General features: G+C 63.4%; 51 protein-coding genes and 1 tRNA gene (1 of these 52 running past the window's edge). 39 read left to right on the top strand and 13 right to left on the bottom strand.

Translation table 11 applies throughout. The features are described 5' to 3' along the window. Positions 1 to 45 precede the first annotated feature (45 nt). Positions 46 to 1,245: a tyrosine--tRNA ligase gene (gene tyrS, locus EA795_RS02170; RefSeq protein WP_058073967.1), complete on the bottom strand. Its 1,200-nt coding sequence runs from the start codon at positions 1,243 to 1,245 to the stop codon at positions 46 to 48. Positions 1,246 to 1,417: 172 nt separating this feature from the next. On the opposite strand from tyrS, the gene EA795_RS02175 reads away from it, so the two are divergent. Next, complete coding sequence (locus EA795_RS02175) at positions 1,418 to 2,806, top strand: peptidoglycan DD-metalloendopeptidase family protein (RefSeq protein WP_170910481.1); 1,389 nt, start codon at positions 1,418 to 1,420, stop codon at positions 2,804 to 2,806. After that, the gene (locus EA795_RS02180; RefSeq protein WP_122075304.1) at positions 2,807 to 3,898 is read left to right on the top strand and encodes an anhydro-N-acetylmuramic acid kinase; all 1,092 of its coding nucleotides are present in this window, start codon (positions 2,807 to 2,809) and stop codon (positions 3,896 to 3,898) included. Positions 3,899 to 3,970: 72 nt separating this feature from the next. Here EA795_RS02180 and erpA read toward each other — a convergent pair whose 3' ends face one another. Both erpA and argC read right to left on the bottom strand, forming a co-directional pair. Further along, a complete protein-coding gene (gene erpA / locus EA795_RS02185; protein WP_014851496.1) occupies positions 3,971 to 4,321 on the bottom strand; it encodes an iron-sulfur cluster insertion protein ErpA in 351 nt (116 codons plus the stop codon). A 132-nt stretch (positions 4,322 to 4,453) separates the two neighbouring features. Then, a complete protein-coding gene (gene argC, locus EA795_RS02190; protein WP_122075306.1) occupies positions 4,454 to 5,488 on the bottom strand; it encodes an N-acetyl-gamma-glutamyl-phosphate reductase in 1,035 nt (344 codons plus the stop codon). A gap of 131 nt (positions 5,489 to 5,619) precedes the next feature. On the opposite strand from argC, the gene hemJ reads away from it, so the two are divergent. The 3 genes from hemJ to EA795_RS02205 all read left to right on the top strand — a co-directional run bounded on the left by hemJ (position 5,620) and on the right by EA795_RS02205 (position 8,073). After that, entirely contained in the window at positions 5,620 to 6,048 is a 429-nt protein-coding gene (hemJ, locus tag EA795_RS02195) for a protoporphyrinogen oxidase HemJ (RefSeq protein WP_058078793.1), read from the top strand. Between the two features lie 21 nt (positions 6,049 to 6,069). After that, positions 6,070 to 7,029: an NAD(P)H-dependent flavin oxidoreductase gene (locus EA795_RS02200; protein WP_122075308.1), complete on the top strand. Its 960-nt coding sequence runs from the start codon at positions 6,070 to 6,072 to the stop codon at positions 7,027 to 7,029. A gap of 93 nt (positions 7,030 to 7,122) precedes the next feature. Beyond that, positions 7,123 to 8,073, top strand: a complete 951-nt coding sequence (locus EA795_RS02205; protein WP_058078795.1) for a DUF805 domain-containing protein — start codon at positions 7,123 to 7,125, stop codon at positions 8,071 to 8,073. 268 nt (positions 8,074 to 8,341) lie between these two features. On the opposite strand, the gene EA795_RS02210 is transcribed toward EA795_RS02205, so the two are convergent. After that, on the bottom strand, positions 8,342 to 9,817 hold the full coding sequence (locus tag EA795_RS02210; RefSeq protein ID WP_058078796.1) for an AAA family ATPase: 1,476 nt from the start codon (positions 9,815 to 9,817) through the stop codon (positions 8,342 to 8,344). Between the two features lie 79 nt (positions 9,818 to 9,896). Here EA795_RS02210 and EA795_RS02215 point away from each other — a divergent pair, with 79 nt between their 5' ends. Together EA795_RS02215 and coq7 are read left to right on the top strand one after the other, a co-directional pair. Further along, positions 9,897 to 10,238 carry a histidine triad nucleotide-binding protein gene (locus EA795_RS02215; RefSeq protein WP_014851490.1) on the top strand — a complete coding sequence of 114 codons (342 nt, stop codon included), beginning with the start codon at positions 9,897 to 9,899 and terminating at the stop codon, positions 10,236 to 10,238. Positions 10,239 to 10,287: 49 nt separating this feature from the next. Continuing rightward, complete coding sequence (gene coq7 / locus EA795_RS02220; protein ID WP_014851489.1) at positions 10,288 to 10,935, top strand: 2-polyprenyl-3-methyl-6-methoxy-1,4-benzoquinone monooxygenase; 648 nt, start codon at positions 10,288 to 10,290, stop codon at positions 10,933 to 10,935. Between the two features lie 76 nt (positions 10,936 to 11,011). On the opposite strand, the gene pgeF is transcribed toward coq7, so the two are convergent. Then, the gene (gene pgeF / locus EA795_RS02225) at positions 11,012 to 11,764 is read right to left on the bottom strand and encodes a peptidoglycan editing factor PgeF (RefSeq protein WP_122075310.1); all 753 of its coding nucleotides are present in this window, start codon (positions 11,762 to 11,764) and stop codon (positions 11,012 to 11,014) included. Next, positions 11,761 to 12,735, bottom strand: a complete 975-nt coding sequence (rluD, locus tag EA795_RS02230) for a 23S rRNA pseudouridine(1911/1915/1917) synthase RluD (RefSeq protein WP_014851487.1) — start codon at positions 12,733 to 12,735, stop codon at positions 11,761 to 11,763. The genes pgeF and rluD overlap by 4 nt, the downstream gene beginning before the upstream one ends. Before the next feature lie 420 nt (positions 12,736 to 13,155). Between rluD and EA795_RS02235 the strand changes: the two genes are divergently transcribed. The 4 genes from EA795_RS02235 to EA795_RS02250 all read left to right on the top strand — a co-directional run bounded on the left by EA795_RS02235 (position 13,156) and on the right by EA795_RS02250 (position 17,511). Then, the gene (locus tag EA795_RS02235) at positions 13,156 to 14,148 is read left to right on the top strand and encodes an outer membrane protein assembly factor BamD (protein ID WP_122075312.1); all 993 of its coding nucleotides are present in this window, start codon (positions 13,156 to 13,158) and stop codon (positions 14,146 to 14,148) included. Between the two features lie 89 nt (positions 14,149 to 14,237). After that, the gene (locus EA795_RS02240; RefSeq protein ID WP_122075314.1) at positions 14,238 to 14,471 is read left to right on the top strand and encodes a PP0621 family protein; all 234 of its coding nucleotides are present in this window, start codon (positions 14,238 to 14,240) and stop codon (positions 14,469 to 14,471) included. Beyond that, entirely contained in the window at positions 14,461 to 16,059 is a 1,599-nt protein-coding gene (locus EA795_RS02245; RefSeq protein ID WP_122075316.1) for a two-component system sensor histidine kinase NtrB, read from the top strand. The genes EA795_RS02240 and EA795_RS02245 overlap by 11 nt, the downstream gene beginning before the upstream one ends. A gap of 111 nt (positions 16,060 to 16,170) precedes the next feature. Then, on the top strand, positions 16,171 to 17,511 hold the full coding sequence (locus tag EA795_RS02250; RefSeq protein WP_122075318.1) for a sigma-54-dependent transcriptional regulator: 1,341 nt from the start codon (positions 16,171 to 16,173) through the stop codon (positions 17,509 to 17,511). Between the two features lie 35 nt (positions 17,512 to 17,546). On the opposite strand, the gene EA795_RS02255 is transcribed toward EA795_RS02250, so the two are convergent. Then, positions 17,547 to 18,602: a DUF2333 family protein gene (locus tag EA795_RS02255; RefSeq protein ID WP_122075320.1), complete on the bottom strand. Its 1,056-nt coding sequence runs from the start codon at positions 18,600 to 18,602 to the stop codon at positions 17,547 to 17,549. A gap of 209 nt (positions 18,603 to 18,811) precedes the next feature. On the opposite strand from EA795_RS02255, the gene EA795_RS02260 reads away from it, so the two are divergent. Continuing rightward, complete coding sequence (locus tag EA795_RS02260; protein WP_014851481.1) at positions 18,812 to 20,422, top strand: response regulator; 1,611 nt, start codon at positions 18,812 to 18,814, stop codon at positions 20,420 to 20,422. A 52-nt stretch (positions 20,423 to 20,474) separates the two neighbouring features. After that, a complete protein-coding gene (locus tag EA795_RS02265; RefSeq protein WP_122075322.1) occupies positions 20,475 to 22,439 on the top strand; it encodes a methyl-accepting chemotaxis protein in 1,965 nt (654 codons plus the stop codon). Between the two features lie 116 nt (positions 22,440 to 22,555). Here EA795_RS02265 and EA795_RS02270 read toward each other — a convergent pair whose 3' ends face one another. Together EA795_RS02270 and alr are read right to left on the bottom strand one after the other, a co-directional pair. Then, positions 22,556 to 24,835 carry a YgiQ family radical SAM protein gene (locus EA795_RS02270; protein WP_014851479.1) on the bottom strand — a complete coding sequence of 760 codons (2,280 nt, stop codon included), beginning with the start codon at positions 24,833 to 24,835 and terminating at the stop codon, positions 22,556 to 22,558. A 267-nt stretch (positions 24,836 to 25,102) separates the two neighbouring features. Beyond that, entirely contained in the window at positions 25,103 to 26,179 is a 1,077-nt protein-coding gene (gene alr, locus EA795_RS02275) for an alanine racemase (RefSeq protein ID WP_122075324.1), read from the bottom strand. Between the two features lie 146 nt (positions 26,180 to 26,325). Between alr and EA795_RS02280 the strand changes: the two genes are divergently transcribed. Beyond that, positions 26,326 to 27,516: a multifunctional CCA addition/repair protein gene (locus EA795_RS02280; RefSeq protein ID WP_115027427.1), complete on the top strand. Its 1,191-nt coding sequence runs from the start codon at positions 26,326 to 26,328 to the stop codon at positions 27,514 to 27,516. Here the strand turns inward: EA795_RS02280 and folK are convergent. Beyond that, positions 27,513 to 28,046 carry a 2-amino-4-hydroxy-6-hydroxymethyldihydropteridine diphosphokinase gene (gene folK, locus EA795_RS02285; RefSeq protein ID WP_058078805.1) on the bottom strand — a complete coding sequence of 178 codons (534 nt, stop codon included), beginning with the start codon at positions 28,044 to 28,046 and terminating at the stop codon, positions 27,513 to 27,515. The two genes, EA795_RS02280 and folK, sit on opposite strands and share 4 nt — an antisense overlap. Then, complete coding sequence (gene folB / locus EA795_RS02290; protein ID WP_122075326.1) at positions 28,037 to 28,390, bottom strand: dihydroneopterin aldolase; 354 nt, start codon at positions 28,388 to 28,390, stop codon at positions 28,037 to 28,039. Before folB ends, folK begins: the two co-directional genes overlap by 10 nt. Positions 28,391 to 28,543: 153 nt before the next feature. Between folB and plsY the strand changes: the two genes are divergently transcribed. Continuing rightward, positions 28,544 to 29,113 carry a glycerol-3-phosphate 1-O-acyltransferase PlsY gene (plsY, locus tag EA795_RS02295; protein ID WP_058078880.1) on the top strand — a complete coding sequence of 190 codons (570 nt, stop codon included), beginning with the start codon at positions 28,544 to 28,546 and terminating at the stop codon, positions 29,111 to 29,113. A gap of 50 nt (positions 29,114 to 29,163) precedes the next feature. Here the strand turns inward: plsY and tsaD are convergent, their stop codons facing one another. Beyond that, the gene (gene tsaD / locus EA795_RS02300; protein ID WP_115027426.1) at positions 29,164 to 30,189 is read right to left on the bottom strand and encodes a tRNA (adenosine(37)-N6)-threonylcarbamoyltransferase complex transferase subunit TsaD; all 1,026 of its coding nucleotides are present in this window, start codon (positions 30,187 to 30,189) and stop codon (positions 29,164 to 29,166) included. Positions 30,190 to 30,387: 198 nt separating this feature from the next. Between tsaD and rpsU the strand changes: the two genes are divergently transcribed. The 3 genes from rpsU (at position 30,388) to rpoD (ending at position 34,809) form a co-directional block, all read left to right on the top strand. Then, entirely contained in the window at positions 30,388 to 30,603 is a 216-nt protein-coding gene (rpsU, locus tag EA795_RS02305) for a 30S ribosomal protein S21 (protein WP_003283508.1), read from the top strand. Positions 30,604 to 30,887: 284 nt separating this feature from the next. Next, a complete protein-coding gene (gene dnaG, locus EA795_RS02310; protein WP_014851472.1) occupies positions 30,888 to 32,888 on the top strand; it encodes a DNA primase in 2,001 nt (666 codons plus the stop codon). A 67-nt stretch (positions 32,889 to 32,955) separates the two neighbouring features. Continuing rightward, positions 32,956 to 34,809: an RNA polymerase sigma factor RpoD gene (gene rpoD, locus EA795_RS02315; protein ID WP_058073987.1), complete on the top strand. Its 1,854-nt coding sequence runs from the start codon at positions 32,956 to 32,958 to the stop codon at positions 34,807 to 34,809. 110 nt (positions 34,810 to 34,919) lie between these two features. Here the strand turns inward: rpoD and blaPST are convergent, their stop codons facing one another. Beyond that, positions 34,920 to 35,651: a PST family subclass B1 metallo-beta-lactamase gene (gene blaPST / locus EA795_RS02320; RefSeq protein ID WP_376750394.1), complete on the bottom strand. Its 732-nt coding sequence runs from the start codon at positions 35,649 to 35,651 to the stop codon at positions 34,920 to 34,922. A 170-nt stretch (positions 35,652 to 35,821) separates the two neighbouring features. On the opposite strand from blaPST, the gene EA795_RS02325 reads away from it, so the two are divergent. The 21 genes from EA795_RS02325 to EA795_RS02425 form a co-directional block, all read left to right on the top strand. Further along, a tRNA-Ile gene (locus tag EA795_RS02325) sits at positions 35,822 to 35,898 on the top strand. Between the two features lie 365 nt (positions 35,899 to 36,263). Next, positions 36,264 to 37,403 (top strand): Fic family protein, encoded by a 1,140-nt coding sequence (locus tag EA795_RS02330; RefSeq protein ID WP_122075329.1) that lies wholly within the window; start codon positions 36,264 to 36,266, stop codon positions 37,401 to 37,403. A gap of 103 nt (positions 37,404 to 37,506) precedes the next feature. Next, positions 37,507 to 38,277, top strand: coding sequence for a nuclease-related domain-containing protein (locus EA795_RS02335; protein ID WP_122075331.1), 771 nt, complete (start codon positions 37,507 to 37,509; stop codon positions 38,275 to 38,277). A 38-nt stretch (positions 38,278 to 38,315) separates the two neighbouring features. Further along, complete coding sequence (locus tag EA795_RS02340; protein ID WP_122075333.1) at positions 38,316 to 39,236, top strand: restriction endonuclease; 921 nt, start codon at positions 38,316 to 38,318, stop codon at positions 39,234 to 39,236. Positions 39,237 to 39,325: 89 nt separating this feature from the next. Continuing rightward, positions 39,326 to 40,192 (top strand): hypothetical protein, encoded by an 867-nt coding sequence (locus EA795_RS20890; RefSeq protein ID WP_147456291.1) that lies wholly within the window; start codon positions 39,326 to 39,328, stop codon positions 40,190 to 40,192. A gap of 733 nt (positions 40,193 to 40,925) precedes the next feature. After that, positions 40,926 to 42,716 (top strand): SLC13 family permease, encoded by a 1,791-nt coding sequence (locus EA795_RS02350; RefSeq protein WP_122075337.1) that lies wholly within the window; start codon positions 40,926 to 40,928, stop codon positions 42,714 to 42,716. Between the two features lie 83 nt (positions 42,717 to 42,799). Continuing rightward, complete coding sequence (locus EA795_RS02355) at positions 42,800 to 44,077, top strand: bifunctional O-acetylhomoserine aminocarboxypropyltransferase/cysteine synthase (RefSeq protein WP_122075340.1); 1,278 nt, start codon at positions 42,800 to 42,802, stop codon at positions 44,075 to 44,077. Between the two features lie 128 nt (positions 44,078 to 44,205). After that, positions 44,206 to 44,640 (top strand): thioredoxin TrxC, encoded by a 435-nt coding sequence (gene trxC, locus EA795_RS02360; protein WP_122075342.1) that lies wholly within the window; start codon positions 44,206 to 44,208, stop codon positions 44,638 to 44,640. 201 nt (positions 44,641 to 44,841) lie between these two features. Further along, a complete protein-coding gene (locus EA795_RS02365) occupies positions 44,842 to 45,558 on the top strand; it encodes a beta-ketoacyl synthase chain length factor (protein ID WP_122075344.1) in 717 nt (238 codons plus the stop codon). Next, the gene (locus EA795_RS02370; protein WP_014851462.1) at positions 45,534 to 46,343 is read left to right on the top strand and encodes a lysophospholipid acyltransferase family protein; all 810 of its coding nucleotides are present in this window, start codon (positions 45,534 to 45,536) and stop codon (positions 46,341 to 46,343) included. The genes EA795_RS02365 and EA795_RS02370 overlap by 25 nt, the downstream gene beginning before the upstream one ends. Continuing rightward, positions 46,324 to 46,587, top strand: coding sequence for a phosphopantetheine-binding protein (locus tag EA795_RS02375; protein WP_014851461.1), 264 nt, complete (start codon positions 46,324 to 46,326; stop codon positions 46,585 to 46,587). Before EA795_RS02370 ends, EA795_RS02375 begins: the two co-directional genes overlap by 20 nt. A gap of 13 nt (positions 46,588 to 46,600) precedes the next feature. After that, positions 46,601 to 46,858, top strand: coding sequence for an acyl carrier protein (locus EA795_RS02380; RefSeq protein ID WP_014851460.1), 258 nt, complete (start codon positions 46,601 to 46,603; stop codon positions 46,856 to 46,858). 40 nt (positions 46,859 to 46,898) lie between these two features. Beyond that, positions 46,899 to 47,465, top strand: coding sequence for a COG4648 family protein (locus tag EA795_RS02385; RefSeq protein WP_122075346.1), 567 nt, complete (start codon positions 46,899 to 46,901; stop codon positions 47,463 to 47,465). Then, entirely contained in the window at positions 47,462 to 49,141 is a 1,680-nt protein-coding gene (locus EA795_RS02390; RefSeq protein WP_122075348.1) for an acyl-CoA synthetase family protein, read from the top strand. Before EA795_RS02385 ends, EA795_RS02390 begins: the two co-directional genes overlap by 4 nt. Next, positions 49,138 to 49,941 carry a glycosyltransferase family 2 protein gene (locus EA795_RS02395; RefSeq protein WP_240644979.1) on the top strand — a complete coding sequence of 268 codons (804 nt, stop codon included), beginning with the start codon at positions 49,138 to 49,140 and terminating at the stop codon, positions 49,939 to 49,941. The genes EA795_RS02390 and EA795_RS02395 overlap by 4 nt, the downstream gene beginning before the upstream one ends. Further along, positions 49,938 to 50,888, top strand: coding sequence for a lysophospholipid acyltransferase family protein (locus EA795_RS02400; RefSeq protein WP_122075350.1), 951 nt, complete (start codon positions 49,938 to 49,940; stop codon positions 50,886 to 50,888). Before EA795_RS02395 ends, EA795_RS02400 begins: the two co-directional genes overlap by 4 nt. Continuing rightward, on the top strand, positions 50,869 to 52,413 hold the full coding sequence (locus EA795_RS02405) for an HAL/PAL/TAL family ammonia-lyase (RefSeq protein ID WP_122075352.1): 1,545 nt from the start codon (positions 50,869 to 50,871) through the stop codon (positions 52,411 to 52,413). Before EA795_RS02400 ends, EA795_RS02405 begins: the two co-directional genes overlap by 20 nt. Beyond that, positions 52,406 to 52,831, top strand: coding sequence for an acyl-CoA thioesterase (locus tag EA795_RS02410; RefSeq protein WP_122075354.1), 426 nt, complete (start codon positions 52,406 to 52,408; stop codon positions 52,829 to 52,831). The genes EA795_RS02405 and EA795_RS02410 overlap by 8 nt, the downstream gene beginning before the upstream one ends. Beyond that, positions 52,828 to 53,439 (top strand): outer membrane lipoprotein carrier protein LolA, encoded by a 612-nt coding sequence (locus EA795_RS02415; protein ID WP_122075356.1) that lies wholly within the window; start codon positions 52,828 to 52,830, stop codon positions 53,437 to 53,439. Before EA795_RS02410 ends, EA795_RS02415 begins: the two co-directional genes overlap by 4 nt. Next, positions 53,423 to 55,783: an MMPL family transporter gene (locus EA795_RS02420; protein WP_122075358.1), complete on the top strand. Its 2,361-nt coding sequence runs from the start codon at positions 53,423 to 53,425 to the stop codon at positions 55,781 to 55,783. The genes EA795_RS02415 and EA795_RS02420 overlap by 17 nt, the downstream gene beginning before the upstream one ends. Then, positions 55,770 to 56,879, top strand: the 5' portion of a protein-coding gene (locus EA795_RS02425) for an NAD(P)/FAD-dependent oxidoreductase (protein ID WP_122075360.1). 147 nt of this gene lie beyond the right edge of the window; the window shows 1,110 of its 1,257 coding nt (coding positions 1–1,110); the start codon lies at positions 55,770 to 55,772; its stop codon lies beyond the right edge, outside the window. Before EA795_RS02420 ends, EA795_RS02425 begins: the two co-directional genes overlap by 14 nt.

A 56,879-nucleotide genomic window follows, 5' to 3' on the forward strand; every position in this document is an offset into this window, starting at 1 on the left:
GCATTATAGGCCCTCGAAACGACACGTCAATGGGACGCGGGAAATTTATTCCGCGACCAATGATATACGACCGAAAGCCTTCTTGCCCGCTTGGCAGACATGAGTCGAGCCGAGCTTGAACATAAAGGCACGATCCACAACCTCACCATCCACCCGCACGCCACCAGAGCCGAGCAAGTCTCGAGCAACAGCCGCATTCTTGACCAGCCCAGCCCGATTCAGCACCGATGCCACTGGCATGTCTTCAGGGGAACGCAATTCGATATCAGGGATATCCTCAGGCAATTCACCCTCCTTCATTCTATTACCCGCCGAGCGGTGCGCTGCGGCCGCCGCTTCTTCCCCATGGAAGCGCGCGACGATTTCCTCGGCCAGCTTGATCTTGATGTCCCGAGGATTGGCGCCCTTCCGGACGTCCGCCTTGAATCCATCGATCTCGTCCATGCTGCGGAAGCTGAGCAGTTCGAAGTAGCGCCACATCAGCGCATCGGGGATGGATACCAACTTGCTGTACATCACCCCAGGCGCTTCCTGGATACCGACATAGTTTCCGAGCGACTTGGACATCTTCTTGACGCCATCGAGCCCCTCCAGAAGCGGCATGGTCACGACGCATTGCGAGGCCTGCCCATAGGCACGCTGCAATTCCCGCCCCATCAGCAGATTGAACTTCTGGTCCGTACCACCCAGCTCTACATCAGCCTGCAGGGCGACCGAGTCGTAGCCCTGCACCAAGGGATAGAGAAACTCGTGAATCGCGATCGGCTGATTGGTTGAATAGCGCTTGCTGAAATCATCGCGCTCGAGCATACGGGCGACGGTGTATTGCGAGGCCAACCGAATGAAGTCGGAGGGCTTCAACAGATCCATCCAGGCCGAGTTGAAGGCGACCTCGGTTTTCGCCGGATCGAGAATCTTGAATACCTGCGCCTTATAGGTCTCGGCGTTCTCGAGGACCTGCTCACGCGTCAGCGGCGGACGTGTCGCACTCTTGCCGCTCGGATCGCCGATCATCCCGGTAAAGTCACCGATCAGGAAAATGACCTGGTGACCCAGATCCTGAAACTGGCGAAGCTTGTTAATAAGCACAGTGTGCCCGAGATGAAGGTCAGGGGCAGTTGGGTCGAAGCCCGCCTTGACCCGCAAAGGCGTGCCTTTCTCCAGCTTGGAAATCAGCTCGGATTCGACGAGCACTTCCTCAGCGCCCCTCTTGATCACTGCCAACTGCTCTTCAACAGACTTCATTCAGTGGCCCCACACCAAAAGTAAAAGGCGGCAACCTTACAAGATCGCCTGAAAAATACAATGCTCCCAGACGTGCGCCACTAGGCGGACGGCACATTCCAAGGGTTGCCTCCGGTCAGCTTTGATTATATTTTAGGCAGATATTTTTCGTACAAAAAAACGCCAGCCCATAATGACCTCTTCAAAATCGAAAGCACCCAACTACCCGAAAAGCCATCTTCTGGCCGCCAGCGGTGTAGCAGCGCTTCTGAGCCTGGCTCTTCTTGTGTTTCCATCTCGTGAAGTCGAGGCGAAGAAAACCTTCCTCGATCTTCGACTCGACAACCCTGCCGAATTTCATGAGCCCAGCCAGCCCCATGAACCTCAAAGCGCCACCGATTCTCCATTCGCCCAGATTCAACCCAGCTCTCCAGACGACGAGGTCGTCGATGAACCTGAAGCGATCGTCGAGGCCGATCCTCTCTCGAAAGAATTGACAGTGGCCAATGGCGATACGCTATCGACCGTATTCGCCAAAGTGGGTTTGCCCTCCAAGACAGTTCACGAAGTACTCTCCAGCAGCAAGGACGCCCAACAGTTATCGCGCCTGAAGGTCGGCCAGCGCCTGGTGTTTCAGCTAACCGAGCAGGGTGAACTTGCAAGCCTGCACAGCCCGATCAGCAAACTCGAGAGCATCCGGATCGACCGATCCGACGACAGCTATGTCTTCAAGAAAGAGCAGATCAAGCCAGAGGTAAACACTGCCTATGCGCACGGCGAGATCGAAAGCAGCCTTTTCCTCGCCGCAAAACGCGCCGGACTGAGCCACAACCTGACCATGGATCTGGCCAATGTATTCGGCTACGACATCGACTTCGCCATGGACATCCGCAAGGGCGATACCTTCGAGGTGATCTACGAAGAGAAGACCATCGAAGGGGAAAGGGTGGGAACAGGCAACATTCTCGCCGCTCGCTTCACCAACCGTGGCAAAGCCTTCACCGCCATCCGCTACACCAACAGGCAGGGCAACAGCAGTTACTACACCGCAGAGGGTGAAAGCATGCGCAAGGCGTTCATCCGCACGCCAGTCGACTTCGCACGCATCAGCTCACGCTTCTCGAATGGCCGCAAGCATCCGATTCTGAACAAGATCCGTGCGCACAAAGGCGTCGACTATGCGGCCCCGCGCGGCACGCCGATCAAAAGTGCTGGCGATGGCAAGGTTCTCCTGGCCGGGCGCAAAGGCGGTTACGGCAATACCGTGATCATTCAACACGGCAATCGCTATCGCACCCTCTATGCCCATATGCAGGGTTTCGCCAAAGGCGTGCGTAACGGTTCGACGGTGAAGCAAGGACAGATCATCGGATACATCGGCACCACTGGCCTGTCCACAGGGCCGCATCTGCATTACGAGTTCCAGGTGGATGGTGTGCATGTCGATCCGCTCGGTCTGAAGCTGCCAATGGCGGATCCCATTGCCAAGAACGAGAAGCAGCGCTTTCTTCAGCTGAGTCAGCCCCTGATGGCACGCCTCGATGAAGAGCGCGCAACGATGCTGGCGATGCGAGAGCAGTAAGTGCATCTTTATCTGGGCCTGATGTCTGGCACCAGCCTTGACGGTCTGGATTTCGCACTGATCCAGCAGAGCGACAGCACGAAGCTGCTCGCAACCCATTACGAGCCCATGCCGGCGCAACTGAAGCAGGAACTGCTGGCGCTGTGTGCCAGTGGCCCGGACGAACTGGCTCGTGCCGCCCTGGCCGAGCAACGCTGGGCCGAGCTGGCAAGCATCGGTATCGACAAGCTGCTGCGCCAGGCGCAGATCGCCCCCAGTTCCATTCGCGCCATCGGCAGCCACGGGCAAACCGTGCGGCATGAGCCCAAGCGCGGCTTCAGCATCCAGATCGCCAACCCTGCCCTGCTCGCGGAGCTGACCGGCATATCGGTCGTCGGCGACTTCCGCCGCCGCGACGTGGCGGCAGGCGGACAAGGCGCACCGCTGGTTCCCGCCTTTCACGAAGCGATGTTCAGCGACCCGAAACGTACCAGGGCGGTGCTCAATATCGGCGGCTTCAGCAACCTGAGCCTGTTCGCACCCGGCATGACCACCCTAGGCTTCGACTGTGGTCCAGGCAACGTGTTGCTGGATGCCTGGATACAACGCCACCTGGCGCAGCCATTCGACAGAAATGGCAGCTGGGCCGCCAGCGGTACGCTTCAGTCCCGGCTTCTCGAATCATTGCTGAGCGATGAGTTCTTCGCTGCCAGTGGTCCCAAAAGCACGGGGCGCGAACTGTTCAATCTGCCTTGGCTGGATGCGCATCTGTCTTCCCTCGATGACATTGCCCCGGAGGATGTCCAGGCGACCCTGCTCGAGCTGAGCGCACGGAGCATCTGCAACGCCTTGCTCGAAAGCCAGCCGAACACCGAGGACCTGCTGGTCTGTGGAGGCGGCGCACATAACGCCGCACTGATGAGCCGCCTGCAAAGCCTGCTGCCGTCGACCCGGGTTACCAGCACCGCCGCCTTTGGCGTGGAGCCTGACTGGATCGAAGCGATGGCATTCGCCTGGCTGGCGCACTGCTGTCTCGAAGGCATCCCGGCTAACCGACCCAGCGTGACAGGCGCGCGCGGCTTGCGCGTGCTGGGCGCGATCTACCCCGCCTGAGTTCGGCCGGAAAATTATCCTGCCCATACAAAAACGCCGTGCAAGAGCACGGCGTTTCGGAACGGCCCAGCGTCAGATCGAGAAAGACTGACCGCAGCCACAGGTCGTCGTGGCATTCGGGTTCTTGATGACGAAACGAGAGCCCTCGAGCCCTTCCTGATAATCGACTTCAGCCCCCGCCAGATACTGGTAGCTCATCGGGTCGACTACGAGACTCACACCCTCACGTTCGATGATGGTGTCATCTTCAGCCAGATCCTCGTCGAAGGTGAAACCATACTGAAACCCGGAGCAACCACCGCCCGTGACGAAGACGCGCAGCTTGAGGCGCGGATTCCCCTCTTCATCGACCAGACTCTTCACCTTGCTCGCGGCCCCCTGACTGAACTGGATGGCGGTGGGCGTGAAGGATTCGACACTCATTTGGTTCTCCCGGCGCGGAACGCCCGTTTACTGCGTTGACAACGCATTATCAGCTTGCCCTACGAAATCGGTCAACTATTCATAGGTGGCAGCTCCTCGCTACAGGAGCCGCTCGATGACTGGATGATCTGCTCAGGGCAGCAGCGCGACGTTGTTCAAGCCGAGGCGTTCGTCCAGCCCGAAGATGATGTTCATGTTCTGCAACGCCTGGCCAGAGGCGCCCTTGACCAGGTTATCGATGACCGACAGCACCACTACCAGCTCGCTTCCCTGCGGCCGATGCACCGCAATCCGGCACATATTGGCGCCACGTACGCTACGGGTTTCAGGGTGGCTGCCAGCTGGCATCACGTCGACGAATGGCTCGTTGGCGTAACGCTGCTCATACAACGCCTGGAGATCGACCGAGGTGTCCGCCACCGTTGCGTAAAGCGTGGCATGGATTCCGCGAATCATCGGCGTCAGGTGAGGAACGAAAGTCAGCCCCACATCGCCCTTGGCGGCGCGACGCAATCCCTGCGTGATTTCGGGAAGGTGCCGATGCCCCTTGACTGCATAAGCCATCATGCTCTCACCCGCTTCGGTGAATAGCGAGCCGATCTTCGCGGCACGCCCCGCGCCACTGACGCCTGACTTGCAGTCGGCGATCAGACGCGAAGCATCTGCCAGTCCATTCTCCAGCAACGGCAACAAGCCCAGCTGCGTGGCGGTCGGATAGCAGCCCGGCACGGCGATCAGACGAGCGCTTCTGATCTGCTCCCGATTGACTTCGGGCAAGCCGTACACCGCTTCCGGCAGCAGCTCGGGCGCTCCATGTGGCTGGCCGTACCACTTGGCCCATTCTTGCGCGTCCTGCAGGCGGAAGTCGGCCGACAGATCGATCACCCGGGTGCCGGTAGCCAGCAGCTCAGCGGCCAGTCCGTGGGCCACACCATGCGGAGTCGCAAAGAACACCACGTCGCAGGTCCCTAGCGTGGCGGTGTCCGGCACGCTGAAGGCGAGCCCATCGTAGTGGCCGCGCAGGTTGGGATACATATCCGTCACCCTGACGCCGTTTTCCGAGCGAGAGGTGATCACGACCACTTCGGCTTGCGGATGCTGCGCCAGCAAACGCAGCAACTCGACTCCGGTATAACCTGTGCCGCCGACGATGCCGACCTTGATCATGCTCTGCCCCTCGAGTGAACCGGTAAAGATTACGATGATAAAGGCGCGAGGGCGCGGGGACCAGCCGTCAAGGTGACGTGTTCCCCTCATGCCACTACTATCTGCCGCACCCCTCGAACAAGGAACCCGTGATGCTCTACCTATGGCTCAAAGCGCTGCATATCGTCGCGATCGTCTGCTGGTTCGCCGGGCTGTTCTATCTGCCCAGGCTGTTCGTCTATCACGCGATGAGCGAGGACCAGCTGAGCCGGGAGCGCTTCCAGACCATGGAGCGCAAGCTCTACCGGGGCATCATGATGCCTTCGATGATCGCGACGCTGCTGTTCGGCATCGGGATGATCGCCATGAACCCCGGATTGTTCGCCACAGGCGGATGGTTGCATGCCAAGCTGGCGCTGGTGATCGTACTGATCGGATATCACCACCTCTGCGGCGCTCAACTGAAACGCTTCGCACGCGATGAGAACAACCGCAGCCACGTTTTCTATCGCTGGTTCAACGAGTTTCCGGTGTTGCTGCTGCTGGCGATCGTGATTCTCGTGGTGGTCAAACCCTTCTAAACCTGCGCGAGGGATACCTGCATGCCGCTTCCAGCACAGCTCGAACAGCGCTTACGCCTGCCCCTGGTGGCGGCGCCGATGTTTCTGGTTTCCAACCCGGCACTCGTCACCGCCTGCTGTACCAATGGCGTGGTAGGCAGCTTTCCAGCCTTGAACCAGCGTGAAAGCAGCGGCTTTCGTGACTGGCTGCAAGAGATCGGCGAGCAGCTTGCCACGCAGCCAGACGCCGCACCCTATGCGGTAAATCTGATCGTTCATCACAGCAACCCACGTCTGCAGACCGATCTCGCGATCTGCGTCGAACAGCGGGTTCCGATCGTGATCACCAGTCTTGGTGCGGTGAAGGAAGTGGTGGATGCCGTACACAGCTACGGAGGGCTGGTCTTCCATGACGTCACCACCCGTCGACACGCGGAGAAAGCCAACGAGGCGGGAGTCGACGGCCTGATTGCCGTTGCCGCCGGTGCGGGTGGACATGCCGGCACCTGGAGCCCGTTTGCGCTGATCGCCGAGATTCGCCAGTTCTTCGACAAGACGCTGCTGCTGGCCGGCTGCCTCAACCAGGGCCACGAAATCCTCGCGGCTCAAATGCTCGGAGCAGACCTCGCTTATATGGGCACGCGATTCATCGCTACCCGAGAGAGCCAGGCGCCGGAGGAGTACAAGAACCTCCTGTTGCAGGCCCATGCGGCGGATATCGTTCACACCGCCGCCGTGTCAGGTGTACCAGCGAGCTTCCTGCGCCAGAGCTTGCAAAAAGCCGGTTTCGACGAAGCCCGCCTGTCGGGCAAGGGCGAAATGAACTATGGCGAGAAGCTGAAACCGGCCAACGACGAAGCCAAGGCCTGGAAGACCGTCTGGTCCGCCGGCCAGGGCGTCGGCGGCATCTCCGACCTGCCGAGTACCCAGGCGTTGATTGCGCGCCTGGACGACGAATACCAGGCGGCCCGCAAACGTGCCATGACACTCGCAAGCCGGTGAGCGAACCGATTGCGCGGGAAAGCCTGAGCCGGCTTGTTCCGTCCTGGCCATCACTTTAATCTTGCTCCTACCTCAGCGTGACAAGGACGTTACATGGAATCCAATCGTTACCGAATCGTCTTCGACGGCGCACTGCTGCCCGGCATGACGCTCGACAGCGTCAAGGAAAACCTTGCGCGCCTGTTCAAGACCGATCGAGAGAAAGTCGACCAGCTGTTCGCTCGCGGGCCGGTGAATATCAAGCGGGAGCTGACCGCCGGCGAGGCGGACCGGTACCTGCAAGCACTGCGGCAGGCAGGCGCCGAAGCACGCAAGGAGGCCGAGCCTCGCTCCGCGCCCGCCTTGAGCCTCGTCGACATCGCACCGGCCGGCTCGGCAGAGGATCCGACAGCAACGCGAATGGAATGCCCCAAGTGCGGTCATTCCCAGCCCCGCGCGATTCAGTGCAACAGCTGCGGCATCGTCATCGAGAAATATCTGGCCAGACAGGCTCGGCTTGCCGAAGACAAGGCAGGCGACGATGCGCAGAGCGCGACGCACCCATACGCTACTCCCCGCGCCCAGGTTGCCGAACCGATGCCCGCCTACGGTGAACTGCGAGCCTTCAGCCTGCAAGGCCGGATCGGCCGCCTGCGCTACCTCGCCTGGTCAATGACCCTGTCAGCTGCCGCCCTGGCGCTGCTGGCCGTCGCCGGGATCGGCTTTGCCATCTCGCAGGTACTGGGCGTGATTCTGTTTGCAATGATCGGCGTCGGTTTCGTCGTCGTCAGCGTACAGATTGGCGTTCAGCGCCTGCACGACATCGGCTGGTCTGGCTGGTTTCTGCTGCTCAACCTGGTCCCGGCGGTCGGCTCCTTCTTTCCGCTGGTGATGCTGCTTTACCCGGGTAAAGCCGACGCCAACCGCTTCGGCCCACCGCAACCGCCAAACAGCAGAGCGGTGAAGATCCTCGCTGCGCTTTGGCTACTGGTGCCAGTCATCGGCATCCTGGCCGCCATCGCCATTCCGGGCTACCAGCAGTACCTGCATCGCGCGGGGATGTGAGGTAGGGTCTGTTGCCGTTTCGTACGCGGCCGCGCCGGAGCCTGTTTTTCTGCGAAGCAAGGCGCGAGGAGTGAAGATTGGTCATTCCAAATGAGCGACGAGGAACGCAGCGGCGCGCAAAAACAGCCCCGGCCCGAAGGGATGCGCGGCAAATAGCGCCATGCGGCGTTGCGGGACTTGGCAAGGGAGCGACCATTGCCTGCGTCCCGCGCCTTGCCTGGCGCTATTTGGCGCGGCAACGCGGCTCGCGACGAAACGGCAACAGACCCTAGGCCAGCACGGCCCGCCCCGCAGCCCATTCGCGCAGGTCGTCCAGCGCTTCGGCCATGATCACCGACAGCGGCGATGTGGCACGCATGCAGTCGAGCAGCATCTGCTGATCCGGATCGCGCAACTGCGCCTGGCCGGCGTAAACCGCAGAGACAACGACCTGCTCGATTTCCGCCCCGGAGAAGCCGTCGCAAGCCTCTGCCAGGACGGCCAGGTCGAAGCGCTCCGGATCGAACTCGCGCCGAGAGAGGTGGATGCGGAAGATTTCGGCCCGCGTTTGCACATCAGGCAAATCGACGAAGAACAGTTCGTCGAAGCGCCCCTTGCGTAGCAGTTCAGGCGGCAGGCGATCGACAGCGTTGGCCGTCGCCACCATGAAAACGGGCGCCTCGCGCTCGGCCATCCAGGTCAGCAGCGTACCCAGCACCCGCTGGCTGACCCCGCCGTCCATCTCGCCGGTTGCGAGCCCCTTTTCCAGTTCGTCCATCCACAAGACGCAGGGCGCCATCTGCTCTGCCAGCTTCAAGGCCTCACGCAGGTTACGCTCGGTTTCACCGAAGAACTTGTTGTACAGGCAGGCGAAATCCAGTCGCAGCAAGGGCAGCCCCCACAGCCCCGCCACAGCCTTGGCCGCCATGCTCTTGCCGCCGCCCTGAACCCCGACGAGCATCACACCTCGCGGCATATCGGCCTTGCGGCGCGCGAGGAACGCGCCCTGGCGCTCACTCAGCCAGCGCTTGAAATTGGACAATCCGCCGACATCGGCGAAACGCTCTGTCTCGTATTCGAAACTCAGCACACCGCCCAGATCCAGCAGCTCGAATTTCTTGCGATTGAGCTCGGGCAGATCCTCCTGGGTGATCGCCCCGTCGTCGCAGATCAGCCCCTGGGCCAGGCTCCGGGCCTCGGCATGGCTCAGACCACGCAGATTCTTCACCACCTGTTGCAGCGTGCGGTTGTCGGTGCGTACGCGCGCGCCCCTGTTGCGTTCGCTCCAGCGCGTGGCTTCTTCGCGAACGATGCTCAGCAACTCCTCCTCGGAAGGCAGCGCCAGGCTGAAGCGGGCGGCGTAGCGCTGCACTTCCGCGGGCAGCTTCAAGGCATGGGAGACCAGCACCAGCGTGGGCGCAGCCGTGCCCTCGGCCATGGCGATTTCCTTCACCAGGCGAACCACCCGCGGCTCGTCGAGAAAAGGGTGCAGATCGCAGAATACGTAGAGATTGGGCAACGGATCGTGCCTGACTCGCCGCAGCGCGGCCTCCGCGGCACAGCTTTCGCCCTCGTCCAGCGCCTCACCGCCGAAAGCGAAGCGCCGCAGGCCCTCGGTGACGGACCACAGATAGAGCCCGGCCGCTCGCGTGACGGCCAAGCCGGTCAAGGTCTCCAGCACGCGCCGCTCGTCCCATGACTCGATGACCACCAGCCGCAGCCGCGATTCGAGTACCAGCGCCAGATCGCGGATATCGTTTTTCATCAGTTCTCCTCCGTGTGCTGGCTCATCAGCCAAAGAGCGGCCTGTTACACTGTCGTTCATCCAATCCCGGAGAGTCACCATGGATTGTCTGTTCTGCAAGATTGTGGCGGGTGACATTCCCGCTCAGAAGATATACGAGGACGATCAGGTCATCGCCTTCAACGACATCGCGCCACAGGCGCCCGTGCATTTTCTGGTGATTCCGAAGAAGCACATCGCGACCCTGCACGACCTCAGCGAAGAAGACGACAAGGCGCTCGCCGGTCATATCCTGTTCACGGCGCAGCGCCTGGCCGAAGAACGAGGATGCCAGGAAGGCTTTCGCGTCGTAATGAACTGCAACGACCTGGGCGGCCAGACGGTCTACCACATCCATATGCATGTACTCGGCCAACGCCAGATGCACTGGCCACCGGGCTGACAGCGCACTTCTCGCAGAAACCGAATCCGTCAAAGCACCTGGAGGCGCCATGTCCAGCCACCGCGAATACTCTCCCGCCGATCGCCTGCTGATGCAGGCGGACGCCGCGCTCAGAACCCTGCTGCCCTTCAGCGGCCAGCCCAACCGTCCGACACCGGCGGTATTGAAGAACGAAGCCGAACTGAGCGACAGCGAAGCACGTCACGTTGCCGGACTCATGCGCATCAACCACACCGGTGAAGTCTGCGCGCAGGCCTTGTACCAGGGGCAGGCATTGACGGCCCGCCTGCCCCGCGTGCGCCAGGCGATGGAGCACGCCGCCGAAGAGGAGATCGACCATCTGGCTTGGTGCGAACAGCGCATTCGCCAGTTGGGCAGCCACACCAGCGTGCTCAACCCACTGTTCTACGGCCTCTCGTTCGGCATCGGCGCCTCGGCGGGCCTGGTCAGCGACCGGATCAGCCTGGGCTTCGTCGCGGCCACCGAGGATCAGGTGTGCAAGCACCTCGACGAGCACCTCGAAAGAATCCCCGAAACGGATCAGAAATCCCGCGCCATCCTCCTGCAGATGCGCGAAGACGAGGCACGGCATTCGACCGCGGCACTCGATGCCGGTGGCTTGCGCTTCCCGGCACCGATCAAGTTCGGCATGAGCCTCATGGCCAAGGTGATGACCAAGACCACCTACCGGATCTGAGGCTGGCCTCGTCGGGCGGGAGTGCTAGGGTCTGTTGCCGTTTCGTCGCGAGCCGCGTACGAAACGGCAACAGACCCTAGCGGTTATCGGTCGCGCCATCCAGCCAGATCAGGCTGGCGAAACGCCCGGTGCGGGCGGCGCGTCGGTAAGAATAGAAGCGCGGATCGTTGAAGGTGCAGAAACCACCACCATGGACTTCAACCAGTCCGATGGCGGCCAGGCGGATTCGCGCCAGCCGATAGAGATCGGCCATGAAACGCCCGGCATTGTGACTCGGCCGAAAAGCCTCCGCCGCTGCCGCGCGCTGCGAAACGAAGGCCTCGCGCACCTCCGGCCCGACCTCGAAGGCCTCCGGCCCGATCGCCGGCCCGAGCCAGGCCAGCAACTGGTCACCAGGCGAGCCCAAGGCTTCGACCGTGGCTTCCAATACTCCACCCGCCAGCCCGCGCCAACCGGCATGGGCTGCCGCGACGCGCGTGCCGGCACGGTCACAGAACAGTACCGGTAGACAGTCGGCAGTCAGCACTGCACAGGCGATGCCCGGCTTATCGCTCCAGTTGGCATCGGCTACCTGAAGGCGCGATGGATCGGCCTGGACCACCTGGACGGAGTGCACCTGGCTCATCCACCCAGGCTGAACGCCCAGAATCTGCCGAAGGCGGCCGCGGTTCTCCGCCACGGCCTCCGGCGCATCGTCCACATGATCGCCGAGGTTGAAACTGTCGAAGGGTGGCTGGCTGATGCCGCCACTGCGTGTGGTCACGCAGGCACGGACCTGGGCGGGTGCCGGCCAGTCCGGGACGAGCCAATCGGCCGGCCAGCGCGTCACCCGACGAACGCCTCGCGGTCCTGCTGGAGTAATGTCAGCAACCAGACGAAATCATCGGTCAAGGGTGACTCCCACTTCAGCCGCTCACCCGTGACCGGGTGATCCAGCTCGAGAAAGCGTGCATGCAGCGCCTGGCGTGGAAACTCCCGCAGCGTTTGCACCAGCGTCGGGTTCGCCGCCGGCGGTATGCGAAAGCGTCCGCTGTAGAGCGGATCGCCCACCAGCGGGTAGCCAAGATGACTCATGTGCACGCGGATCTGGTGGGTCCGCCCGGTTTCCAGCTTGACCCGCACGTGGGTATGCGAACGGAAGCGTTCCAGCACCCGATAGTGGCTGACGGCCGGCTTGCCACCGTCCACAACGGCCATGCGCTGGCGTTGCTGGCCATGACGGCCGATGGGCGCGTCGACGGTGCCGCCGGTGATGATCACGCCGATGACGATGGCTTCATAGATGCGGCTGACACTGCGCGCCTGCAGCTGCTCGACCAGACGCGTCTGCGCCTGCAGTGTCTTGGCCACCACCATCAGGCCGGTGGTGTCCTTGTCCAGCCGATGCACGATACCAGCGCGCGGCACGTTGATCAGGTCGGGCACGTGATGCAGCAAGGCATTGAGCAGCGTGCCATCCGCATGGCCCGCAGCCGGATGTACCACCAGCCCTGCGGGTTTGTTCAGTACCAGGATGTGTTCATCCTCGAAGACGATATCCAGCGGAATGTCCTGCGCCACCCACTCGCCCTGCGCCTGCTGCTCGGCCGACAGCTCGAGGACCGCCCCTGCGTGCACCGTATCGCGAGGGCGCAGCACCGCGCCGTCGACCGTGAGCAGGCCATCCTTTATCCAGGCGCTGAGGCGCGAGCGGGAGTGGTCGGAGAACAGCTGCGCCGCGACCTGGTCGAGACGCTGCCCGCCCAGCTCGAACGGCACCTCGGCGCGGAGTTGGATCGCCTGTGTATTGATTGTCGACATAATTAGGGACGTTTTACCTTGGAAAGCGAAGCGCTCCGCTCCGTCGTTTGGCACAGGAGGTCGGCATCTTCCCGAGCGCGCTCCGCGATTGCGCGCGGTGTCTTGCGAAACACCAGCCGCTGGGCTTTGCCATGCGGGCCGCCTGCCGATACGTTTCGCCGTTCGTTCGAGATAACCAGAACTCGCACCACTGACCTCGCTTGCGGCTTCATGACCCGGCTTCGGGGCTCGGCCTGTTGGTCCTGGCGTCGCGGCCGTCGATTCGATCGCGTCGACCATTGCTTGCGAGGGGTGGAGCCTTTGGTTTCAGCTACACGCTTGTGTTTAAATACGGCGTCTTTGTCCCGGCGTGCCGGGGCGCTCATCATAACAGGACGGCCTTGCGCGAGACAGCCAGCCGTCACAGGGACGCACGCCGCCATGCAAGTGAAACACCTGCTGCTGATCGCCATTTTCGCCCTTACCGCTGCCTGCTCATCCAACGAAACCATCAGCGAAAACCTGGGCGAAACGGAACTGTACCAGCAGGCGCAGGCCGATCTGGACAACAAGAGCTACACCAGCGCCATCACCAAGCTCAAGACGCTGGAGTCGCGCTACCCCTTCGGGCGCTTCGCCGAACAGGCACAGCTCGAACTGATCTACGCCTACTATCGCAACATGGAGCCCGAGGCGGCTCGCTCGTCGGCCGAGCGCTTCATCCGCCTGCATCCGCAGCATCCCAATGTCGACTACGCCTATTACCTCAAGGGCCTGGCCTCCTTCGATCAGGACCGTGGACTGCTGGCGCGCTTCCTGCCGCTGGACATGACCAAGCGTGACCCGGGTGCCGCCCGCGACTCGTTCAACGAATTCGCCCAGCTCACCACGCGCTACCCCAACAGCCGCTATGCACCCGATGCCAAGGCGCGGATGGTCTATCTGCGCAACCTGCTGGCAGCCAACGAGATTCACGTGGCGCACTACTACCTCAAGCGCCAGGCCTACGTCGCGGCCGCCAATCGTGGGCGCTACGTGGTGGAGAACTTCCAGGGCACGCCTTCGGTCGGTGACGGCCTCGCGGTGATGACCGAGGCCTATCAGCGCCTGAAGCTGGACGACCTCGCCGCCAGCAGCCTCCAGACCCTGACACTCAACTATCCGGAGCACGCCAGCCTGGAGGACGGGAAGTTCGTACCGCTCGAACAGGAAGCGGACAACCGCGGCTGGCTGTCGCGCGCGACCCTGGGCCTGATCGAATCCGATGTCGAAACTCCCGACAGCTCGCGCGCCAACCGCGACGTGCTGCGCCAGTACGAAAATGCCGCGCAGGATCTGCCCGACGAACTGCGCCCCGTGCTCAAGGAAGCGGAGCAGGAGGAAAGCAACGAGCGATCCTGGTGGAGCTACCTGACCTTCGGCCTGTTCGACTGACAGAGCGGCGCCGTGCGGCATGATCCGATCCTCATGCCGCTCAGCCTTTCGGTCGCTGTCGCCACTCTGACCTAGCCAGGAAATCACCCATGGGCCTGTTTCGTTTGCTGTTCTGGATCATTCTGATCGCCGCCGCCTTCTGGCTCTGGCGCCGAGTCATGCGCAAGGGCTCCAACAAGCAAGCCGCCCAGACGACGCTGCCCATGGTGCGCTGCGCCCAGTGCGGTGTTCACGTACCCCGCGCGCAGGCGCTGCAGAACCAGGATCGCTGGTATTGCAGCCGCGCCCATCTCGAACAGGACAGCCAGCCGGGTGGGCACTGAGAGCCTGGCGCTTCCGGGTTCCCAAGGGCAGCGCATCCTTCGCGTCTACCACCTCTATCGCATCGCGATCGGCCTGGCGCTGGTGCTGCTGATCAGCAGCGATCTGCATGACGATCTGATGCGCATGCGCAGCCCGGCGCTGTTCCACTACGGCGCCTGGCTCTACCTGATTCTCAACACCCTGATCGCCGTCCTGGCATACAAACCCAGGCAGGGGCTGCCCATTCTCAGCCTGGCGCTGATGGACGTGATCCTGCTTTCCGCGTTGTTCTATTTCGCCGGCGGCACCCCGAGCGGGATCGGCAACCTGCTGATCATCGCCGTGGCCATCGCCAACATCCTGCTGCATGGCCGCATCGGCCTTCTCATCGCCGCTATCGCCGCCATCGGCCTGATCTACCTGACCTTCTACCTCAGCCTGGGTGATCCGGACGCCAGCCGCCAGTATCCCCAGGCCGCGGCACTGGGCACGCTGTGTTTCGCCGCGGCGCTGCTGGTCCAGGGGCTGAGCCGGCGCCTCAGGGTCAGTGAAGAACTGGCCCTGAGGCGCGCCGAGGAAGTCGCCAATCTGGAAGCGCTCAACGCGCTGATCCTGCAGCGCATGCGCACCGGGATCCTGGTGCTCGATTCGCGCCAACGTGTATTGCTCGCCAACCAGGGCGCCCTGGAGTTGCTGAGACAGGAATCGCTGGTCGGCGAGCGCCTGGCACCCCGCTGCCCGGAACTGCTCAAGGCCATGCAACGCTGGCGCGACAACCCGACCCTGCGCCCACAGAATCTCAAGGCGACAGCCGACGGGCCCGTCCTGCAACCCAGCTTCGCGGCCCTGCAGAACGGCGCAGAACAGAACGTGCTGGTGTTCCTCGAAGACATCTCGCAGATCGCTCAGAAGGCCCAGCAACTGAAGCTCGCGTCCCTCGGTCGCCTGACCGCGAGCATCGCCCATGAGATCCGCAACCCGCTCGGCGCCATCAGCCACGCCGCGCAACTGCTGCAGGAATCCGACTCGCTCGATCAGAGCGATCAACGGCTGGCGCAGATCATCCAGGACCATTCGCGGCGAATGAACCTGGTCATCGAGAACGTGCTGCAGCTCTCACGTCGCCGGCAGGCCGAGCCGCAGCTGCTGGACCTGAAGTACTGGCTGCATCGCTTCGCCAGCGAGTTCCGCGGCGGCCTCGCCCCCAACCAGACGCTGCATCTGGAAACCATCGGCAGCTCGCTGCAGACCCGCATGGACCCGAACCAGCTGATCCAGGTGCTGACCAACCTCGTCCAGAACGGCCTGCGCTACAGCGGCCAGACGCATGCACAGGCGCAGGTGTGGTTGCGCCTGTTTCGCGACACCGTCAGCGACCTGCCCGTGGTGGAGGTGATCGATGATGGCCCAGGCGTACCCGCCGAGCAGGAACAACTGGTTTTCGAACCCTTCTTCACCACCGAAAACAAGGGAACCGGCCTGGGACTCTATATCTCCCGCGAGCTGTGCGAGAGCAACCGGGCATGGCTCGATTACCGGAAGCGCGACGAACAGAGTGGCAGCTGCTTTCGCATCACCTTCGCCCACCCCCGCAAAAGGGCCGAATAACCACGGCAATGGTTCACACAACGGCGACACCTTCGGGTACAAAGAGCCGGTTCACGTTAAGATTGCGCGGAGCCGCCCTACCGCGGCACTGCCTAAATACAGAACCAGACCATGACTGCCCGCCAGAAAGCGCTGATCATCGACGACGAACCGGACATCCGCGAGCTGCTGGAGATCACCCTCGGCCGGATGAAGCTGGACACCCGCAGCGCACGCAACCTCAAGGAGGCACGCGAGTGCCTCGCCCGTGAACACTACGACCTCTGCCTGACAGATATGCGCCTGCCCGACGGCTGCGGGCTGGAGCTGGTTCAGTTCATCCAGCGGAATTACCCGCAATTGCCGGTGGCCATGATCACGGCCTATGGCAGCCTGGATACGGCGATCAGCGCACTGAAGGCCGGGGCCTTCGATTTTCTCACCAAGCCGGTCGACCTGGGCCGACTCCGCGAGCTGGTCAGCACCGCGCTGCGGTTGCGCGCCTCTGGTCCGGAGGAGCTACCGGTGGATGGTCGGTTGCTGGGCGTATCGCCGCCCATGGCCACGCTGCGCAAGCAGATCGGTAAGCTGGCGCGCAGCCAGGCTCCGGTCTACATCAGCGGCGAATCGGGCAGCGGCAAGGAGCTGGTTGCCCACCTGATCCACGAGCAGGGCCCCCGTGGCGAGCGCCCTTTCGTACCGGTCAACTGCGGCGCCATCCCCTCGGAACTGATGGAAAGCGAATTCTTCGGCCACAAGAAAGGCAGCTTCACCGGCGCCATCGAAGACAAGCAGGGCCTCTTCCAGGCGGCCAATGGCGGCACGCTGTTCCTCGACGAAGTGGCCGACCTGCCACTGCCGATGCAGGTCAAGCTGCTGCGCGCAATCCAGGAGAAGGCGGTTCGTGCGGTCGGCGGCGCAGTGGAAATCGCAGTGGATGTACGCATCCTCTGCGCAACCCACAAGGACTTGGCAAGCGAGGTCGCCGCCGGACGCTTCCGCCAGGATCTGTACTACCGCCTGAACGTCATCGAGCTTCGCGTACCACCCCTGCGCGAGCGTCGTGAAGACATCGCCCTGCTGGCCGACAACATGCTGCGCCGGCTGGCCCAGGAATGCGGCGACAGCCCGGCCCGGCTACAGCCGGAAGCGCTTGCCAAGCTGCAGAGCTACCGTTTTCCAGGCAACGTTCGCGAGCTGGAAAACATGCTGGAACGGGCCTATACGCTGTGCGAAGGCGACGCCATCAAGGCCAGCGACCTGCGCCTGGCCGATGCGCCGGGCGCAACGGACGGCGGCGACGCCAGCCTGGCGCAGATCGACAATCTCGAAGACCACCTGGAAGAAGTCGAGCGCAAGCTGATCATGCAGGCACTCGAAGAAACCCGCTGGAACCGCACCGCCGCGGCACAGCGGCTGGGATTGTCATTTCGCTCGATGCGCTACCGCCTGAAGAAGCTCGGGCTGGACTGATCGCCATGACAGCGACCAGCCCTCCTCGCACCTGATCACCCCTGCGACAGCAGGTTCCGCAGATCGATGATTCCGGCATTGGCCCGGGAAATGTAATTGGCCATCACCAGCGAGTGGTTGGCCAGCACGCCATAGCCGCTGCCATTGAGCACCATCGGGCTCCACAGCGGCTCCTGCGCAGCCTCCAGTTCACGAATGATCTGCCGAACGCTGACGGTGGCATTCTTCTTGGCCAGCACATCGGCGAAGTCCACTTCGATGGCACGCAACAGGTGGGACAGGGCCCAGGCCTGGCCGCGCGCCTCGTAGAAGACGTTGTCGATCTGCAGCCAGGGCGTCTCCATCCGCCGCTCCTCGACCTCCGGCACCACACCTTCGTTCACCATCTCCGGCGTGGCATTGCTGTCCAGCCGCACACGACCAACGCTGGCCGACAGGCGCTGCGACAGCGAGCCCAGGCGGGTCGCGGTGTCGCCGAGCCAGTTGTTCAGGTTGTCGGCACGCGCATAGAATTGCGCCTTGGGCGCCGGATCGCTCAAGCGCTCCAGATAGCGGTCGAGAAAACGGATGCCGTTGCGGTACTCGGTTTCGGTCGCCGGCAGCACCCAGCTGCGATTGTCGAAGTTGAACAGCGGCTCCCCCTTGGCCAGATCGGGATCCTCGGTGGATTGCGATTGCGAGCGGGCGAAATCCTTGCGCAACGCCCGACTCAGATCGCGTACCTGCACCAGCACGCCGTATTCCCAGCTGGGCATGTTGTCCAGCCACAGCCCTGGCGGCGCGATGTCGTTGGTCAGGTAGCCACCCGGCTTGTCCAGCAGTGTACTGACGACACGCTTGAGGGTTTCCACTGTGGTATAGCCCCTGACGATCTGTCGCTGCGAGCCTTCGGCAGCCTCGCGAACATGCTGCTGCACCGGGAACAGGTCGGGTTCACGACTCCAGTACCAGCCGATGACCAGCACCACCAGCAGATAAAGACCGATCACCACGGCCAGGGTAAGCAGCAGCGGATTGCGCCCGTTCGTTCCGACAGTCGTGGCACTTCCCGAGGGGCCGAGGCGCCTGAAGCGATTCTTCCAGTCCAGCATTGGCATGTGTCCTTCTCGATTTCAAAGGTTCGACCGCCTGACACCATGAGCGTTGCGGCAGGTGTTTCACTATAACGCAGGCGCCAGAGGCTCAGTGGCATATTGAGAACTGGCCCGCATGACGGCCCTGCCGGTCTTCCGCATCGGTGATAGCATGCAGCCATGACCACGCCTCCTCCGGGAGGAGGCGCGCCAGGAAGACCCCGAGAATGTCGGATCAAGAAGAACTCAAACAGCATTTCGCCCAGCGCGTCATTCACCAGGCCCGTGAGGTGCTGGAAGTCTGGCAACAGCTGCAGCGTGGTGAATGGAACGACAATTACCGCAACGCTCTGGCCGACGCCACGCTACGCCTGCGTCGTTTCGCCGAGCGTTTCGGCCAGACCGAGCACAGCGAGCTCGCGTTGGGCATCGAGGATTGCCTCGGCGACATTGAGGACAACCGCGGACGGCTCTCCAGCACGTCCATCGCCACGCTCAGCCAGCTGGTCTACCGTCTCGCCCGCACCGGGCTGCGCCACAGCGATACGCAAAGCCAGGCCGTGTACGTTCCGCCGCTGAGCAAACCCGTCTATATCGCGCTTCAGGATCATCAGCGCGCCGAGCACGTGGTGCGCCAGCTGGAATTCTTCAGCATGACGGCCCAGGCCTTCGCCAGCGATGCGGCCTTTCGTGCGGCGATGCACGAGCGCCACCCCGCCGCGATCGTCATGGACGTCGACTTCAATGGTCCCGGCGAAGGGCTCAAGCTGGCCGAGCGGATTCAGCAGAGCCTGGACGAAAAGCTGCCGCTAATCTTTTTCAGCCATGCCGACACCGACACGCCGACCCGGCTGGCGGCCGTACGCGCCGGTGGCCTGGAGTTCTTCACCGGCAGCCTGGATGCATCCAGCCTGCTGGAAAAGATCGAGATATTCACCCGCACGGCGCACTACGAGCCCTTCCGGGTGCTGATCGTCGACGACTCCCGCGCCCAGGCGACGCACACCGAACGTGTGCTGAACAATGCCGGCATCATCACCCAGACACTGATCGAGCCGATCCAGACCATCGCCGCGCTGGCCGAATTCCAGCCGGACCTGATCATCCTCGACATGTACATGCCGGTCTGCATGGGCACCGAGCTGGCCAAGGTGATCCGCCAGCACGAACGCTACGTCAGCGTGCCGATCATCTACCTCTCCGCCGAGGACGATCTCGACAAGCAGCTCGACGCCATGAACGAAGGCGGCGACGACTTCCTGACCAAGCCGATCAAGCCGAGCCACCTGATCGCCACCGTGCGCACCCGCGCGGCACGGGCGCGCAGCCTCAAGGCGCGCATCGTGCGCGACAGCCTCACCGGGCTGTACAACCATACCCATAGCCTGCAACTGCTGGAGGATGCCAGCTTTCGTGCACGCCGCGACGGCCAGCCGCTGAGCTTCGCGATGATCGACATCGACCATTTCAAGAAGGTCAACGATACCTATGGCCACCCCATGGGCGACCGGGTGATCAAGAGCCTCGCCCTGTTCCTCAAGCAGCGGCTGCGCAAGACCGATCACATCGGCCGCTACGGCGGCGAGGAATTCGCCGTGGTGCTTCCCGACACCCGGGCCGAGGACGCCTGCAAGGTCCTCGACGAGATCCGCCGGCGCTTCGCCGAAATCCGCTATCCGGCGAAACAGGAAGATCTCACCTGCACCTTCAGCTGCGGCATCACCGAGCTGACGGCCGACAGCGACATCAAGCTGCTGACCCAGCAGGCCGACGAAGCGCTCTACCGCGCCAAGCACGGCGGTCGTAATCGGGTCGAGCGCTTCCAGCCTGTCACATGACTGACATCAAATAGCCATACATTGCCAGCCTCGACAGATGCAGGAGGCGGCGATGCGCTTGAAGTCGGTTACCACCATCAACACCTTGCTGCTCATTGCGGTCTGCCTGGCGCTCGGCGCAACGCTGTGGTGGTCGGAGCGCGCCCTCGAGCGGCCCTATCTGCTGATGGCCCGCTATCTCGAACTGTCCCAGCAATTCCAGGATCGACTGGCACGGAACATCCAGGACTACCTCGGCAGCGGCGATGCGCTTCGTCATAGTGAAGCCATGCAGGCACTGGAAATGCTCGCGCAAGGCGTCGATACGCTGCCTGAGCAGTTCGCCGAGCAATTGCGCCCCAGCCTCGAGCAGCTCGCCCAGTTCGCCGGCAGCGAGCTGCTGGCCGCAGGAAAGCTGGCAGGCGATCCCCAGGGGCTGCTGCTTCAGGCCGAGCGGGAACTGGCGAGCACCCTGCAGCAGCTGGACAGCTATGCCCGACAGAGCGACCGGCCGCAGGCAAGCGCCTATCAGGAGCCCTTGTTCGCAGCCAGCCGTCATCTGCTGCGCCTGAGCCATGCGCGCGGCAAGCTGGTGAGCACCGGCCGGGACGAACTCGCCGCCGAAGTGGAGCAACCGCTACAGATGCTCGATCAGGAGGCTGCCAAGCTGCAATCCCTGCCGCTGCTCGGTATCGCAAGCACGGCGCAATCCAGCGTGCCCTCCTTCGCCGACCTGCTGGAGCTGGACACCGACAGCGAGCAGCAGGCCAGCGAAGATACCGGTATTGCGCTCAAGCGGGAGCTCTCCAGTCTGCTCAAGCGCTATCCGGCCGAGCTCGAACGCACGCGTCAGCTGATCCGCGAGCGCAGCGAACTGATCGACCGGAGCATGGCCAGAGTCGCGGCATTGCAACAGGCGCTGGCGGAACTGGAGCCGGAAATTCGTGCGGAACGTGCACGCATCCAGGCCGAGGTGCGTCTGGCGCAGGGTGGAATCATCGCGCTGATATTGCTGATCGCGCTGGCCATCGACCGCCTGCAACGCCGTCTGACCCGCACCCTGGGCCAGCTGGTTCCGGCCTTGTCCAGCTGGGCACAGGGAGACTTCAACGAAGTCGTCAAACTAGACTCGAAAATCAGCGAGATGGAAGCCATCGAAACTTCGCTGAACCGCCTGCGCGGCTATCTGCGGCAGCTGGTGGGCACCTTGCGCCAGCACGCCCAGGCCGTGGCCGGCAGCAGCCACGACCTAGCGGAGGTGAGCACCGCCTTGCACGATGGCGCGCTGCACCAGACCGGTGAAACCGGGGAAATCCGTGACGCCCTGGGCGCGCTGGAGAGCACCATCCAGCAGGTCGCCGATGGTGCGCAGGAAACCGCCGAAACCAGCCGCGCCGCCGAACAGGCGATCAGCCACGGCCAACAGGTCATCGGTCAGAGCCTCGAGGGTTTGCAGGCGCTGGTCGGCGAGGTCGAAGTCAATGCCCAGGCCATCGAGCGCCTGGCGGACGAAACCAGCACCATCGGCGGAGTACTGACGGTGATTCGCTCGATTGCCGAACAGACCAACCTCCTCGCCCTGAACGCGGCCATCGAAGCCGCTCGCGCGGGCAACCATGGCCGCGGCTTCGCCGTGGTCGCCGACGAGGTGCGCTCGCTGGCTCAGCGCACCAGCGGTGCGACCGCCGAGATTCAGCAATTGATCGAAGGGCTGCAGCAGGCAGCGCGGCAGTCGGTCGAGGCGATGCGTACCGAGGTCGAGCATGCGCGCAGCACCGCCAGCCAGGCCGAAGCGGCCGAAGTCGCGCTCAAACAGATCGTCGCGGTCATCGCCAATATCGGCCAGATGGCCAACCAGATCGCCGAGACCACTTCACAACAGAGCGAAGCCGTCAGCGAAATCCGCAGCCACAGCGAGCGCATTCACCAGCTGGGCGACACCAACCTGGCGTATATCAGCCGCAGTCGGGAACAGAGCAGCCAGATGCTGCAGCTGGGCGACGAGCTGACTCAGGTGACACAGGCGTTTCGGCTTTAGGCTGGAGGCTGGAGGCTGGAGGCTGGAGGCTGGACAGTGAGCGACCTAACGCGCCCTCCTCCGTCAAGCTTTTTCGTCCAGCCTTAAGCCTCCAGCGCTTCTATCGGCTTTTCGATCTACCTTGGCACCGGCTTGCCGCGCCCCTTGCCCGCCGGCTTCGGCTTACCCGCACCGGCCGCGGCCTTGCGCCGGGCCTCGGCGGCGGCCTTGGCCTGCTCGCGCTTGTCCCAGGCGTTGCCGTCGTGGCTGCGCGGCGGCAGGCCATTGTGCTGGGTCAGGATCTTGCCGCCCTGACCGGCTTTCTTGCTGCCGACCGGCGTGGAGTTCTTGCGACGGGCGCTGTGATAGCCATCCACCGCCGGCTGATGAGCCGGGATCAGCTGGTGCTTGCCGCTGCCGATCAGATCGCCACGGCCCAGGCGCAGCAACGCTTCGCGCAGCATCGGCCAGCCCTTGGGGTCGTGGTAGCGCAGGAAGGCCTTGTGCAACCGGCGCTGCTCCTCGCTCTTGACGATGGTCACCTCCTCGCTCTTGTAAGTGACCTTGCGCAGCGGGTTCTTGCCGGTGTGGTACATGGCCGTGGCGCTGGCCATCGGCGACGGATAGAAGGCCTGCACCTGGTCGGCGCGGAAACCGTTGGCCTTGAGCCACAGCGCGAGGTTCATCATGTCCTCGTCGGTGGTGCCCGGATGCGCGGCGATGAAGTAAGGGATCAGGTATTGCTCCTTGCCCGCCTCCTTCGAGTACTTCTCGAACATCCGCTTGAAACGGTCGTAGTTGCCGATGCCCGGCTTCATCATCTTGTCCAGCGGGCCTTTCTCGGTGTGCTCCGGGGCGATCTTGAGGTAGCCGCCAACGTGGTGCGTGACCAGTTCCTTGACGTACTCCGGCGACTCCACGGCCAGGTCGTAGCGCAGGCCGGAGGCGATCAGGATCTTCTTCACGCCGGGCAGCGCGCGGGCCTTGCGGTACAGCTCGATCAGCGAGCTGTGGTCGGTATCGAGGTTCTCGCAGATACCCGGGAACACGCACGACGGCTTGCGGCAGTGCTTCTCGATGTCATGGCTCTTGCACGCCAGGCGGTACATGTTGGCGGTCGGCCCGCCGAGGTCGGAGACCACGCCGGTGAAGCCGGGCATGCCGCGCATGGCCTCGATCTCGTTGAGGATCGATTCGTGGGATCGGTTCTGGATGATCCGTCCCTCGTGCTCGGTGATCGAGCAGAAGGTGCAGCCGCCGAAGCAGCCGCGCATGATGTTCACCGAGAAGCGGATCATCTCGTAAGCCGGGATCTTCGCTCCGCCGTAGTCCGGATGCGGCACGCGGGCGAAGGGCGAGGCGAACACGTAGTCCATTTCCTCGGTGGTCAGCGGGATCGGCGGCGGGTTGAGCCAGATGTCCTGGTCACCGTGACGCTGCACCAGCGCGCGGGCGTTGCCCGGGTTGGTTTCCAGGTGCAGCACGCGGTTGGCATGGGCGTACAGCGCCGCATCGTTGCGCACCTTCTCGAACGACGGCAGGCGGATCACCGTACGGTCGCGCTCGATCTTCGGATTGGGCAACAACTGGACGACTTTCGCCTCGTTCGGATCCTCGGCAGGGCCCTTGTCCTTTTCGATGGCGCAGGCCTGCAGGTCCTGGGTGCTGACGTAGGGGTTGATGATCTGGTCGACCTTGCCCGGCCGATCGATGCGCGTCGAGTCGATCTCGAACCAACCCTCGGGAGTGTCCTTGCGGATAAAGGCGGTGCCGCGCACATCGGTGATCTCGCCGATGGCATCGCCGCGCGCCAGCCGCTGCGCCACCTCGACGATGGCGCGCTCGGCGTTGCCATAGAGCAGGATGTCGGCGGTGGCGTCCATCAGGATCGAACGGCGCACCTTGTCCGACCAGTAGTCGTAATGGCCGATGCGCCGCAGCGACGCCTCGATCCCGCCCAGCACCACCGGGACGTGCTTGTAGGCTTCCTTGCAGCGCTGGCTGTAGACCAGGCTGGCGCGGTCGGGCCGCTTGCCGGCCAGGCCACCCGCGGTGTAGGCATCGTCGGAACGTACCTTGCGGTCGGCGGTGTAGCGGTTGATCATCGAGTCCATGTTGCCCGCGGCGATACCGAAGAACAGATTCGGCTCGCCGAGCTTCATGAAGTCGTCTTTGCTCTGCCAGTCCGGCTGGCTGATGATGCCGACGCGAAAGCCCTGGGCTTCCAGCAGCCGCCCGATGATCGCCATGCCGAACGAGGGATGGTCGACGTAGGCATCGCCGGTGACGATGATCACGTCGCACGAGTCCCAGCCGAGCTGATCCATCTCCTCCCTGCTCATCGGCAGGAACGGCGCCGGACCGAAACATTCGGCCCAGTACTTGGGATAGTCAAACAGCGGCTTGGCAGCATGCATGGCGAAAAACCGGGGCAACGAAAACGGGCGCGGAATATAGCACAAAAAATAACCAGCATGTCCCAGCACAGAGGTCGGAAAACGTAGGGTGGATGTCGTTTTTTACATCCACGCTGACTGCGCCTCGGTGGATGAGCTTCGCGTCATCCGCCCTACGCGGCTGGAGCGTGGGCCACCTATCCTGTAGGGCCGAATTCATTCGGCCAGCGGATTTCGCAACGGCCGAACACGTTCAGCCCTAGGCATCAGGCCGGCAGTCGAGGGGGCTTAACCGAGGTATCTGCGCGGCACTCGCTGCGTCACCCTGGTGAGCAATTCGTAGCCGATGGTGCCGCTCGCCCGGGCCACTTCGTCGACAGGCAGCTGCGCGCCCCAGAGCTCCACCGCGTCGCCGATGGCGGCTTCGGGAAGGTCGGTCAGGTCTATCGCCAGCATGTCCATCGACACCCTGCCCGCCAGCGGCACGCGCTGGCCGCGAACCACGACGGGCGTACCCGATGGCGCATGACGCGGATAGCCATCGGCATAACCGCAACTGACGGTGCCGATGCGCGACGGGCGCTGCGCCACCCAGGTCGCACCGTAGCCGACGCTGTCGCCGGCGGGCACGTCGTGCATGGCGATCACCTCGGCGGTAAGCGTCATGGCCGGGCGCAGCCCCAGCTCGGCGGCACTGCGTTCGGCGAAGGGCGAAGCTCCGTAGAGCATGATGCCGGGGCGCAGCCAGTCCATATGCGCCGGCGCCAAGGTCAGCACGGCGGCGGAGTTGGCGAAGCTGCGCTGATCGAAGGCGAACCCCTGCATGCCGTGGCAGCGTTCCAGCTGATGATCGGTGAGTGCGTGCAGATGCTCATCGGCACAGGCGAAGTGGCTCATCAGGTTGACCTCCGCCACCTGCGGCGCGCCGCGCAGGCGCTCTGCCCAGCGCTGCAGCTCGGCAGGCTCGAAACCCAGCCGGTGCATCCCCGAATCCAGCTTGAGCCAGACGTTCAGCGCCCGCGCCGGCCCACAATCCAGCAAGCGCTGCGCCTGTTCGGCGCCCTGCACCGAGACATCCAGCCCCAGCTCCATCGCGGCGGCATAATCCTCGGCATCGAAACAGCCTTCGAGCAGCAGCAGACGAGCCTTTGGTGCCTGTTCGCGTACCACGCGCGCCTCCTCGACGCTGCATACGGCGAAACCGTCGGCCTCCTCGCGCAACGCCGCCGCCACCGCTGCAGAACCGTGGCCGTAGGCATCGGCCTTGACCACCGCGAAAGCCCGGCGTCCAGGTGCGCAACGCTTGGCCAGGGCATAGTTGTGACGAATGGCGGTCAGGTCGATCGTGGCAATGAGGGGACGCATCGGGCGGGGTCCTGCGCAGTGTGAGGGAGCCGGTATCTTACTCCGGTGCGAGACCGAAGGCCGGGCTTCTCGCCGCGCCCTCGAGAAACACGTGCTCCACCGTCCAAGCGCTTATCCTTTATCCTCCGCCTCCACGGAGGTGGAACATGCAGATATATAAAGTCGGCGGCGCAGTGCGCGATCGCCTGTTGGGCCGCGACGTCAGCGAGGTGGACTGGGTCGTCGTGGGCGCCACCACCGAGGAAATGCAGGCACTGGGCTATCGTCCCGTGGGCGCGGACTTCCCGGTGTTCCTGCATCCGAAGACCGGTGAGGAATACGCCCTGGCCCGTACCGAGCGCAAAAGCGGTCGCGGCTACGGTGGCTTCACCTTCTACGCCAGCCCCGACGTCACGCTGGAAGAGGACCTGATCCGCCGCGACCTCACCATCAACGCCATGGCCGAGGATGACCATGGCCAGGTGATCGATCCCTACGGCGGCCAGCATGATCTCGAGGCCCGCCTGCTGCGCCATGTTTCCTCCGCCTTCGCCGAGGACCCGCTGCGCGTGCTGCGCGTCGCCCGCTTCGCCGCCCGCTATGCCGATCTCGGATTCGTCGTAGCCGACGAGACCCTGGCGCTGATGCGGCAGCTCGCCGAGTCCGGCGAGCTCCAGGCGTTGACGCCCGAGCGCAGCTGGAAGGAGATATCCCGCGCGCTGATGGAACCGCACCCCGAAGTGTTCGTGCAGGTCCTGCGTGAATGCGGCGCGTTGCGCGAGCTGCTACCCGAGCTGGACGCCCTGTTCGCCCCGCCACCGGCCGATACCGGCAGCGCACTGCTCGAAGTGTTGCACCAATGCGCCCGTCATGCGCAGCCGCTGGCCGTACGCTGGGCCTGCCTGCTGCATGTGCTGGGCAGAGACTGCACCTCGTCGGAGCCCCAGCCTGCGCAGCGCAAAAACCCCATCGAAGCGATCAACGTACGCTGCAAGGTGCCGCGCGATTGCCAGGAACTGGCGCTGTTGGTCGGCGAGTATCACTGCCAGGCGCACCAGGCCGAAGCCTTGCAGCCCGAGGCGCTGCTCGAATTGCTGCAGCATTTCGATATCTATCGTCGACCGGAGCGCTTCGAGCAGTTCCTGGCGGCCTGCGAGATGGTCGCCCGCGGTCGAGCGGCACATGAGCGGATCGATTATCCCCAGGCCGCCTACCTTCGTGCCGCGGCAGACGCCGCACGAGCGGTCGAAGCCAGGCCGCTGATCGAGCTGGGTTACCAGGGCGCGGAACTGGGCCAGGCCTTGAAACGCGAGCGTCTCCAGAGTATCGAGCGTTTCAAGGCCGGGGCCGCCAGCTAGCGCGGGTGAGCCTGCAGCAACGCCGACGGCGTCAATTCGAGGTCGTGCCAGCGGAAGGAGACCGGCCACAGCTGCTGCTGAATCCGCGCTTCCTCCCAGAGGCTTGCAAAACAGGCGTTGGCAAGCGGATGGCGAACGTCCGGCACCAGCAGCGCTAGCGGCCAGAGCACGAAGGCGTTGCGCAGGATCTCCGGGCGCGGCAGCTCCAGGCCATGGAAGTTGCCCACCAGTTGGTCGTACATCAACACGTCGATATCCAGCGGCAGGCCCTTGCGGTCGGGAGCATAGCGGCCGTTATCGGCCTCGATGAACTTCAGCCGCCGGTCCAGCTCCATCAGCGGCAGGTCGGTTTCACCGGCGACGACGAGGTTGTAGAAATTGTCGCCCTTGTAGCCCACCGCCACGCTCTCGAAAACCGCCGAGCAGCGCATCCGGCTCAGCAGCCCGGCCAGCGCATCCAGACCGGCGACGAGATTCTTTTCACGCGAAGCATTGCTGCCCAGGCCGAGCAGCACCGGTATCAGCGACATCCGCGCTCGATCTCCACACCCAGGGCCCTGGCACGGGCGTTGGCGCCCGGCTTGGTCACCCGCAGTCGCAACCAGGCAATACCGAACTCCGCCATCAGGTCCGCAGCCAGGCGCTCGGCGAAGGTTTCGACCAGCTCGAAGTGCGCCGCCTCGGCGAAGCGATCGATGGCTGCCGCCACCTTGGCGTAGTCCAGCGCCTTGTCCAGTTCGTCATTTGCCGCAGCGGGGCGAATGTCCCAGCCGAGGGTCAGATCCAATCGCAGGCACTGGCGGATGCCCCGCTCCCAGTCATAGGCGCCGATCACCGTATCCACTTCCAGCCCTTCGATGAAGACTGTATCCACCAAGGTTCTCCCGAATTTCACAAAGTACAGCCTGCGCCATTGGCGGGCCGTTTGAAAGCGCCCGCCTTACCTTCCGGCACGCCGATGGACGCGGCTTGCGGCGAAACAGGAACAGCCCCTAGACTCAGGACCTCCCCGCCCCGGATGAATGTCATGTTCTGGCAACTGACACTGCTCGCCTACCTGACCGGCTCGCTGTCGTTTGCCATCCTCATCAGCCGCCTGGCGGGCGCCCCCGATCCTCGCGCGGGCGGCTCCGGCAACCCGGGCGCCACCAACATGCTGCGCCTGGCCGGCAAGCGGCTGGCGATCTGGACGCTGTTCGGCGACCTGCTCAAGGGCGTGCTTCCAGTGCTGCTGGCAGCTTCGCTCGGCCTGTCGGTCCAGCAACAGGCCTGGATCGGCCTGGCGGCAGTGCTCGGTCATCTTTACCCGCTTTATTTCAGTTTTCGCGGCGGCAAGGGCGTTGCCACGGCGGCCGGTGCGCTGCTCGGCCTGTATCCGCCGGCTGCGTTCCTGGCGCTGGGCGCCTGGCTGCTGGTATTCAGGCTGACCCGCACCAGCTCGGCTGCCGCGCTCGTTGCGCTACCGGTCTGCCTGCCACTACTGGCCTGGCAGCGGCCGGACGCGCTATTGCCGATGAGCCTGCTCGCGAGCCTGATCATCTGGCGTCACCGCAACAATCTGCGTGATCTGTTCGCAGGCCGGGAACGCCACTTCTAATAGTCGGCAGATACAGACTGTCTGGCTGCCTGACGCTGCGGCGCGTCACCTCAAATCGCCTCCAGCGTCTCCATCGGCCAGCGGGCCTGCACGGCGATCTCAGGCCCCACCTGTTGCCCCGCCAGCAGGCGCTGGCAACCGGCGTAAGCGATCATCGCCCCATTGTCGGTACAGAAGCGCGGCCGCGCATAGAACACCTGCCCCTGCATGTCGGCAAGCATGGCCTCCAGGCTCTGGCGCAGCGACTGATTGGCACTGACGCCACCGGCGATCACCAGTCGCTTCAGCCCGGTCTGCTGCAGCGCGCGCCGACACTTGATGGTCAGCGTCTCGACCACCGCCTGCTGGAAGGCCAGGGCGATATCGCAGCGCGTCTGCTCGCCGTCATCGCCGGCGTTGCGGCAGTGCTGCCAGGTTGTCAGCGTGGAGGTTTTAAGGCCGCTGAAACTGAAATCCAGCCCTGGGCGATCGGTCATCGGTCGCGGGAACACGAAACGTCCCGGCGTGCCGCGCTCGGCCAACGCGGCGATTTCAGGACCGCCGGGGTAGCGCAAGCTCATCAGCTTGGCCGTCTTGTCGAAGGCTTCGCCGGCGGCATCGTCCACCGACTCGCCCAGCAGTTCGTAGCGACCGATGCCGTCGACACGCACCAGCTGCGTATGGCCACCGGAAACCAGCAAGGCAACGAAGGGAAAGGCGGGCGGCTGCTCTTCCAGCATCGGCGCCAGCAGATGGCCTTCCATATGATGGACGCCAACGGCCGGAACGCCCCAGGCAAAGGCCATCGCCTGCGCACAGGACGCACCCACCAGCAACGCGCCAACCAGGCCGGGCCCGGCGGTATAGGCGATCGCGTCGATCTGCGTGGCTTCACGCCCGGCCTCATCCAGCACCTGACGGATGAGCGGCAACATGCGTTTGACGTGATCACGCGAGGCCAGCTCGGGAACCACGCCACCGTACACGCGGTGCAGGTCGATCTGACTGAACAGCGCATCGGCCAGCAGCCCCTGCTCACTGTCGTAGAGCGCGACACCGGTTTCGTCGCACGAAGTTTCCAGCCCCAGCACCAGCATGGGTTACAACCTTTGCAGAGAAGCGAATGAAGCCGCGCATATTAATAGCCATGAGCGACGGCCGACCAGCGCTTTTCGCTCGGCGGGCTTTGCATTCCGCGCAGCAAGGCGTTAACATCCGCAACCCTTAAAACCAGCGTGCTCGCGATATTTGCCGAAGCGCGTTGTAACCGGTAAACAAGTGAAGGTACGTCCTGGATGCCCAACGTTAAAGTCAAAGAGAACGAACCATTCGACGTAGCTCTGCGTCGCTTCAAGCGTTCTTGCGAAAAAGCCGGTGTGCTGGCCGAAGTCCGCAGCCGCGAGTTCTACGAGAAGCCCACTGCCGAGCGCAAGCGTAAAGCTGCCGCCGCAGTCAAGCGTCACGCCAAGAAAGTGCAGCGCGAACAGCGCCGCAGCGTTCGCCTGTACTGATCTCAGCACAGCGAAGCCGCATAAGGCCCGGCGAATGCCGGGCTTTGCATTAGCAGACCGTTAAAAACTACCTGCGTTGGCAATACTGCGTTAAAAACAGGCTCGGAATGCTCGTTTAGGTCACTAAACTCCGCCTCCTCGCCTCTTTTTGCCTTGTCTTGCCTGCCTCGCCTACATTTTTAACGGCCTGATTGGCCTGAAAAGAACTCCGCTTCGTCAGTTGACGAATGAGCGGAGTTTTTTCATTTCCGAGCCATGCTCCGCGAGCGTATTCTCATCCCCTTATGGCCGGCCTGATACCGCAGTCCTTCATTGACGATCTGCTCAACCGCTCCGACATCGTCGAGGTGGTGGGTTCGCGTATCCAGCTGAAAAAGGCCGGCAAGAACTACACGGCCCGCTGCCCTTTCCACCAGGAAAAGACCCCGTCGTTCAGCGTCAGTCCCGACAAGCAGTTCTACTACTGCTTCGGCTGCGGCGCAGGCGGCAACGCGCTCGGCTTCATCATGGACCACGACAACCTGGACTTTCCCCAGGCGGTCGAGGACCTGGCCAAGCGCGCGGGCATGGAAGTCCCACGCGAGGATAACGGCACCGGGCGCAAACCCCGGCAGCCAGTCGATTCGCCGCTTTATCCGTTGCTCGATGCCGCCGCCGGATACTATCGGCAATCGCTCAAGAGTCACCCGGCCCGCAAGGCCGCGGTGGAATACCTCAAGAGCCGCGGCCTGTCCGGCGTGATCGCCCGGGACTTCGGCCTCGGCTTCGCGCCGCCGGGCTGGGACAACCTGATGAAGCACCTGGGCGGCGACGCCCTGCAGCACAAGGCGATGCTCGATGCCGGCCTGCTGATCGAAAACACCGAAACCGGCCGCAGCTACGACCGTTTCCGTGACCGCGTGATGTTCCCGATCCGCGACAGCCGCGGCCGCATCATCGCCTTCGGCGGCCGAGTGCTTGGCGACGACAAGCCCAAGTACCTCAATTCCCCGGAAACCCCGGTATTCCACAAGGGCCAGGAACTCTACGGCCTCTTCGAAGCCCGCAAGGCCAACCGCGATCTCGACGAGATCATGGTGGTGGAAGGCTACATGGACGTCATCGCACTGGCCCAGCAGGGCCTGCGCAACGCCGTCGCCACGCTGGGCACCGCCACCAGCGACGAACACCTCAAGCGCCTGTTCCGCATCGTCCCCAGCGTGCTGTTCTGCTTCGATGGCGATGCCGCCGGTCGCAAGGCCGCCTGGCGCGCGCTGGAGGCGACGCTGCCCAACCTACAGGACGGCAAGCGCGCACGCTTCCTGTTCCTCCCCGATGGAGAGGATCCGGACAGTCTGGTTCGCCACGAAGGCACCGATGCCTTCCGCGCGCGCATCAACCAGCACGCCCAGCCACTGGCCGACTACTTCTTCCAGCAACTGAGCGAGGAAGCCGACCCGCGCTCACTGGAAGGCAAGGCCCACCTGGTGACCTTGGCCGCACCGCTGATCGATCGGATTCCCGGCAATCACTTGCGCACCCTGATGCGCCAGCGCCTATCCGAAATCACGGGCCTCTCCGGCGAAATGCTGCAGCAGGTCGCGCAGAGCACCCCGCCCGCCCCCAAATCATCGGTCAGCAACGAACCGCCAACCGACTACGGTTATTACTTCGACGCCCAACCGGATTACGGCGATGTCGCAGACTATGCCGACCATATCGAGCCGCCGGCCGCAGTCTACGAACAGCAAAAGCCCTGGCAGAAGGGCGAAAGCAAGGACTGGAAAAAGAAAGGCGAGTGGAAAAAGGGTGGCGACTGGAAGAAGGGACCGCGCAATGACGCGCCGCCGCGCAAGCCGGTGCACGTCGAGTCACCGACCCTGACCGCCCTGCGCACCTTGCTGCACCACCCTCAACTGGCGCAGAAAGTCGAGGATGTCAGCCATTTCGCCGACGAAGAGGACACCTACGCCCAGCTACTGGTCGCCCTGGTCGGAACCTTGCAGAAGAGCCCCAGACTACGCTCGCTGCAGCTGATCGCCCGCTGGCACGGCACCGAGCAAGGCCGGCTGCTGCGCGCGCTGGCGGAGAAGGAGTGGCTGATCGAAGGCGACAATCTTGAAAAGCAGTTCTTCGACACCATTACTACACTTACCCAGGGCCAGTTGAAGAAACACCGCGATCAACTCCTGCGCAGCGTGATGCACAAGAGCCCCAGCGAACTGAGCGATGAAGAAAAAGCTCTATTGAGAGAGCACTTCAGCCACGTTCCTCCAACCGACAGCAAGAGCCCAACTGGCGCGTGAGGCGCCGAATCGGGTATAATCCTCGGCTTATTTTCAGCCCGCCAAGACCTTCAGTGGATAGGGTGCTATGTCCGGAAAAGCGCAACAGCAATCTCGCCTCAAAGAATTGATCCAGCGTGGCCGTGAGCAGGGTTACCTGACTTACGCCGAGGTCAATGACCACCTGCCGGAGGATATTTCCGATCCGGAACAGGTGGAAGATATCATCCGCATGATCAATGACATGGGCATTAACGTATTCGAGGTTGCCCCGGATGCAGATGCCCTGTTGCTGGCCGAAGCCGATACCGATGAAGCCGCCGCCGAAGAGGCCGCCGCGGCTCTCGCTGCCGTGGAAACGGATATCGGCCGCACCACCGACCCCGTGCGCATGTACATGCGTGAAATGGGTACGGTCGAACTGCTGACCCGCGAAGGCGAGATCGAAATCGCCAAACGCATCGAGGAAGGCATTCGCGAAGTCATGAGCGCCATCGCTCATTTCCCGGGCACGGTCGACAGCATTCTCGCCGATTACGAGCGCGTCACCACCGAAGGTGGCCGCCTGTCCGACATCCTTAGCGGCTATATCGACCCCGATGACGACGGCGCTGCCGCCCCGCAGGAAGTCGAGCCCGTCACGCCTCAGGCCACTGCGAAGCCGGCTGACGACGACAAGGATGACGAGGAAGAAGACGAGTCCGACAGCGAAGAGGAAGAAGGCGATGGCGGCCCGGACCCGGAAGTTGCCCGCGTGCGCTTCGGTGCCGTTGCCGAGCAACTGGACGTCGCCAAGAAAGCCCTGAAGAAGCATGGCCGTGGCAGCCAGCAGGCGACTGACGCTCTGCAGGAACTGGCCACCCTGTTCATGCCCATCAAGCTCATCCCCAAGCAGTACGATGCGCTGGTCCAGCGTGTACGCGATGCCCTGAGCCAGATCCGCGCCCAGGAACGCGCCATCATGCAGATCTGCGTGCGCGATGCCCGCATGCCGCGTGCCGACTTCCTGCGCCAGTTCCCCAACCACGAGACCGACCTCGACTGGGCCGATCAGCTGGCTGCCGGCAAGAGCAAATACGCCGAAGCCATCGCCGCGCGCAAGGAAGACATCCAGAGCTGCCAGCAGAAGCTGATCGCCCTGGAAGAAGAATGCGTACTGGCCATTGCCGACATCAAGGACATCAACCGTCGCATGTCCATCGGTGAAGCCAAGGCTCGCCGGGCGAAGAAAGAGATGGTCGAGGCCAACCTGCGCCTGGTCATCTCCATCGCCAAGAAGTACACCAACCGCGGCCTGCAGTTCCTCGACCTGATCCAGGAAGGCAACATCGGCCTGATGAAGGCGGTAGACAAGTTCGAATACCGTCGCGGCTACAAGTTCTCGACCTACGCCACCTGGTGGATTCGCCAGGCGATCACTCGCTCCATTGCCGACCAGGCGCGGACCATCCGCATCCCGGTGCACATGATCGAGACGATCAACAAGCTCAACCGCATCTCCCGTCAGATGCTGCAGGAAATGGGCCGCGAGCCCACGCCCGAAGAGCTGGGCGAGCGCATGGAAATGCCCGAGGACAAGATCCGCAAGGTCCTGAAGATCGCCAAAGAACCGATCTCCATGGAAACTCCCATCGGTGACGACGAAGACTCGCACCTGGGCGACTTCATCGAAGACTCCGCCATGCAATCGCCGATCGACGTGGCGACCGTGGAGAGCCTCAAGGAAGCCACCCGCGACGTCCTCTCCGGACTCACCGCACGGGAAGCCAAGGTCCTGCGCATGCGCTTCGGTATCGACATGAACACCGACCACACCCTCGAGGAAGTCGGCAAGCAGTTCGATGTCACCCGCGAGCGTATCCGCCAGATCGAAGCCAAGGCATTGCGCAAGCTGCGCCACCCGACACGAAGCGAGCATCTGCGCTCCTTCCTCGACGAGTGACCCACAAAACCCCGGCCCTGCCGGGGTTTTTCTTTCCGCCGCTTTTCGCTTCCTCTATTCCAGTCCTTTCGCCGACGAGCACGACCAGTGCGCCGCCGCCAAGCGCACCATCAATCCTTCGCAGTAGCCGCCACAGCAAGTTTTCGCGTGTGTTCGAGCAAGGAAACATCTCCCGGCACGCCATGACCCGGAATGACGAGCTGCGCATCGGGATATCGACGCTGCAGCCTTTCTGCCGAAGCGGCCCACTCGCTGACGACCGCATCGGCGGTGTTACCCAGCGTGCCGGCAGCCGCAGCCCGAACGAAACACCCGCCATTCAGCAGCTTCTGCTCCGGCAGCCACACGACGAGGTTATCCACGCTATGCCCAGCACCGGGATAGAAGACCTCGACCTTGCCCTCGAGCAGCCATAAAGGCGCATCGTCGAATGTCTCGGTCGCCAGCGCCTTGCCGTTCTGCTTCAGCAACGCATTGGTCCGTGCCGAGGCATAGGTGGGCACTGAGATCGAGTTCAGATACGCGATCCCCGCCGTGCGGTCGTCATGAAAGTGCGTCGAAACACTGGCCTTGACCTGATAGTTGCGCTCCTGCAACCAGGCCACCAGCGCCGCTGTGTCGCGCTCCGACCAGGGCGTGTCGATGATGTAGGCGCCCTGCCCGTCCAGCACCACCAGGCCGTTCGCATCGACAAGACCATAGCCTTCCACCTGCTGGAAAGAAGTATGGAGATAAACGCCCTCGGCGATCTTCTCGATCCGCAGTTCCGGCAGCGAATCGCCAGCCCGAGCGAGCCCGCAGAACATCACGATAAATAGCGCCGCAAACAGTGATTTCATCATTCACCCTTGTTGTTGAAAGGAGAGAGAAGATACTGCAGGCCAAGCGCCCGAAGTACCTGATGGTCCCAAAACCGAAGGACAAACCAACCGAGACTTGCTTACCAACGAACCCCGACCAGCCTTCGGTTGCGCTCCACCAAGGCCCCGGTATAATCCGCCCTTCCTTCTGAGGGCCTATAGCTCAGTTGGTTAGAGCAGAGGACTCATAATCCTTTGGTCCACGGTTCGAGTCCGTGTGGGCCCACCATCTTCAAAGCCGCGCACTGCGCGGCTTTTTGCTTTCTACGATTGTGGCATTCGGATCAGCTTTTGGGTCCGCAGGTACGGAACGGTACAGCGCTGGCATGCCAGCCCAGTTACTCCGTAGCTCACAAAACGGAAGGCCAACCGCACCAAGCGCGACGCCCCAAGGACGTCTGGGTACACCGTACCGAAAAAGAGGTACCGTGCCGCATTTACATCCAGCGCAGCGCTCCGCACACCTGACGCCAAGATGCCCTTAAGGCTAGCTAAAGGCTGTATGGAGTCGACAGTGAGCCGAATCGCCGGCATTATCGGCTCACCACATGAGCCGAATAGACTCGCTAATCGGCTCACAGACGAGCAGCCATCATGAGTGAACCCTTCTGGATCTGGCAGCAACCCAACTGGCCACATTTCACTTGGCAAGCCGAAGCGCTTGCCCCGCTGCTGCGCGCTTGCGGCCAGGCTCAGGGGCGTTTGCTGGGAATGCTCGGCGCTGTAGGTGGTGACACGGAAGTGCAGAGCAGCCTGGATGCCATGCTGCAGAACATCGTCACCTCCTCTGCCATCGAAGGTGAGCAGCTGAATGTCGGCTCCGTGCGCTCATCATTGGCCCGGCGCCTGGGGCTGACCGAAGAAGGTCGCATCACCTCTCGCTCCGAAGGCCTGGCGGAACTACTGCTCGATGCCACCCGCGCCTATCAGCAGCCACTCAATCTGCAGCGGCTGTTCACCTGGCATGGCTGGCTGTTCCCCAGCGATGACCACCTGCTGGCCCGCCCGCTACGCATCGGCATGCTGCGCGGCGAAGAGCCCATGCAAGTAGTTTCTGGTCGCCTCGACCACCCTACCGTGCATTTCGAGGCCCCACCCCGCGCTGGACTGGAAGCGCAATTGGAAGACTTCCTCGCCTGGTTCGAGAGCAGCCGTAGCGATGCCGGCCTCGACCCGTTTCTGCGGGCCGGCATTGCGCACTTCTGGTTCGTCACCCTGCACCCTTTCGATGACGGCAACGGCCGCCTTACGCGCGCCATCACCGACCTGGCACTGGCTCAGGGCGAACAGCAGACCATCCGCTTTTACGCCATGTCGGCGAGCATCCTCGACGACCGCACCGGTTATTACCGCATCCTGGAGTCGGGGCAGAGAGGCACGCTGGATATCACAGCCTGGCTGCAATGGTTCCTCGCAACGCTGCTCAAGAGCCTGGAGCAGGCTCTCGCTCGTATCGACCGCGTGCTGGTCAAAGCGCGCTTCTGGCAGGCTCACCGCAGCCAAGCCTTGTCTGCCGAGCAGATCAAAGTGCTTAACCGGCTGCTTGATGGTGGCGAGAGAGGTTTCGAGAACGGCATCAGCGCCGCGCAATACCAGACCGTGGCCAAGGTCTCGAAAGCCACCGCCACGCGCCATCTGAGCGACCTTGTCGAGAAGGGCTGTCTTGCCCGGCTACCCGGCGGGGGGCGCAGCACGCGCTACCAAATACAGCACTCGGCAAACGCACAAGGCTGACCCCGCAGCGACAGAGCAGCGCACCGGGCGCGCCGTAATGGTGTAGTGCCATTACGCCAGGTTTCGGTACTATCCGGTTAATTCTGGATTACTAGGACAGGAAATGGACTTCACCCCCATCATCGCGCAGGCCTGGGGCACGCTGGGCTGGTTTATCCCGCTGATGCTGCTGATTGGCCTACTCAAGTCGCCCTGGGCCAAGGGTCATATCGGCGAACTCCTGGTAAGGCTGTTTGCCCATTGGCAGCTGGATAAGCTGACCTACCGCCGCCTGCACAACGTCACGCTCGACACGCCTGACGGCACCACGCAAATCGACCACGTATTCCTCTCGCCCTACGGCATCTTCGTGTTGGAAACGAAGAACATGAGCGGCTGGATCTTCGGCAGCGAGCAGCAGGCGCAGTGGACGCAGAAGCTCTACAAACGCACCTTCAAATTCCAGAACCCGCTGCGGCAGAACTACAAACACCTCAAAGCGCTGGAAGCCACCCTTGGCGTTAACCCCGAGCACCTGCACTCGGTCATCACCTTTGTCGGCGGCAGCACGTTTAAAACCGAAGTGCCAGCCAACGTGACTCAGGGCATCGGCTTTATCCGCTATATCAAGTCATTCCAACAGCCGCTATTCAGCGAGGCTGAAGTCGACGCCATGCTGCAAGCCCTGCAAAACGGCCGCCGCGCACCCAGCCTCGCCACCCACCGCGAGCATGTGCAAAACCTCAAGCGTCGCACTGACCCGACAGCCGAGCGGCAATGCCCAAAATGCGGCAGCGCGCTACTGATTCGAACTGTGAAATCAGGGGCGAAAGCGGGGCAGCAGTTTTGGGGATGCTCGGCTTTCCCCAAGTGCCGGACGATACAAAGCCTTTAGCACATAGCCAGACCATCAACGCTGCGCCTGGAGCTGCAATGCCCGTCCCAACCTACGACCAGTTTATTGAGCCGATCCTTCGCTACTTGGCCGCCACGCCCGAAGGCGCTACAGCACGTGACGCCCATGAAGCCGCTGCCGATGCGCTGAACCTGTCGGAACCACAGCGCCAAGAGCTGATTGCCAGCGGTCAGGCCACCTACAAAAACCGTGCAGGCTGGGCGCATGACCGCCTCAAGCGCGCGGGCTTGTCCAGCAGCGCCAAACGTGGGCACTGGAAGCTGACTGACGCAGGCGTTACCTATACTGCACAACATCCCCAACCACTTACTGCTGATGAAGTGGAACGGCTTGCTATCGGTTTCATGGACGTAAAACTCAAGAGCCCGACCGACGCCATCCCACTGGATGGGCAAGAACAGCCACCACCGGCGCTCAGCTCAGCCACCGTGAGTCCCGACGACCGCCTGGAGCAGGCTCTACTTGAGCTACGCGAGGCAACGGCTGCTGACCTGCTGGATAATCTTCTACAAGTCAGCCCCAACCGCTTTGAAGTCATCGTCCTAGATGTGCTGCACAACCTTGGGTATGGCGCTAGCCGTAACGACCTACAGCGCGTCGGAGGCAGCGGCGATGGCGGGATCGATGGAGTGATATCACTCGACAAGCTCGGTCTGGAGAAAGTTTACGTCCAAGCCAAACGCTGGCAGGGCACGGTTGGGCGGCCAGAACTGCAAGCCTTCTATGGCGCACTCGCCGGACAGAAAGCCAAGCGAGGGGTGTTTATCACCACCTCAGGATTCACCGCCCAGGCAATCGACTTTTCCCGCTCTGTAGAAGGCATGGTGCTGGTAGACGGCAGTCGGCTGGTAAATCTGATGATGGATCATGAAGTCGGCGTAACGTCGCGGCTACTAAAATTGCCGAAGCTGGATAGCGACTACTTCGATGAGGAATAACTGGGCGGATAAATAAATCATCCCTTCCTCTGCGGGCCTTCTACTCCGCAGCTGGCCGACTCTACATATTCTCTAGGGAGCAGTTAGGAATGCACGAGACGCTGAAAATAAAAATCGACTTTGCTGATGAACGACAGAGGCCAGCGGAAATATTCCAAGCTATGAGTAGCTACATCGAAGCCTACCAAGCAATCGGTCAAGTCATGGCGAGAAGTCTCGGGGACAGAGAGGAATTTGCACTACGATTAGAGAAGGTCGAGGCGGGATCTGTAGCCAGCGTACTAAGAGCAGTTCCTGGACTAGTGAAAGACTGGATCGAAACTGCTATTTTCGAGTCAAGCATTAAACTAGCCGAGGATCTATCTGAAATTGAAAGCACCAGCACAGAAGAAGAAGTAGATCATCTTGCGTCAAAGCTTGAAACGGAGCTAGCAAAATCTGAAACAGGCCAAATGATTGACCCAAAAATTGATCGAAAAGCTTTTGCACATGCACTGAGCAAACTCTCAGAAGCCAACAAAAGACTCCTACTAGAAGAAAGCGCTTCTGCGACATTTATTGAAAATGATAAAGTTACCAAAATAAATACCCATTGGCGCTTCAATGCCAACCCCAAAGATATGTTTCTTGGAAGCACGGAGTCGAAGAGCTGTACGGACAAGCTCTACGTTAGAGCACCAATCAATATAGGCAAAGGCGCCTGGTCCATGTTGAGCGCCAGCACAAACAGCCGATTCAACGCAAGAATCGTCGATGTAGCCTGGCTTGATGAATATCAAGGTGGACTAATACCGGCCATCGGCCCAAAGGATGTTATGGAGGCAGAGTTAGTTCTTGAAATTTACACACCTCCCCCTGGAAAAGGGAAAGCCTTTATTTCAAGCGCAAAAATTTTGCGGGTCATACAAGTCCATCGAGATGTTGGGTTAAAGCATGAAATCACCCCCCTCTTATAAAGAACGAAAGTCCATGCTAGCGGAGCTTTCATCGGAGTATGTATTCATCGTCACCCCTTTTGTATTTTTAGTAGCAATCAAACTCTACGCATACTCCTGGCCTGAAATAATCTTAGCTCCAGACTGGTCACTAGTTTCCTGTATAATATTCGGGCAAATCTCTGTAAGAATGTCTAGGTCGGCAATCAAGTATCAGCACGCAGACAGTCGACAATTTGGCCTGTATTCAGCCAAACGGTTTTTCTTGGTCGCAGTATCGTTGCTGTTTTACTTTGGAATGGTCGCACAGCCCACCCTTTATCTTGGATGGTGTCAAATTGGACTATTCACGCTAGCTAGCTTTTTCCATTTCAAGGATGGCCTAACCGCCAGGATTCTTGAAGAAAAAACAAACCAATAACATGTTTTACAATTCGATAATTTAACCTGATAGAGTTCCGATCTACGTTTTTTTCTTGAGGAACATTGGAAAGCAAAACCTGACCGCTGGTATATCGACCACTCGCGTGTACTCGGCTGGCTCCGACTGCCACCCCAGTGAGCGCAGCGCCATAACGCAATCAAAGCGCAATCAGTGTTAATCGGCCAATCCACCTCTCCTTGCCGCAACTAATAACCAAATCATCTATTAACATCAAAAAAGGTTTCTAGACACTCTAAGCCCCACCCTCTATCGTGCGCCGCGGGGTCGCCTGGGTGGCCCGCTTTGGTTGTCGCTACGCTAAGGAAACCCATGCTCCCTGAATCGCTGCAGCTTTATTTCGTCTGCGCCGTGCTGGTGTGGGTGCTGGTGTCTTTCGTGCGCGAGAGCTGGAGCCCGGATATCGTCGTGGCGATTGCGGTGGCGGTGCTGATCGCCGCGCAGCTGTTGGCGCCGGCCGAAGTGTTGGGGGTGCTGTCGAACTCGGCGCCGGTGACAATCGCCTGCATGTTCGTGATTTCCGCGGCGCTGGAGCGAACCGGCTGTATCGATGCGCTGGGCAACTGGCTGGGCGATCTGGTGGGCACCAGTCCCACGCGGGTATTGGCCGGCCTGACCATCACCGCGCTGGTCATTTCCGCCTTTCTCAACAATACGCCGGTGGTGGCGATTCTCACGCCGGTAGCCATCTCGCTGGCCAGGCGCGCCGGCACCACGCCGTCCAAACTGCTGATTCCGCTGTCCTACGCCACCATTCTCGGCGGCACGCTGACCATGATTGGCACCTCGACCAACATCCTGGTCGATGGCGTCGCGCGCAAGGCAGGGCTCGAGCCGTTCGGCATGTTCGAGATCACCGGTGCGGCGTTGATTCTTGCGGTGGTCGGCATGGCCTACATGCTGACGCTGGGCAAGCGCCTGCTGCCCGAGCGCGATACCCTTTCCAAGCTACTGGGCCCGCGCCTGGATCGCACCTTCATGACCGAACTGCGGGTGCCGCAGAGCTCGCCGGTGATCGGCAAGAGCATCAGCGAGGCCAACCTCAACGGGGGCAGCGGCCTGCAGGTGCTCCAGGTCAATCGCGGCGCCACGCTGTTCAGCCGTCCGGAGCATGATTTCGCGCTGCAGGCAGGCGATCTGCTGGTCATCCACGGTCAGGTCAAGGATGTGGTCGAGCTGCGCGGCAGCGGCCATCTGGCCTTCAGCCGTAGCGATGCCTTCGAAACCATCAGCAGCGACGACGTGACACTCGTCGAAGCCATCGTCGGTCGCGATTCGCGTTTCAGCCACCGCCCCATGCGCGACCTCGACCTGTCGGCGCGTTATGGCATCAACGTGCTGGCCGTGCATCGTCAGGACGAGAATATCCAGGGCAACTTCGACGATTTCGAGCTGCAGTTCGGCGACGTGATGCTGGTCGAAGGTTCGGCCACGCAGATCAAGCGCTTCGCCGACAACGGCGGACTGATCAGCCTGAACATCGTGCAGGAGCGTGCCTACCGCCGCGACAAGGCTCCGCTGGCGATCATCACCACCCTGGCGGTGATGCTGCTGGCAGCGCTGGGCGTGATGCCCATCGAAGGGCTGGCGATCATCGGTGCGGCAACGGTACTGGCGACACGCTGCCTGGACGTGGAGGATGCCTACAAGGCGGTCGACTGGAAAATCCTCAGCCTGATCTTCGGCATGCTGGCGATCAGCGTCGCCATGGACAAGGTCGGGCTGGTCGAGCTGATCGTCTCCAGCGTGGTCACGCTGACGCCCTGGGCAGGCCCGCTGTTCATGCTGTCGTTCATCTACCTGTTCACCTCCACCCTCACCGAGGTGCTGTCGAACAACGCCGTCGCGGTGCTGGTCACGCCCATCGCCATCGGCCTGGCGCAGCAGCTGGGTGTCGACCCGCGGGCCTTCGTGGTGGCGGTGATGTTCGCCGCCAGCGCCAGCTTCGCGACACCGATCGGCTACCAGACCAACACCTTCGTCTACACCGCCGGCGGCTATCGCTTCAGCGACTTCCTGAAGGTCGGAATTCCGCTGAACCTCCTGCTCTGGGGCGCTGCGACGCTGGTGATCCCCTGGTTCTGGCCGCTGGCGCCGGTGTGACGCACAGCTTGCCCTGAGTCATTGCTTCCGCATTCGTTTGATCCCATGCTCGTGGCATTTCAGCCAACAACAAGGAATGCGCGATGAAACCGGAAACCCTGGCGATCCATGCCGGCTACAGCCCCGACCCGACCACCAAGGCCGTGGCGGTGCCGATCTACCAGACCACGTCCTACGCCTTCGACGACACCCAGCATGGCGCCGACCTGTTCGACCTGAAGGTCGCCGGCAACATCTATACGCGCATCATGAACCCCACCAACGACGTGCTGGAGCAGCGTGTCGCGGCCCTTGAAGGCGGCGTTGCGGCGCTGGCCGTGGCATCCGGCATGGCCGCCGTGACCTATGCCATCCAGACGGTGGCCGGGGTCGGCGACAACATCGTCTCGGTGGCCAAGCTGTATGGCGGCACCTACAACCTGTTCGCCCACACCCTGCCACGCTTCGGCATCGAGGTACGCTTCGCCGCCCATGACGACATCGCCGCGCTCGAGGCCTTGATCGACGGAAACACCAAGGCCGTCTTCTGCGAATCCATCGGCAACCCTGCCGGCAACATCATCGACCTGCAGGCGCTGGCCGACGCCGCACACCGGCATGGCGTACCGCTGATCGTGGACAACACCGTGGCCACGCCGATTCTCTGCCGGCCGTTCGAACATGGTGCGGATGTGGTGGTGCATTCGCTGACGAAGTACATCGGCGGCCATGGCACCAGCATCGGCGGCATAGTGGTGGACTCAGGCAAATTCCCATGGGCCGATCACAAGGACCGCTTCCCGCTGCTCAACACGCCGGACCCGTCCTATCACGGCGTCACCTACACCGAAGCATTCGGCCCCGCAGCGTTCATCGGCCGTTGCCGTGTGGTACCGCTGCGCAACACCGGCGCGGCACTGTCGCCGTTCAACGCCTTCATGATCCTGCAGGGGCTGGAAACCCTGGCGCTGCGCATGGAACGCCACTGCGAGAACGCACTGAAGGTCGCGACCTATCTGCAGTCGCATCCGCAGGTCGCCTGGGTGAAGTACGCCGGCCTGCCGGACCATCCCGAGCACGAGCTGGCGCTGCGCTACACCAAGGGCACGCCCGCCTCGATATTGTCGTTCGGTATCAAGGGCGGCTTCGATGCCGGCGCGCGCTTCATCGACGCCCTCAAGCTGGTGGTTCGCCTGGTGAACATCGGCGATGCCAAATCCCTGGCCTGCCACCCCGCCTCCACCACCCACCGCCAGCTCAGCGACGAGGAGCTGGAAAAAGCCGGCGTACCGCGGGACATGGTGCGGCTGTCGATCGGTATCGAGCATATCGACGACATTCTTGCCGACCTGGAGCAGGCGCTGGCGGCCTCGAAGGGCTAGGGTCGCAGGGCTTCATTCGCAGAGGCTTGCGACTGAAGCCCATCAGACGCAGTGCCCGCTCGCGCGTGTCGCGCGCCCTGATACTCTCCATGCATCGCCATCCAGAGAGAAGCACCCAGGAGCCGCTCATGACCGATTCGCTCATCGTACCCTGTGCGCACTGCGCCGGGCTCAACCGCATCCCCGCCGACCGCGTTGGCCAGCATCCGCGCTGCGGACGCTGCAAGAACGAGGTGCTGGTAGGCAAGCCCTTCGAGGTGAACCAGGGCAATTTCGCGCAGCAGATAAAAGGCGACCTGCCACTGCTGCTGGATGTCTGGGCCAGCTGGTGCGGGCCATGCCGCAGCTTCGCCCCGACCTTCGAGCAGGCCGCCGTTCAACTGCAGGGACGCTGCCGACTGGCCAAGCTGGACAGCGAAGCCAACCAGCAGTTGTCCGGCCAGCTGGGCATCCGCTCCATCCCCAGCCTGATCCTGTTCAGAAACGCCCGCGAAGTGGCACGCCAGAACGGCGCCATGCCCTTGCCACAGTTGCTGGCGTGGGCTGCACAGCAGGGCATCTGACCGTTTCACCGGGGCAAAATCCGCGACCAGACACCGACTCTGCGAAAAAGTTCCGCCCAGAAGGGCAACCTCCCATCAGCAGCGTTTGCCTCGCATGGGTGGCGATTGGATAATGCCGGCACTTTTATGCTGCATTTACCGATAGGCGCCATTCATGGACCGATACGCCGATAACAAAACCTGCAGAAAGCTGGGTCTAGCGTGATTCAATTCGACATCGATCAATGGCGAGCCTGGGCACCGGGCATGGAAAGCGCGGACGATTGGACAGCCTGGGCCGTTGCGCCGGGCCCGCTGGCCGATGATGGCCAGCCGGACGTCAGCTTCCTGCCGGCCATGCAGCGCCGTCGCCTGAGTCGCCTGGCGCGCATGGCCTTCGCGGTCGCCACGCCGCTGACCGAAGGCCAACCGCCGATGCCCCTGGTGTATGCCTCACGCCACGGCGAAACCCCACGAACTTTCGCCATCCTCAGCGATCTGGCGCGTCAGGAAGCACTATCGCCTACCCAGTTCAGCCTGTCGGTGCATAACGCGGTGATCGGCCTGTGGTCGATCCTGCAGAACGATGGCAGCGAGATGACCGCCCTGGCCGCCGAAGGCGATGGCCTGGAACACGCCGTCATGGAAGCCGCGCTGCTGCTGGCCGAAGGGGCGCCAGCGGTGCTGCTGGTGATCGCCGAGGATCAACCGCCCAGCGTCTATCAACCCTGGATCGGTGACGTGAGCTTTCCTTACGCCGTCGCACTGCTGCTCAAGCCGGGCTGCAGCTGGCAGCTGCGCCTGGACGCGACCGAAGACCAGACCGCGCCCAGCGAATGGCCACACGCGCTGGAACTGGTGCGCGCACTGCTCACCGGCCGTTCCTGCTGGCAGCACCAATGGAAGAGACGTCGATGGAACTGGCAACGGAATCAGTGAACAACCGCCCCAATGCACCCTGGCTGTGGCGCCTGGTCGCCACCGGCCTGTCGTTCGCGCTGTTCGGGCTCGGCGGCCTGTGCCTGCGGCTTATCGTGTTCCCTGTCATCGACCGTCTGCCCGGTGACGCCCTCGCGCGTCGCCGCCGGGCGCGCCTGACCAACAGCCGCCTGTTCTGGTTCTTCGTGCAGTTCATGTATCGCAGCGGCGTGCTGACCTATGAAGTCGAGGGCGCGGAGCGTCTTGGCCGGCCGGGCCAGTTGGTGATCGCCAATCACCCCTCGCTGATCGACGTGGTGGTGCTGGTCTCGCTGATTCGCGACGCCAATTGCGTGGTCAAGCAGAGCCTCTGGGACAACCCCTTTACCCGCGGCCCGATCCGCGCGGCGCAGTACATCAGCAACAACGGCAGCGCCGAAATGCTCGACGAAGCGGCCGCAGCCCTGCAACAGGGCCAGACTCTGATCATCTTCCCCGAAGGCACCCGCACCACGCCGGGCCAGCCGCCGCAGTTCCATCGTGGCGCGGCGGCCATCGCGTTGCGCGGGGCGACGCGGGTCACACCCGTGGTGATCAGCGTCACACCCACCACCCTGACCAAGGCCGAGCCCTGGTACCGCATTCCGTCACGGCGTTTCCATTTTCATCTGCGGGTCGGCGATGATATCGACCCCCAGGTATTTGCCAGCCAGGGCTCAGCGCCCATTGCCTCACGGCGACTCAACGACCATCTGCACCAACACTTCATAAAGGAGCTCGCACTCGATGAGCCAACTACAGCTTGAGATCAAGCATCTGATCATTGATGCGCTGGGTCTGGAAGACCTCACACCGGAAGATATCGCCGCCGACCAGCCGCTGTTTGGCGAAGGCCTGGGCCTGGATTCGGTCGACGCGCTGGAGCTGGGCCTGGCCATCCAGAAGCGTTTCGGCATCAAGATCGACGCCGACGCCAAGGACACCCGCAAGCACTTCGCCAGTGTCGACAGCCTGGCTGACTACGTCAGCGCCAACCGTGCCGTCGCCTGAGGAGGAATATCAAGTGAACAGCCGCGATGAAATCTTCCTGACCCTGCGCGACGCATTGGTCGAACTCTTCGAGCTGGAGCCCGAGCGCATCAGCCTGGAGGCCAACCTGTATCAGGACCTTGAAATCGACAGCATCGACGCCGTCGACCTGATCGATCACATCAAACGCCAGACCGGCAAGAAGATCGCCGCCGAGGAATTCAAGTCGGTGCGTACCGTGGGCGACGTGGTCGAGGCCGTGTTCCGCCTGGTCAACGCCGAAACGGCCTGAGCCAGGCATTGGTTAGCCGATCGGCTCCCGGAAGCAACTGATGCAAGCACGCAAAGCGGGCGCCGCCCGGCTGATCGGCCTTGGCCTGGTGGTGGTTGGGTTGTTGTACCCCTTTGTCGTCTACCTGGGCATGGGGCACCTGACGCCACGCATGTTCGCCGTGCTGCTGGGCACCCTCTGGCTGGCTCGCCTGCTCGGCGGCCGACCTTCGCCCCTCGAGCGGACGATCGGCGTCTTCGCCCTGGCGTTCTGCCTGCTGCTCGGCCTGGCCGACAGCGGCACGCTGCTGCGCTGGTACCCGGTGCTGATCAGCCTGGCTCTGCTGGGCTTGTTCGGCAGCAGCCTGCTGTCCGGCATGCCGATGGTCGAGCGGCTGGCACGCCTGACCGAACCCGAGCTGCCGCCGGCCGCCGTGCGCTACACACGCCAGGTGACCTGGCTGTGGGTGGGGTTCTTCACTTTCAACGCCGCCGTTGCCGCCGCGCTGGCCCTCTGGGCACCGCTGGCATGGTGGACGCTTTACACCGGCCTGATCGCCTATCTGCTGATGGGCCTGCTGTTTGCCGGTGAATGGCTGGTACGCCAGCGAATCAGGAGCCGTACATGAACTGGATTGCGCTGGACCAGTTACTCGAGCAAACACCGGCCTCGCGGCCGGTGGCATTGTGCCCGGCGCTCGAACACGAAGCGCTGCGGCAACAAGCACTGCGCCTGGCCGGCGGGCTGCGCAGCCGCAACATCACCCGGTTGGCGCTGCATCTGGAAGATGCCGGCGAGCTGGCCATCGCCCTGCTGGGCGCCTGGCGTGCCGGAGTCACGGTGCTGTTGCCGGCCGATTTGCAACCCGCCACCCGCCAGCGCCTGGCTGACCAGGCGGATCTCTGGCTGACCGATGAGGCCGGCGACAGCGCGCTGGCGGAACTGCTGGGCGAGGCGCTGCCTGCCGCGCCGCTGGATCTCGACCAGTGCCGCCTGTTGCTCTGTACCTCCGGTTCCAGTGGCGAGCCCAAGCTGATCGAGAAGCGTCTGCGCCAGCTGGCCAACGAAGTCGAAGTGCTTGAAGACCAGTGGGGCGCGGAGCTGGGCCAGGCCTGCATCATCGGTAGCGTGGCGGCGCAGCATATCTACGGGCTACTGTTCCGCGTGCTCTGGCCGCTGTGCGCGGGGCGTCCGCTGTTGCGCAAGGCATTGCCCTTTCCTGAAGACATTCAGCTGGCCAGCCGCGAGCATGCCGACTTCTGCCTGGTCGCCAGCCCTGCACTGCTCAAGCGCATGGGCGACAACCTCGACTGGCCGGCGCTGAGCCGGGTGCGCCGGGTGTTTTCCTCGGGCGGACCGTTGCCCGCAGAAGCCGCGCAGCAACTGCAGCAACGGCTGGACCAGGCGCCCACGGAAATCTACGGCAGCTCGGAAACCGGTGGCATCGCCTGGCGCCAGGGCGGCAGCCTCTGGCAGCCTTTCGTTGGTGTCGAACTGAGCCAGGACGAACAGGGCGCGCTGCGCATCGCCTCGCCCTGCCTGCCGCCGGACCACGTGGAACAGACTGCCGATGCCGCGCGGATCCAGGCCGATGGCCGCTTCGAACTGCTGGGCCGGCTCGACCGCATCGTCAAGCTGGAAGAAAAGCGCATTTCCCTGCCGATGCTGGAAAGCGCCTTGAGCGAACACCCCTTCGTCAGCGAAGCGCGGCTGAGCGTCATCGAGGACAATCGCGCCTTTCTCGCCGCGCTGGTCGCTCTCAGCGATGCCGGCCTGCATGCCCTGCGCAACCAGGGCCGCCGCGCCCTGACCCAGGCGCTGCGCAAGCACTTGGCGCAATACTGCGAAGCCCTGGCCCTGCCACGACGCTGGCGGCTGGTGCGGCAAATGCCCTGTAACGCCCAGGGCAAACTGCCGCAAGCGCAACTCGAAGCGCTGCTGCGTACGCCGCGCTGTCTGACGCCGGAACGATTGGGCGAGCGCCAGGAAGACGATCAATGGCACCTGGAGCTGGGCGTACCGGTGGACCTGGCCCACTTCAGCGGGCACTTCCCGCAGACCCCGGTGCTGCCCGGCGTGGTCCAGATCGACTGGGCAATCAGCCTGGCGCGCCAGCTGATCGAGAACCTGCCGCCACGTTTCCAGGGCATGGAGGTATTGAAGTTCCAGCAGCTGGCGCGTCCCGGTGATCGCCTGCAACTGACGCTGCGCTTCGACGCCCAGCGCAGCAAACTGCACTTCAGCTACCGCAACGGCGATGCGCCCTGCTCATCCGGGCGCATTCTGCTGGGAGCGTCGGCATGACCGCCTGCCCCTCGTCGCCCCGTACCGAGGCGCTGCCGCTCGCCAGCACCGCCGCGGAGGAAGACTGGTTCAAGCCCTGCGCGGTGATACCGGTCTACAACCATGAGCGGACCCTGCCGGCCGTCGTCGCCGCGCTGCAGGCCGAAGACCTGCCCTGCGTGCTGGTGGACGATGGCTCGTCCGCCACAGCCGCGGCGGTGCTCGATCGACTGGCCGAACACCCTGCGGTCCACCTGCATCGCCACACCCACAACCAGGGCAAGGGCGCCGCAGTCATCAGCGGCCTGCGCGAAGCCGCGCGCCTGGGCTTCAGTCATGCCCTGCAGGTGGACGCCGACGGCCAGCACGAACTGAGCCGCGTCGACCTGTTCCTCAATCGCGCCAGCCAGGCGCCCGAGGCGGTGATCTGCGGTTATCCGCAATACGACGACAGCGTGCCCAAGGGCCGTCTCTACGGTCGCTACCTGACCCACGTGTGGGTCTGGATCAATACCCTGTCGACCTCGATCCGCGATTCCATGTGCGGCTTTCGCGTCTACCCGCTGGCGCCGACATTGGCGCTGATCGACTCGGCATCGCTCGGTTCGCGGATGGATTTCGACACCGAGATCCTGGTGCGCCTGCACTGGAGGGCGCAGCCAATGGTCTGGCTGCCCACGCGGGTGCATTATCCGGCCGACGGCGTCTCGCACTTTCGCCTGTGGCGCGACAACCTGCTGATCTCGGGCATGCATGCCCGGCTGTTCGGCGGCATGCTGCTGCGTGCACCCGCGCTGCTCTGGCGACGGTGGCAGGGATGAGCCAGGCGCAACGCAACCTGCACTGGGCCGCGCAACGCGAGCGGGGCAGTTTCGCCCTGATGAAGTTCACGGCGTGGGCACTGCGGCTGCTCGGGCGGCGAGCCATCACGCCGCTGCTGTACCTGATCGTGCTGTATTTCTATCTGTTCGGGCGCAGCGCTCGCGAAAGCATCCGGACCTACCAGCGTCACCTGGCCAACTGGAGCGGACGTGGCGAGCTGGCGCCCAGCGCGCGCTCGGTCTATCGGCAATTCATGGCCTTCGCCGACGCCCTGCTGGACAAGATCGACGTCTGGAACGGGCGCATCGACCCGAGTCAGCTCGAAGTGGACGACCCCCACGGCATCCGCCCGCAGATCTGGGCCGGCGGCCAGCGCGGGCAGATGCTGGTGGGCGCGCACTTGGGCAACCTGGAGGTCTGTCGTGCGCTGGCCGAGATCGGCGGCAAGGCACGAATGAACATCCTCGTGCACACCCGCCACGCCGAGCGCTTCAATCGCCTGCTGGACGAATCCGGCGCGAGCAACTTGCGCCTGATCCAGGTCAGCGAGCTGGACCCGGCGATCATGCTGGAGCTGTCCCGGCGCCTCGAGGACGGTGAGTGGCTGGCCATCGCCGGCGACCGCGTTCCGCTGCATGGCGCACGTACCGCCACAGCGGATTTCCTCGGCCAGCCGGCCGCCTTTCCACAAGGGCCCTGGCTGCTGGCCGGGCTGCTGGAATGCCCGGTCAACCTGCTGTTCTGTCTGAAACACGGCGAACGCTACCGGATCCACCTGCACCCCTTCGCCGAGCGCATTCGCTGGCGCCGCAGCGAGCGCGATGCGATCGTGCAGCAGTGCGTGCAGCGCTACGCCGATCAGCTGGCGGCGCGTTGCCTGGAGGCACCGCTGCAATGGTTCAACTTCTACCCTTTCTGGAACGCACATGAACGACGCCGCACCTGAATCCGTGATCTTTGGCGAGAACCAACTGAGCATCGAGGACGTGCTGGCCGTGGCCGAACGCCGCGCACCGACACGCCTGCAGGCCGACGACGGCTTTCGCCAGCGCATTGCCCGTGGCGCCCAGTTCCTCGACACCCTGCTCGACCGCGAAGGGGTGATCTACGGTGTGACCACCGGCTACGGCGACTCCTGCGTGGTGGCGGTGCCGCTGTCGCAGGTCGAGGCGCTGCCGCAACACCTGTTCACCTTCCACGGCTGCGGCCTGGGCAAGCTGCTGGATGCCGAAGCGACCCGCGCCGTGCTCGCCGCGCGGCTGCGCTCGCTGACCCACGGCGTTTCGGGCGTGCGCATCGAGCTGCTCGAGCGCATGCAGGCCTTTCTCGAGCACGACATCCTGCCGCTGATTCCCGAAGAAGGCTCGGTCGGCGCCAGCGGCGACCTGACGCCGCTGTCCTATGTGGCCGCGACGCTGACCGGCGAACGCGAGGTGATGTACCAGGGCGAGCGTCGCAGCGCCGCCGAAGTGCACCGCCAGCTGGGCTGGACGCCGCTGACCCTGCGGCCCAAGGAAGCCCTGGCGCTGATGAACGGCACCGCGGTGATGACCGGCCTGGCCTGCCTGGCCTATGCCCGCGCCGATTACCTGCTCAAGCTGGCCACGCGTATCACCGCGCTCAACGTGGTGGCGCTGGAAGGCAACCCCGAGCATTTCGACGAACGCCTGTTCGCCGCCAAGCCCCACGCTGGGCAGAACCAGGTCGCCGCCTGGATTCGCCAGGACCTGGCGATCGATGCGCCGACCGCGCCGCTGCATCGCCTGCAGGACCGCTACTCCATTCGCTGCGCACCCCATGTGCTCGGCGTGCTGGCGGACAGCCTGGGGCTGCTGCGCCAGTTCATCGAGACCGAACTGAACAGCGCCAACGACAACCCCATCATCGATGCGGAAAACGAGCGCGTGCTGCACGGCGGGCATTTCTATGGCGGCCACATCGCCTTCGCCATGGACAGCCTGAAGAACCTGGTGGGCAACGTCGCCGACCTGCTCGACCGCCAGCTCGCGCTGCTGGTCGATACCCGCTACAACCATGGCCTGCCGAGCAACCTTTCCGGCGCGCCGGCAGCCACCGCGATGATCAACCACGGCTTCAAGGCGGTGCAGATCGGCGCCAGCGCCTGGACCGCCGAGGCTCTGAAGAACACCATGCCGGCCAGCGTCTTCTCGCGCTCCACCGAATGCCACAACCAGGACAAGGTCAGCATGGGCACCATCGCCGCCCGCGACGCGCTGCGCAGCCTGGAGCTGACCGAGCAGGTGGCCGCGGCCACGCTGATCGCGGCTAACCAGGGCGTCTGGCTGCGCCAGCGTGACGAACAGGCGCGGCCGTTGCCCGCGCCGCTGCGCGAGATGCATGCCGAGCTGGGCGAGGACTTCCCGCCGCTGATCGAGGACCGGGCGCTGGAGGGCGAGCTGCGCCTGTGCCTGCAACGTATCCGTGATCGACATTGGGGGCTTTATGCGTAAGAGCGGCGTACTGCAGGCGGAAGTCGAGGTCCTGGTGCCCTTCTTCGACGTCGATTCGATGGACGTGGTCTGGCACGGCCACTACATCAAGTATTTCGAGGTGGCCCGCTGCGCGCTGCTCGACCGCATCGGCCACAACTACCAGCAGATGCGCGACGCCGGCTACGCCTGGCCGGTGATCGACGTGCAGCTGCGCTACATGCGCGGCGCACGTTTCAACCAGCGCATCATCGTGCGCGCCGACCTGATCGAATGGGAGAACCGCCTGAAGATCAACTACCTGATCAACGATGCCGAGACCGGCGAGCGCATGACCCGTGGCACCAGCGTGCAGGTGGCGGTGGAGATCGCCAGCCGCGAGATGCAGTTGGCCTCGCCGAAGGTCTTCGTCGAAGCCGTCGAACGGGCGCTGGCATGATCCGTAACCTTGCCGCACGGACGTTCCTGACACTGTGCCTGACGCTGACGATGGCGGCCGGTGCCCAGGCCTTCGATCTGGCCCAGTTGAGCCAGCAGTTGCGCGAGCCGGCCGTGATCCGCGGGCAGTTCGTCCAGCAAAAGCACCTGCGCGCCCTGCCCCTGCCACTGGTCAGCCGCGGCCAGTTCGTCCTGGCCCGTGAGCATGGCTTGCTCTGGTCGCTTCAGCAGCCTCTGCAGCAGGATTACCGCATCAGCGGTTCGGGTATCGCCCAGCGCACCCCCAGCGGCTGGGAGTCGACAGACCAGCAGCCCGCGGCCGCGCGGCAGAACCAACTCTTCCTGGCCGTGCTCGGCGGGGATGCCGAAGCGCTGCAACGGGACTTTCAGCTGGATCTGCTCGGCACCGCCGAAGACTGGACGCTGACGCTGACTCCGCGCTCGAAGCTGCTGCAGCAGATCTTCAGCGCCATTCACATCCAGGGGGGCGCCACGGCCCGGCGCATCGAGCTGCTGGAGACCCAGGGCGACAGCACCCTGCTGCTGCTGGAAAGCACAGAGGTCGATGATCAGTTGAGTGCGGTCGAGCAGCATGACTTCACCCACTGAGGCCGCACTGCGCCTGCCCCGCTGGATTCCCGCGTTGTTTCTCCTTGCCCTGCTGGGCCTGGTGGGGCTCACCGCCTGGCAATGGCGCGACGGCCCGCCCGTCAGCGCCAACCTGTTGCAGCTGCTGCCCAGCGGCACGCCGGGCGAGCTGGAGCAATTGGCCGAAACACGCATGCAGGAGCCGCTGAATCACGACCTGATGCTGCTGGTACGCCATGCCGATGACGTCCAGGCCGACGCACTGGCCAGCGAAATCACCGACACGCTGCAGGCCAGCGGCCTGTTCGCCCAGGTTCGGCGCTCCGTCGATGCCGACCTGCCCGCGCTGCGCCGGCAATTGCTCGAGCATCGCCTTGCGCTCCTCGACGCAGCCAGTCGCGAGGCCCTGATCGCCGGGCCGGAGGCCTTCATCCAGCAACGCCTGCAACGCCTGTACAACCCCTTCGAGGGCAACGCGCTGGTGCCGGTGGAGCAGGACTGGTTCGGTATCGCCGATCTGGCGCAGCGGCAACTGCTGCAACCGGGCAATGTCCAGGCCGGGCTGGATGGACATCTGACTGCCGAGTACCAGGGGCAGCGCTGGGCCGTGATCCACGCACGCACCCATGGCGATGCCTTCGACGACAGCCTGCCCCTGCAGGTAGAGCGCCTGGTGACTGAACTGCGAGACCGCGCCAACGCCAGCCAGGGCGAGCTGCTGGCCGCGGGCGGGCTGCTGTATGCCGCCCACGGCCAACGCCAGGCGCGCGAGGAAGCCAGTCTGATCGGCAGCATTTCGCTGATTGCCAGCCTCGGCCTGCTGCACCTGCTGTTCCGCACGCCGCGCGTACTGCTGGTGGCGCTGCCGGTCGCGGTGGGCGCGCTCAGCGGCGCCGCGGCGTGCATCGCGCTGTTCGGCCAGATCCATGTGCTGACCCTGGTGCTCGGCGCCAGCCTGGTAGGGGTGAGCATCGATTTTCCGCTGCACTACCTGTCGAAAAGCTGGACCCTGCAGCCCTGGCACAGCCATCGCGCGCTGCGCCTTACGCTTCCCGGGCTGTTCCTGGCGCTGGCCACCAACGTCATCGGTTATCTGGCGATGGCCTTCACGCCGTTTCCGGCGCTGAGCCAGGTGGCGGTGTTCTCGGCTGCCGGGCTGGCCGGCGCCTTCGCCTGCGCCACCTGCCTGCTGCCCTGGCTGCTCAGCGCTCCGCTGCAACCCTGGCCGACACCGCTGGGTTGGGCCGAGCGCTGGCTGAAGCTGCGCCGGGCGCTGCTCGGGCGCATTCCCACGCCTTGGCTGCTCGCCGTATTCGTGCTGTTCTGCACAGGCGGCTTGCTGCAGGTGTCGTTCAAGGACGATCTGCGCCAATGGGTCAGCCGGGCGCCGGCGCTGCAGGAGCAGGCCATGCGTATCGGCGAGATCACCGGCTTCCAGCCCACCAGCCAGTATTTCCTGGTCCGCGCCGCCAGCACCGATGAGCTGCTGGCCAGCCAGGAAGCATTGGCCACGCGTCTCGACGATCTGGTTGCCGAGCGCAAACTGAGCGGTTACCTGGCCCTCAGCCAGCTCGCCGCCCCCACGGCCGCCCAGGAAAACCTGCAACTCGCCCTGCCGCACCTGCTGGAGGCAAGCGCACCTTTGCTGGCGCTCGGCGTCAGCAAAGGCCAGCTGGAGAACGAGCTCGCCACCTTGCAGGCGCAATCGATCCCAACCCTGGAGCAGGTGCTTGCCGGCCCGCTGGGTGAACCCTGGCGCCCGCTGTGGCTGGGCAGCCAGCAGGACGGTAGCGTGGCCGGGCTGGTCAGCCTGCAAGGCCTCAAGGACAGCACCGCGCTGGCCGGGCTGACCGAAGATCTGGCCGGCGTCAGCCTGATCGACCGCCCCGCCGAACTGAACGCCCTGTTCGCCGACACCAAGACCCAGGCCGCAACGCTCAAGGCGATTGCCGCCGCGCTGATCCTGTTGCTGCTGTGCCTGCCATTCGGCTGGCGGGGCGCGGCGCGCTGCCTGGCCGTTCCGCTGCTGGCCGCGCTCGGCAGCCTTGCCTGCCTGGGCTGGCTGGGCCAGTCGCTGACGCTGTTCGGCCTGTTCGGTCTACTGCTGGTCACCGCCATCGGCGTCGACTACGCCATCCTGATGCGCGAACAGGTCGGTGGCGCCGCGGTGAGCCTGGTCGGCACACTGCTGGCGGCCACTACCACCTGGCTCTCCTTCGGCCTGCTGGCGTTGTCCAGCACGCCCGCGGTCAGCAACTTCGGCCTCTCGGTGAGCCTCGGCCTGCTGTTCAGTTTCCTGCTGGCCCCCTGGGCCATCTCATCGCAACCCCAACCAAAGGCAAGGAGCCAGCATGGCGCCACTTGATACGCAACTTGATCTACAACAACGTGAAGTCGTGATCATCGGTGCCGGCCCTTCCGGTGCCATCGCCGGCGCGCTGCTCAAGCGTCAGGGCCATGACGTGCTGATCCTCGAGCGCCAGCGCTTCCCGCGCTTTTCCATCGGCGAGAGCCTGCTGTCGCACTGCCTGGATTTCGTCGAGGAAGCCGGCATGCTCGAGGCGGTCCAGGCGGCCGCTTTCCAGACCAAGCACGGCGCGGCCTTCGGCTGGGGCGAGCGCTACACAGAATTCGATTTCCGCGACAAGTTCACCGAGGGCCACGGCAGCACCTACCAGGTGCAGCGCGCCGATTTCGACAAGCTGCTGGCCGACCAGGCCGAGCTGCAGGGTGTCGAGATCCGCTATGAAGAGGAAATCATCGCGGCGGATTTCTCCAGCGCCCGCCCGCGCCTGCACGCCCGCCGCAACGACGGCAGCGAATATCACATCGAAGCGGCCTTCGTGCTCGACGCCAGCGGTTATGGCCGAGTGCTGCCGCGGCTGCTGGATCTGGAAGCGCCCTCGAGCTTCCCTGTACGTCGCGCGGTGTTCACTCACATCGAGGATCGCATCGACGACCCGCAGTTCGACCGCAACAAGATTCTCATCACCACCCATCCCGAGCTGCGCGATGTCTGGTACTGGACCATTCCCTTCAGCAACGGCCGCTGCTCCCTGGGCGTGGTGGCCAGCGCCGAGCGCTACGAGGGCCGCCCGGAAGACCTGGATGCCTGCCTCAAGGAGTTCGTACAGGAAGCGCCGAACCTTCGGCGCATCCTGAAGAACGCCCAGTGGGATACCCCGGCGCGGCTGATCGGCGGCTACTCGGCCAACGTCAAGTCGCTGCATGGCCCCGGCTTCGCGCTGCTGGGCAATGCCGCCGAATTCCTCGATCCGGTGTTTTCCTCGGGCGTGACCATCGCCATGCGTTCGTCGAGCATGGCCGCAGCGGTGCTGCACCGCCAGTTGTCGGGCGAGCAGGTGGACTGGGAGACCGAGTTCGCCGTGCCGCTCAAGCGCGGCGTGGATACCTTCCGGACTTACGTCGAGGGTTGGTACGATTGCAGCTTCCAGGACGTC

The sequence above is a fragment of the Stutzerimonas nitrititolerans genome (assembly GCF_003696285.1).
In the GTDB taxonomy this organism is placed as follows: domain Bacteria; phylum Pseudomonadota; class Gammaproteobacteria; order Pseudomonadales; family Pseudomonadaceae; genus Stutzerimonas; species Stutzerimonas nitrititolerans.

Excerpts from the sequence above, each read along its gene's own strand:
- EA795_RS02390 (WP_122075348.1), top strand. The coding sequence starts at position 47,462 with ATGAACTGGATTGCGCTGGACCAGTTACTCGAGCAAACACCGGCCTCG.
- erpA (WP_014851496.1), bottom strand. The coding sequence starts at position 4,321 with ATGAGTGTCGAATCCTTCACGCCCACCGCCATCCAGTTCAGTCAGGGG.
- EA795_RS02270 (WP_014851479.1), bottom strand. The coding sequence starts at position 24,835 with ATGCATGCTGCCAAGCCGCTGTTTGACTATCCCAAGTACTGGGCCGAA.
- EA795_RS02175 (WP_170910481.1), top strand. The coding sequence starts at position 1,418 with ATGACCTCTTCAAAATCGAAAGCACCCAACTACCCGAAAAGCCATCTT.
- EA795_RS02370 (WP_014851462.1), top strand. The coding sequence starts at position 45,534 with ATGGAACTGGCAACGGAATCAGTGAACAACCGCCCCAATGCACCCTGG.
- EA795_RS02210 (WP_058078796.1), bottom strand. The coding sequence starts at position 9,817 with ATGAAAAACGATATCCGCGATCTGGCGCTGGTACTCGAATCGCGGCTG.
- coq7 (WP_014851489.1), top strand. The coding sequence starts at position 10,288 with ATGTCCAGCCACCGCGAATACTCTCCCGCCGATCGCCTGCTGATGCAG.
- EA795_RS02330 (WP_122075329.1), top strand. The coding sequence starts at position 36,264 with ATGAGTGAACCCTTCTGGATCTGGCAGCAACCCAACTGGCCACATTTC.
- EA795_RS02400 (WP_122075350.1), top strand. The coding sequence starts at position 49,938 with ATGAGCCAGGCGCAACGCAACCTGCACTGGGCCGCGCAACGCGAGCGG.
- hemJ (WP_058078793.1), top strand. The coding sequence starts at position 5,620 with ATGCTCTACCTATGGCTCAAAGCGCTGCATATCGTCGCGATCGTCTGC.
- EA795_RS02280 (WP_115027427.1), top strand. The coding sequence starts at position 26,326 with ATGCAGATATATAAAGTCGGCGGCGCAGTGCGCGATCGCCTGTTGGGC.
- EA795_RS02340 (WP_122075333.1), top strand. The coding sequence starts at position 38,316 with ATGCCCGTCCCAACCTACGACCAGTTTATTGAGCCGATCCTTCGCTAC.
- tyrS (WP_058073967.1), bottom strand. The coding sequence starts at position 1,245 with ATGAAGTCTGTTGAAGAGCAGTTGGCAGTGATCAAGAGGGGCGCTGAG.
- EA795_RS02385 (WP_122075346.1), top strand. The coding sequence starts at position 46,899 with ATGCAAGCACGCAAAGCGGGCGCCGCCCGGCTGATCGGCCTTGGCCTG.
- rpoD (WP_058073987.1), top strand. The coding sequence starts at position 32,956 with ATGTCCGGAAAAGCGCAACAGCAATCTCGCCTCAAAGAATTGATCCAG.
- EA795_RS02215 (WP_014851490.1), top strand. The coding sequence starts at position 9,897 with ATGGATTGTCTGTTCTGCAAGATTGTGGCGGGTGACATTCCCGCTCAG.
- rluD (WP_014851487.1), bottom strand. The coding sequence starts at position 12,735 with ATGTCGACAATCAATACACAGGCGATCCAACTCCGCGCCGAGGTGCCG.
- EA795_RS02395 (WP_240644979.1), top strand. The coding sequence starts at position 49,138 with ATGACCGCCTGCCCCTCGTCGCCCCGTACCGAGGCGCTGCCGCTCGCC.
- folK (WP_058078805.1), bottom strand. The coding sequence starts at position 28,046 with ATGTCGCTGATACCGGTGCTGCTCGGCCTGGGCAGCAATGCTTCGCGT.
- EA795_RS02200 (WP_122075308.1), top strand. The coding sequence starts at position 6,070 with ATGCCGCTTCCAGCACAGCTCGAACAGCGCTTACGCCTGCCCCTGGTG.
- trxC (WP_122075342.1), top strand. The coding sequence starts at position 44,206 with ATGACCGATTCGCTCATCGTACCCTGTGCGCACTGCGCCGGGCTCAAC.
- tsaD (WP_115027426.1), bottom strand. The coding sequence starts at position 30,189 with ATGCTGGTGCTGGGGCTGGAAACTTCGTGCGACGAAACCGGTGTCGCG.
- EA795_RS02350 (WP_122075337.1), top strand. The coding sequence starts at position 40,926 with ATGCTCCCTGAATCGCTGCAGCTTTATTTCGTCTGCGCCGTGCTGGTG.
- EA795_RS02405 (WP_122075352.1), top strand. The coding sequence starts at position 50,869 with ATGAACGACGCCGCACCTGAATCCGTGATCTTTGGCGAGAACCAACTG.
- EA795_RS02355 (WP_122075340.1), top strand. The coding sequence starts at position 42,800 with ATGAAACCGGAAACCCTGGCGATCCATGCCGGCTACAGCCCCGACCCG.
- EA795_RS02265 (WP_122075322.1), top strand. The coding sequence starts at position 20,475 with ATGCGCTTGAAGTCGGTTACCACCATCAACACCTTGCTGCTCATTGCG.
- EA795_RS02205 (WP_058078795.1), top strand. The coding sequence starts at position 7,123 with ATGGAATCCAATCGTTACCGAATCGTCTTCGACGGCGCACTGCTGCCC.
- dnaG (WP_014851472.1), top strand. The coding sequence starts at position 30,888 with ATGGCCGGCCTGATACCGCAGTCCTTCATTGACGATCTGCTCAACCGC.
- EA795_RS02235 (WP_122075312.1), top strand. The coding sequence starts at position 13,156 with ATGCAAGTGAAACACCTGCTGCTGATCGCCATTTTCGCCCTTACCGCT.
- EA795_RS02240 (WP_122075314.1), top strand. The coding sequence starts at position 14,238 with ATGGGCCTGTTTCGTTTGCTGTTCTGGATCATTCTGATCGCCGCCGCC.
- EA795_RS02410 (WP_122075354.1), top strand. The coding sequence starts at position 52,406 with ATGCGTAAGAGCGGCGTACTGCAGGCGGAAGTCGAGGTCCTGGTGCCC.
- EA795_RS02260 (WP_014851481.1), top strand. The coding sequence starts at position 18,812 with ATGTCGGATCAAGAAGAACTCAAACAGCATTTCGCCCAGCGCGTCATT.
- argC (WP_122075306.1), bottom strand. The coding sequence starts at position 5,488 with ATGATCAAGGTCGGCATCGTCGGCGGCACAGGTTATACCGGAGTCGAG.
- EA795_RS20890 (WP_147456291.1), top strand. The coding sequence starts at position 39,326 with ATGCACGAGACGCTGAAAATAAAAATCGACTTTGCTGATGAACGACAG.
- EA795_RS02255 (WP_122075320.1), bottom strand. The coding sequence starts at position 18,602 with ATGCTGGACTGGAAGAATCGCTTCAGGCGCCTCGGCCCCTCGGGAAGT.
- EA795_RS02415 (WP_122075356.1), top strand. The coding sequence starts at position 52,828 with ATGATCCGTAACCTTGCCGCACGGACGTTCCTGACACTGTGCCTGACG.
- EA795_RS02335 (WP_122075331.1), top strand. The coding sequence starts at position 37,507 with ATGGACTTCACCCCCATCATCGCGCAGGCCTGGGGCACGCTGGGCTGG.
- EA795_RS02420 (WP_122075358.1), top strand. The coding sequence starts at position 53,423 with ATGACTTCACCCACTGAGGCCGCACTGCGCCTGCCCCGCTGGATTCCC.
- blaPST (WP_376750394.1), bottom strand. The coding sequence starts at position 35,651 with ATGATGAAATCACTGTTTGCGGCGCTATTTATCGTGATGTTCTGCGGG.
- plsY (WP_058078880.1), top strand. The coding sequence starts at position 28,544 with ATGTTCTGGCAACTGACACTGCTCGCCTACCTGACCGGCTCGCTGTCG.
- alr (WP_122075324.1), bottom strand. The coding sequence starts at position 26,179 with ATGCGTCCCCTCATTGCCACGATCGACCTGACCGCCATTCGTCACAAC.
- rpsU (WP_003283508.1), top strand. The coding sequence starts at position 30,388 with ATGCCCAACGTTAAAGTCAAAGAGAACGAACCATTCGACGTAGCTCTG.
- EA795_RS02375 (WP_014851461.1), top strand. The coding sequence starts at position 46,324 with ATGAGCCAACTACAGCTTGAGATCAAGCATCTGATCATTGATGCGCTG.
- EA795_RS02250 (WP_122075318.1), top strand. The coding sequence starts at position 16,171 with ATGACTGCCCGCCAGAAAGCGCTGATCATCGACGACGAACCGGACATC.